Here is a 57,671-nt window from a genome sequence, read left to right as displayed (position 1 = left end):
CTGATTGCGGACAAGGTATGGTTCCATCAATTACCACCTATACACGTAAAGACGGCACAAAAAGAAAGCATCGATATTATGTATGCAGCGATTTTCACAACAAGGGGTCTTCCGCTTGTAGAGCTAATTCAATTAAAGCTTATAATGCGGAAAGTACAACTATAGAAAAAATTCAGGAATTAATTAATAACAAAGAGGAATTCGCGTTAAAGATTAATTCACTTAATAAAGACTCCGTTAATTCTACTAAAGAAATCCAATCAGAATTAAAAAATGTTGATATTAGAATTATCGAATTGAAAGAACTTCAAGATAAATATTTCGAGGCATATGAACAAAATCTATTTCCTGTGGATATTTTACAAGAGCGACTAAAGGATGTATCCGAGGAAAAATCAACATTAGAACAAAGAAAAAATGAACTAAGTACTAAACTCAGCTCAATCGATACTAAGGTTATACAGCCAGATCTTCTTCATGTCCTTTTAAGAAAGTTTACTGAAACTTATGAACGATCATCTAGAAATAAACAAAAACAATTACTACAATTATTGATAGAAAGTATTAGCATTTTTCAACCTAAAGATAAAACACGTGTTGTGGATACAATAGAACTCGATTTTGATTTCACTGAAGTTAATATCTCAAAAACTTTTGCCTTAATCCACTTATTATATTTAGAAACTGATGAAGAGGGAGTAATCCTGCCTCAAACAACAGTTTCTAACGATAAATTACCACCTTATCTTGAACAATTTTTGCCTCTATTTATGGTACGGTTCACCCCTATTAATCCTAAACCCACGATAAACTTGCTCCAACAACACTAATCTCATTAACTGGTGTGGATAAGTCATATGACTAAACGAAATGGCAAAGTCACTTCTTTGCTTCACCTCATCGCTTAAACCTAGCGATCCTCCAATCACGAATGCGACTTTACTCTTGCCGTATGTAGCTAACTCGTCCATCTTTTTAGCGAAAGCTTCTGATGTTAATGGCTTCCCTTCAATCTCCAACGTAATTACATAGGTGTCTGTGGATAACTTGGTTAGGATTTTATCTCCTTCTTTTTGTTTCACCGCTTCTTCATCTGCTTTGCTTAGGTTATCTGGAGCTTGCTCATCTGGGATCTCTTCAATTTTGACTTTGGCATACTTACTTAAGCGTTTTAAGTATTCATCTATTCCTTGTTTTAAATATTTTTCTTTGAGTTTACCAACGGCAACAATGGTTATGTTCATGGCGTTACACCTCCATTACCTGTAGTATATAATAATTTCACTAAACTATAAAACCCCGACTTGTTTTAGTCGAGGTTTTAAAATTAATTATGCGGTTGCCCATTTACCAACTGTTTCAAGTGCCGATTTACTTGGAAATAGTTCTTTAAAAATCTTATAATATAAGCACTCTTGTTTAGTTCTTAGTTCAATTTCCGCTTCTTGTTGATAGGTTAAAAGTTCATGGTCCGATATCGTTTCATTCGCATACTGCTCTAAGATATCAAGAGCTCCACTACCAGCAGAAAACTCTTCTTTCTTTCGCCACAATACACTTTCTGGGATTACTCCATCAAATGACTTCCTTAAAATCCATTTCTCCATTTGCCCATCTTTATGTAGCTTCAGATCAACGGGGATTTTTAAAGCCTCATCAATTAATTCCAAATCCAAAAATGGTACTCGTAACTCTAGCGAATGCGCCATACTCATTCGGTCAGCACGCTGTAAGTTAATATTGTGAAGTGAGTTAATGATCCGAATAATTTCGTCATTGAGCATGTCTGTTGAATGAAAGTCTGTCAAGTAATCATACCCTGCAAATAATTCATCTGCACCTTCACCTGAGAGAATCACTTTCACATGTTTTGATGCTAATTTAGATACAAAATAGTTCGGCAAGGCGCTTCTAACTAATGACGGTTCATATGATTCTAGATGATAAATCACCGTACGAATGACTTCAACTAACTCTTCTTTCGTATAAATATATTCATAATGGTCCGTTCCGATCGCTTCAGCAACTTCTCTTGCTCGAAGGATATCTTCACTACCTTCTGAACCGACACAAAATGATTTAAGTGGTGGATCTCCTTCATGATGCTTTTTAGCAATTGCAGCAATTAAGCTACTATCTAAACCACCACTCAATAAAACGCCAACTTCAACATCAGATAGTAACCGTTTTTTCACAGCATTTTCTAAGTATTGATTAATCGCTGAGCAACACTGATCAACATCAGTTTGACCTATTTCCTCTTGATGGGGTCGCTCTATTTGACGGTAGCAAACAAAACCGGTTTCTGGTGTGTAATAATGTCCTGCAGGAAATTCATTTACTTCTTCTGTAATCAGATAAAGTGTTTTCATCTCTGAAGCAAACATGTATTTGCCATGTTGATCTTTTCCATAATACAATGGTTTAATTCCTAACGTATCTCTCGCTGCAACAAATGAATGGTTATCTTCATCAGCAAAGAAAAAAGCAAACATGCCATCAAGCTTTTTGATTCCGTCTACCCCATCTTCTTCAAGAACTTTTAACACAATTTCACTATCTGACTCTGTTAAGAACGTATGTTTATCCTCATATTGTGGTTTAAGCTGTGGATAATTATAGATTTCTCCGTTTACGACGACCCATTTATGTTGATCTTCATTGCCGATTGGCTGAATTCCATCGTCTAATCCGATAATTGATAGTCGTTGATGGCCTAAATGGAATTGATCTAACTGAACCGTTTTCCCTTCATCAGGCCCTCTATGTTCCATACTATGTAATATACGGTCCATCTCATCATCCATTAAATGTCCAGTTCGTGCAAAGATTCCACAAATAAATATCACCTCATAATTTTAGTATCCATTCACAATTGTATATCATTTTACCAAACCGTCTTCTTATGACAAGTTGACCCTACTTGGATATAACTAGCTATGACGTAGTCCTAGCTATTCTACTTTGTTTACGAGCCATTTTTGAAAATTTACCTGCCATTTCTCACCATTCCACGTTTTTAATACGAACATTAATTTTCCTCAGTCAATTATTCACATGTGCCCCTTGATGAAAGTAGATCTTGATCTCATGGGTTTTACTACAGTTATCAACAATTTGTTTACAATCATTGTGCATAAGTGAATAATCAACAGGTTTTCAACAGTGTTTATTCACAAATGGCCTTTTATCCACAGATTTATCAACATATCAACATATGTTCGTGCTATATTTAGTTAAAAACCAAAGTATTACTACTAGATATATAAGTCGACGTTTAACTATACACATAATGTTAATAAGTTGACCAATTTTGTGTATAACCCTTATTTACGAACATTCCTGTGTGTATAAAAAAACGACTTGCTCACATGTATGAGCAAGTCGTTGTTATCTTTTGATTAAAAATCCTGTGAAGTTAATGTTGTAGTGACTTCTTGTAATTCTCCATTTCGGTAGAATGTAATCGTTAGCTCATCACCTGGACTTGTATCCGTGTAGAGGTACTGACGGAGTTCAAGTACATTCATGACCGGTTCTCCATCTAGCTCAACAATCACATCATACTGCTCTAATCCAGCTTGACCAGCCGGTGATGTAGATTCGACTGATGAGACTAATACTCCACCCTCAACCTCTTCTGGCAAGTTTAGTGTATTGTCCCAATGGAATTGAGCGACATCTCCAAGTGAATAAGGGGAGATACCTAAGTAAGACCGCGTGACCACTCCATGTTGTTCTAACTCCTCCATAATTGGACGGGCCATATCAATTGGGATAGAAAAACCTAAACCTTCCAATTGATGTGATGCAATTTTCATTGAGTTAATACCAATCAATTCACCTTGCATGTTAACTAAGGCTCCACCTGAGTTACCAGGGTTGATGGCCGCATCAGTCTGGATGACTTCAGCCTGCCAGTCAACAACACCATTATTAGTGAGATCAATTGGAATGAGGCGATCTTTACCACTTATAATACCTTGTGTAACTGATCCTGCAAACTGTAAGCCTAATGGATTACCAATTGCAAGCACAGGTTCACCTACATTAATCGTCTCTGATTGACCTAATGGAATCACTTGATCGGCATATTCATCATCAACTCGTAGGACAGCTAAGTCAGAATAGACATCACTACCAACTATATCCGCTTCTACTTGAGTATCATCGGCAAAGACAATTTCTACCGAATCAGCTCCTTCAATGACGTGGTGGTTAGTTACAATATAAGCATTATCGTCTGTGATCTTATAAACAACTCCAGACCCTGTAGGCGCATCCTCAGAATTTTGATTAGTCGGACCACCGAAAATACTTTGGTTTTGAATATTTACAACTCCCACCACTGAGTCTGAAACTTCTTCGACAATTTCAGTCGTTCGCGATTGTACATCTACTTGTAAATTTTGTTCAAATGTTCCATCACCATCTAAATCTTGTTGAATTTCCACATCTTCATTGGGACTGCCACTATTCTCATTTTGTGAGCCCAAATCATAAGGTAATATGTTTGTCTGTGATAAAACTGGTAATGCCATCAAGATGATAATTGATCCAATAATAGATCCTAAAATTGCCGGTAAAAGCCAACTACGACCTTTATTTTGTTCCTTTTTATTATGGATATGATCATCGTAATAACCCATTTTTAACACCTCACATTTTGTTTTTATTTAAAGATGAAAAATAGGTGTCGGCTTTACAGGACTCGTATCTTCGAGTTGTAAGGCCTCTCCTACTGGAAATCCATGCTGCTTCAGCTTCTGTTCAACACTCATTCTAGCAAGGTCTACCATATTGTTGTCTTGACTTAAGTGACCAAGGAATACCTTCTTAGTCTGATCTCCAATAATATCCATCATCGCAATGGCGGCATCATCATTGGAAACGTGGCCCAAATCACTTAGGATACGGCGTTTTATATTCCATGGATACTTTCCCATTTGTAACATACCCACATCATGATTCGTTTCAAACAATAAGGCGTCCGCATTCTCAATCGTCTTTTTCATTCGTTCAGACACATAACCAGTATCCGTAAGCATGGCTACTTTTTTACCCTCATAATGAAAAACATAAAACATCGGATCAGCAGCATCATGGGAGACACCAAAGCTTTCAACATCTAAATCCTTAAAAGTTCTAATGGACTCCATAGGAAATTCGAATTGTTGGTCTAATGACACTTTACCAATTGAATTTTCCATCGCCTTCCACGTTTTAGGGTTAGCATAAATCGGTAATCCATACCTTCTAGCAACAATTCCTAAACCTTTGATATGATCACTATGTTCATGTGTCACTAAAATTCCGTCAATATCACCTAGGTCAACATCAACTTCATTCAATAATTCATTTAACTTTTTTCCACTTAAACCAGCATCCACTAACAACTTCACTTGGTCTGTACCTATATAAAAAGCATTACCAGAGCTTCCTGATGCTAGCACACTAAAATGTAATGTCATTCTGCTTCACTCCGAATTAATTACTCAATTTGACTGTGTTGATATTCTTTAATCGATTCAACAAAATCTATTTCGTCATTTGGAATCATCTGACCCTCCATGGCATTAACAAAATAAGTACGTTCATCATTAATCGTTAGTCTCCATGTAGGCGTAAAAATTTGCACACCTTCCTCTAGTGGAACCAATGTGTGATAGCCTAAGCTCATATCGGTTAGCTCATCTTGCGGTTCAAATACATTATTGGAATATAAAACATCTACCGCATCAATAGGATCTAAAACAGTTTGTTCTTCACTCTGAACGACCGGCTCATCCAAAATACTTTGAATATAATTGATCGCTTCACCTTCTTCATTCAATTCCACAGCTAATACTCCTGCGAAGTTATAGAATATCGGACGCTCATTTTCCACTTGGAAAAATAACATCATATCCTCATGAGTATCCCAATATTCGTATTTGTCTCCATGCAAGACTTCTTCTTTAAGAGAATCTAAATCTTCCTCAATATTGACTGGCTCTATAAACTCACTGACAACCATGACGCCATTTATAACTGCTATGCGCTGATTATCTAAAGCCCCTTCTAAGAAATCAAGATCCTCTTCATTTAATTCATACCTTTGAGCCGATATATAAGTTTCTTTAATTCCTCGTTCAGGCAATTCGCCAATCTTGATTTCTTCTGCTGCCAACTTGTCCTCAAAACTAGCCTGAGCTAATGTTTCTAAATTGGTCTCTCCAATTTTCTCAAGGAATTGTTGAACTAGAAATAGATTAAGAATTAAAAAGCTAACAATAAATAAGGTTTTGATTTGTCCCCACTGCATACTATCCATCCTCCTGTATAGTCAAGCGATCCTCAAAATAGCTTAGTGGGCGCCATGTCCCTGCATACTTGACGTACCAGGTTGGTTCTAAGAATACGACGTTAGATACATCATTACCAGTTCTAACTTCATAACCTATTTTAACATCCTCAACTAGTGAGAGTGAAAGCTCTTGTTGACTATTTTGGAAATAATGATAGATAGACAAACCTGATGATAATCGTTTTGTCTCTCCCTCACTTTGAAAGGGTGTACTCACTTTAAATAAAGGTCGACTAAAGGCTTGTAAATCATTTTCATACCATGTTTGCTCCATCACCCAATGACCATTTGCATCAAAAATAGGTAACCCTTCATAATGCATTCGGTAGCTTAAGGTATTTGTTTCTTGTTCAATGTGATCTAATTGAAAATCATCTGTCCATCCACTGTGATCATTAGTAAATTCAACACTTCTTCTAATTAAATCTTCAATTTCCATTTCGGTTGAGTCCACAGACAATGGATTAACAAACATTAAATAATGATTATCATGAAAGATGTCTAATGTTCTTAAAGCACGTGTTCCATCGGTATAGTATCGATCCCTGTTTAGTCCACTAGAAGCATTTTGTTGTCTCACCAGTGAAGGATTACTAAACAAAACGTTAATAAGGGGTTGTTGATCAATATGATCAGTCAAAATCGTATGCTCCGGCACCTCAATCTCCTCAGCTGGGAGATAGATATAATCCTCTTCATCTAGCTCTAATCGCTCGGCAGAAATGGTTTCTGGACTATAAATATAATCGTGAATAGCCGAGTAGGCCTCACTTGAAATCAATTCACCATGTAACACTTGATCACTATTTTTTGATGCAAAAGTTGCTCTCACGTGTTCCTCTGACCCTTGAGCTAGTTGGAAATATACCCGATCAAACGTATGGTTCCAGCTATAATCAAATTCATCAACATTAAAAATTCGGTCAATCATCTTCATAGGTATTTCAACAGGGAAGATAACTTCCATATTACGAGACCAAATACTTGTTAGATCACTAGTAGGATACGGTTCAATATGTGAAAAGCTCCACTCTGTTAACTCTTCATAGAAATCCATTTCTAATTGCTTATCAGGTAACATGGAGTAGGTTCTAAAATTATTAAATATAATTTGCTTTGGCCTTAAAATGGAGTGAATCTCATGCTTTTCACCTTCTAACTCATTTTCTTCTAAATAAGTCGGTGGATCTAATTCTTCATATTCCGGTTGATATGTCCAAATAGCAAGTGTTAATAACAGGCTTGTACTGACCAATATAAATAATAATATTGACTTAAGTTTCTCTAACTTCATGATTGATGCCCCCGTTTCTTTCGCATCAATGGCAAGCTAAAGGAAATAGTCGTCCCTTTACCTTCACGACTTTCTGCCCAAATTTTCCCATCGTGAGCTTCAATCAATTCTTTAGCAATGGCCAACCCAAGACCTGTTCCACCTAACTGACGAGTTCTTGCCTTATCTACACGGTAAAACCGTTCAAAAATCTTCTCCAAGTTTTCTTCAGGTATACCTACACCCTCATCCGAAACTTTGGTTAATATTTGGTGGCGATTCTTTACGACCGTGACATTAATCTCGCCGCCTTCAGGTGAATACTTAATCGCATTAGATATAATATTGTCTAAAACTTGAGTTAATTTATCTTGGTCCATCCAAACGTAACAAACATCTTGGGGGAGACTACGGGTTAGCATAAGTTCATCTTTAAGGTTCAATGAGAAACGATCGATAACCTGGTCAATATAATCGATATACTCAACCCGACTTTTTTCCAAACGATAATCTTTGTTATCCATCTTAGATAGTTGCAACAAATCATTAACTAATCGAATCATTCGTTCGGATTCATTTTGTACAACATTTAAAAACTTGGGAGCAATCGTTTCGTCCTGCCACGTATTCCCATCGGTTAAAGCTTCTAAATAACTACGCATAGTAGTTAATGGCGTTCTTAATTCATGGGAAACGTTAGCAACAAACTCACGACGTTCTCGCTCAATCTTTTCTTCCTCAGTCACATCACTAAGTACCGTCAAGAAGCCATTCATTTCATCATTATCATCTTGGATAACTGAAAAATTAGCTTTTAATAGTAATTGCTCATCTCCCTCGGAAAAATCAATAATTATTCTGTCAATCTCGTTAATTTCCTCTAAACTATTCACGTGTGAATGCAAACCTAACACGTCTAATAATGGTTGTCCTTGAACTTCAATATAATGTTTTCCGATTAATTTGGACGCTGGCTCATTCATAAGAATGATGTCACCATATTCATCAGTCGCAATTACACCATCATTCATATTAGATAAAACAGAGCTTAATTTACGCCGTTCACCTTCTGTTGTGGCCTGGGCTAACTGTAATTGATCATTTAACTCATTAAAGCTAACAGCGAGCTGTCCAATCTCATCTTCTCCATATATATTAACCTTCTTAGAAAAATCGCCAGTAGCCATATACTTCGCTTGCTTGCGCATTTCCGTAATAGGTTTAGTTATGGTTCTAGCTACTAATATGCCTAGCAATGCCGACACTGTAATGGCTAAAGCTGTTCCATTTGCGAAAATACGGTTAATGTCTTGAAGTTGACTGTATACTCCTTCCATAGAAGCTTCTAAATACAAAGCCCCCATAATATCGTCTGTTTCAATATGATATACGGGGGTAGAGATCACTAAGGTTCGATGCCCATTTTGAGGATTATAAACCACATTTTCCTCTCGATTACCAGCAGATAAAGCCCGTTGAATCCTTAATTCTGTTGTTCGATTACCGATATTATCTTGATCAAACTGACTCGTCGTTCCAAGTACACGACTGTTACTATCAATCACTTGAATCTCTGTAATATCATCTGAATCAAAATCATAAATAATCGAACGGACGTCTTGTTCTAGATCTGGATCGTCCTCATCTCTTTCTGCTGACAAAGATTGCTCTAAGTTATAGTTTAGTAACTGAACACGGTCATTAATCGATTCAGTGAAATTTTCAAGTAATTGCGTTTCTAATTGGCGTGCAAAATATGCCCCAATGACTTGAATGGCAATTAATAATAGTAAAATATAAATAATGATGAACTTAAGCTGGATCGATTTAAAGAATCCTAACAATTTATTCATTCAATCTACTCCTGCTCAGGGTTTCTGAGGTAATAACCGACCCCTCTCCTTGTGACTATCCAGGCTGGGTTACTCGGATTTTCTTCGATTTTCTCACGTAATCTTCTTACCGTAACATCTACCGTACGCACATCTCCGTAATAATCATAGCCCCACACAGTTTCTAATAAATGCTCACGTGTCATTACTTGTCCAATATGTCTCGCTAAGTATAATAAAAGTTCAAACTCACGGTGAGTTAAATCGATTGGTTCACCATCACGAGTAACCGAGTAATTTTCGCGATTAATTTCTAACGCTCCAACCCGAATATTTGGAATGGTACTTGCTTTAGCATTTAACTCCTCCGCTTCTGTGCGCCTTAAATTAGCCTTTACACGTGCTACCAATTCCCTGTTACTAAATGGTTTTGTCACATAGTCATCTGCCCCAAGTTCAAGCCCTAATACTTTATCAATTTCTGAGTCTTTTGCGGTTAGCATAATTATTGGCATTTGAAAATCTTTTCGAATCTCCCGGCATACTTCCATGCCGTCTTTTTCTGGTAACATAATATCTAGCAAAATCAAGTCAGGCTCATGTTGTTTGGTCAACTTAATCGCTTCTTCTCCGTCATAAGCACAAACAACATGGTAACCCTCTTTCTCCAAGTTAAACTGTAGAATATCTGCAATTGGTTTTTCATCATCGACAACTAGAACGGTATGTCTCATCTAGGGACACCTTCCTTCATTTGATGGTCTATGAACTCATTTTATCGTAACTTTCGTAAAAAGTCTTATTATAAGACATAGCATAAATTGTATTGTTTTGACGATTCGCTAAAGTCAATAGATCAAATTAATATAAGAAAACCTCTAGCTACTTGGCTAGAGGTTTTAACTTTTATCTTAAATAATCAACTGGATTAACTAGCGATCCATTTTTGGTTATTTCAAAATGTAAGTGTGTGCCTGTAGAGTTACCGGTGGATCCCATAACCCCTATCTTTTGTCCTTTTCGAACGGTTTGACCAACACTTACATCAATAGAGGATAAATGAGCATAGAGAGTTTCGTAGCCGTTGTTGTGATCAATAACGACTCTATTACCGTAGCTATTATTTCCCCAACCAGCTGACACGACAACACCATTATCGGCAGCTAAGATGGAACGGTCGCTTACACCTGCAATATCAATTCCTCTATGGTAGGAACCCCATCTTGGTCCCATATGACTTGAGATGCGACCACCAACTGCTGGCCAAGCGAAGTCACCTGTTCCACGGGAAGAAATAACTTTTGTACCTTCCTCTATAATGTGGTCTTTTGGTTCTTCAAGTACTTCTTCCTCTATAACCTTCTCTTCTACTACTTCATCATTCTTAGTAGTTACTTCGTAAGTGACCCGTTTTTTACCGTCAGATCCTTGTTGCTTAACTCTAGATTCACCTTTGTATAAATCATCAGTTTGTTCTGTTACAGTATCATAACTAATGGATTCTTCTTCAGTAATTTCTTCTGTATAGGTTACATCTACATAAGATGTAAGAGCTGTTACATTTACCTCTTGACCAACTTGAATAACGCTATCCTCTTCTAACTCAGGATTTAAGTCAAGCAGTTCATCCATACTTAAATCATACTGAGAAGCGACTTGGCCTAAGACCTCGTTTTCACCTATTGTATGCATTCGATCTGTTAAGGTCCCTCGTTCAAATAATTTGACAAGTTGGTCAACATCTAAAAGTTGTGATGGATCAACAGATGTTTTTTCAACTGTAACGTTTTCAGTGAACCCAACGTCTAATACTAATGAACCGTCATTTAACTCGATGGTTTGTTGTTGTATTTCATTTTGGTCACTTTTTTCTGATTGGAACATTTCACGATCATAAATACTCATCGGTAATAGTCCGATTTCTTGAGTAGAACCATCTTCTAAAATCGGTTCTTCTGATAACAAGTTCATCTCCTGATCAACACTATCTGGTAAGTATTTTTGAACAACCTGATTGACTGCTTGATTCGCTACATCAAGATCATTAACATAACCAATTAATTCATCATTCACCTTAATCTCAACAGCTGATGCTTCGTAAGTTAATGTATTCTCTAAAGTATCTTTTACTTTTTCGGTGTCATAATCAGGTGAAAAAACAAATTCTTCAACAAAATCAATTTCTTCTGACGGGACTAAATCAACATCTTGATAGTTACTCTGAGCATCGTTGGCTTTTTGATCAATGAAGTTCTCAACTTCCTCTTGATCCTTTACCGTTCCAACATGTTTACCATCAACGTATACGTGGTAAACATTCGATAAGTTTTCATCCATTGTATCAGCATAAACTGTGCCTATAACCAAGCCAGTACCTATAATGGTTGGTATCAAGACTTTCTTACTAATTGTTAATCTATCTCTAATATTTTCAAATAACTTAGACAAGTTAACCAAGGTTTCCTCCCCCAATTTGCCTTTGTTTCTACACATTTTCTCTTTTAAATAAATGAGTAATCTATATTATTATATGAATCTGCTTTTTTTGCGCTTGTACGTTATTAATCTACCATAACTTTAGTCACAAAATAAACCTAGTTTTCAATATTGTAATCTATTTGTATAATAATTAGTAATTTATTGTAATTGTCCTAAGTAAAAAGATACAAAAAGTGTATTTTTTCACTCTTTGTATCTCTTTATTTCAGAATTTTCAAAACTATGTAATAAAATTGTTATATTAGACATACGACATTTTTCTCATAAAAAATACACAGCTTTATTTAACTGTGTGATTAATAATGGTGGCTCGGGACGGAATCGAACCGCCGACACACGGATTTTCAGTCCGTTGCTCTACCGACTGAGCTACCGAGCCATATGTCTTATTGAATTATTGTTAAGTCGCACGCTTATTTTATGTCTGTGATTTGTGCTCACAGATTTGGGTTATTCGCTGATGATTGCTTGCTCGCAAAGCTACTTTGATGTTTATTCTCCGATGTTTACGCTTAGCTACCGAGCCATATGTCTTATTGAATTATTGTTAAGTCGCACGCTTATTTTATGTTGTGATTTGTGCTCACAGATTTGGGTCATTCTCATAATTAGTTTATTCAATTTAGGCTATCTTATGAATAATGGCGGTCCGGACGGGACTCGAACCCGCGACCTCCTGCGTGACAGGCAGGCATTCTAACCAACTGAACTACCGGACCACTATTTTGTCGACAGCGTTAATATTACCACATGATGAAAAGCTTTGACAAGTTATTTTTAAATTTTTTCTTATAAAATATTTCCTTAGGTCGTATAACCAACAAAATATAGTATTAAAAAATCTACCCAGTCTGGCAAAAAGCCATGACTGGGCTTCATGATTAGTATATCTCTTTTCGAACAATCGTTTGCTCTCGATCGGGTCCTACGGAGAATATCGCAACATCTACTCCAGTTAAGGACTCTATTCGTTGAATATAATGTTGAGCTTCCTTAGGTAGGTCATCAAAAGCCTTAACCTCTGTTAAATCCTCACTCCAGCCTGGCATTTCTTCATAAACAGGTTCACACTTTTCCAACTTCTTTAGATTAGCCGGATAACCTTTTATGACTTCATCACTCAAACGGTAACCTACACAAATCTTAACGGTATCAAGTCCCGTTAGTACATCAAGTGAGTTAAGAGATAGATCAGTAATGCCACTAGTTCGTCTTGCATGGTTGACAACTACGGCATCAAACCAACCAACTCGTCTCGGTCTTCCTGTAGTCGTTCCATACTCCTTACCTATATCACGGATTCTTTTGCCCACTTCGTTAGAAAGCTCAGTAGGAAATGGACCATCTCCCACTCGTGTCGTATATGCCTTTGAAACACCAATAATACGATTAATTTTATTTGGACCTATACCACTTCCGGTTGCCACACCTGCAGCTGAAGTACTTGATGAAGTGACATATGGGTATGTGCCATGGTCAACATCTAACATCACGCCTTGTGCTCCTTCAAAAAGGACGTGTTGGCCTTCAGAAGTGGATTCATCTAACACAAGTGATGTATCGGTAACAAATGGAGCTATTTTCTCGCCATAACTCTTATATTCTTCATAGATCTTCTCAGCATCAAGCTTGTCTGCACCATATATCTTCTCTAATATAATATTTTTTTCATGTACTTGTTCAATTACTTTTTCATATAGACGTTCAGGGTCAATTAAATCTGCCATTCTAATCCCAGTCCGGTTCACTTTATCGCTATATGCAGGGCCAATCCCTTTTTTAGTGGTGCCAATTTGTTTGTCCTTACCCTTATTCTGCTCTTGTAGTTCATCAAGTTTTAGGTGATAAGGCATAATTACATGTGCACGATCACTTACTTTCAAATGATCTAACGAAACACCGAATTGACTGACATAATCCATTTCTTTTAATAGTGATTCTGGATTAATCACCATTCCATTTCCTAAAACACATAGCTTATTTGGATAGAACACACCTGATGGAATTAAATGCAAATGATATGTATCACCATTGAATTTTATGGTGTGTCCCGCGTTATCACCACCTTGATAACGAGCAACGATATCTGCTTGTTGCGCTAAGAAGTCGGTAATCTTACCTTTTCCTTCGTCTCCCCATTGTGTACCCACGACGATTGCTGTTGTCATTTAAGAGGTCCTCCTAAACATTCATAATTAACTTAACCAAAAACAATAATATCAATAATACTCAAATAGTTCAATCCAAAACACGAATTTATATAGAGGATAAAGGGTTTAATGTACGTGTTTAGTCCAAGAAATTATAATACTAGAAACAGAGCTTCATTATTTTCTTAGTCTTAGCTTTTAATTTCTATTAATACATGAAAAAGCTGTCCTAATAGTCAGTGCAACTAACTATTAGGACAGCTTAAATTTTCAGATCGGTTAAAGTTAAGTGTTGGTGACGGACGTTAACCGAGCGTAATTTTTTAGGCAGGTGGAATATCGGCGTCATCATAGCGCCTGTCTAAGTCTACAAATTTATTATACTCTTTTACAAATGCTAGCTCGACTGTTCCAACTGGACCGTTACGCTGCTTAGCAATAATAATTTCGATAATATTTTCTTTTTCACTATCTTCTTCATAATAGTCATCACGGTATAAGAAGCCGACAATATCAGCGTCCTGCTCAATACTTCCTGATTCACGTAAGTCAGACATCATCGGACGTTTATCTTGTCGTTGCTCAACTCCACGTGATAGCTGTGATAGGGCAATTACAGGGACCTCTAGTTCACGAGCTAAGGCTTTTAAGGAACGAGAAATTTCTGATACCTCTTGTTGTCTATTCTCCTTGCTGCTTCCTGAACCTTGAATTAGCTGTAAATAGTCAATCATGATCATGCCTAAACCTTGTTCTTGTTTGAGTCGACGACATTTAGAGCGAATTTCATTAACTTTTACACCTGGCGTATCATCTATAAAAATACCTGCATTAGATAAGCTTCCCATGGCCATGGTTAACTTACCCCAGTCTTCTTCTTCTAAATTACCTGTACGTAATCTCTGTGCATCAATGTTACCTTCTGCACAAAGCATACGGCTAACTAGCTGTTCGGCTCCCATCTCTAAACTAAATAAAGCGACATTTTCTGTTGAATTAATAGCAACATTTTGTGCGATATTTAAGGCAAAAGCTGTCTTACCAACAGATGGACGTGCAGCTATTATAATCAAATCATTTTTTTGAAAGCCTGAAGTAATATGATCTAAATCTTTAAATCCTGTTGGAACTCCCGTAACCTCTTCATCGTGGTGATGGAGTTGTTCGATATTATCATAGACATTAATCAAGACATCTCTAATATTACGAAACTTTCCAGATGACTTATCTTGAGAAATATCTAGAATCGACCTTTCAGCATGGTCTAATAAATCAGTTACTTCATCGCCTTCTTCATAAGTCTTTGTGACAATACTAGTTGCAGCTGAGATCACTTGTCTTAAAGTTGATTTCTCCTCTACAATTCTAGCGTAGTACTCTATATTAGCGGCCGTAGGAACTGAGTTTGCGATATCGGTTAAATAAGAGACACCACCAATATCGTTTAACATTTCTTGATCGGTTAAAGCTGTAGTCACCGTTACAAGATCAATAGGTTCCCCTTTATCATTTAAACGCATCATCACTTCAAAGATTCGTTTATGACTAACACGATAAAAATCCTCTGGGACTAATATTTCCGAAGCCGTTACAATTGCGTCCGGTTCTAAAAAGACAGCACCCAATACAGCTTGCTCTGCCTCAATATTATGAGGGGGTGTACGGTCTTGTGTTAATTGTTCTGACACATCGGTTCCTCCTTCAAATTCGGAACGATCAAATCATTATTGTTCTTTTACATGGACTCTTAGGGTTGCTGTTACATCAGGGTGTAATTTCACTGGTACATTTGTGTAGCCTAAATTGCGAATTGGATCGTCGAGCTCTATTTTACGCTTATCTACTTTTATGTTGTGAGTCTTCTTCAGTTCTTCACCGATTTGTTTACTAGTTACAGAACCAAATAATCGACCCGATTCACCTGATTTTGCAGTTAATTCAACAGTCAGGTTCTCGATTGTTTCTTTTAATTTCTTTGCCTCATCTAATTCTTGTTGTTCTTGTTCTTCTTGCTTTTTCTTTTGACCTTCTAGCTGTTTTAGGTTTCCTTTTGATGCTTCGACGGCTAAGTTATGCTTAAACAAATAGTTTCTTGCATAACCTTCCGATACATTTTTAACTTCTCCCTTTTTACCTTTACCTTTAACATCCTTTGTAAAAATTACTTTCATGAAGAATCTCCCCCTTGCAAATATTCATCTATAATTTCGCGTAATTGTTCTTCAACTTGATCAATTGTTGTATCTTCTAATTGTGTAGCAGCATTAGTTAAATGGCCTCCACCATTCATTTTCTCCATGATCACTTGAACATTTACCTCACCTAATGATCTAGCACTGATTCCAATTCTTCCATCAGTACGTTCAGAAATCACGAAGGATGCCTTTACACCGTCCATCGTCAGCAATGTGTCTGCAGCTTGCGCAAGGACAATAGCTCCATAGGTATCGCCTTCTTTACCTTTTGCTATCGCGACACCCTCTTCGTAAAGTGTTGCACTTTTAATTAGTTCACTTCTTTTTACATAAAGGTCCAAATCCTCTTTCAGCATTTTCTGGACAAAGACTGTATCTGCTCCCTTTGAACGTAGGTAGGAAGCTGCATCAAAAGTTCTTGATCCTGTTCGTAAGGTAAAGGACTTGGTATCCACAATGATCCCTGCTAATAATGCTGACGACTCTAACGTACTTAGTTTCACACGCCCGTCTTGGTACTGGAGAAGCTCAGTAACTAACTCAGCTGTAGAAGATGCATATGGCTCCATATAGACAAGTGTTGGATCCTCAACGAACTCCTCAGCACGTCTGTGATGATCGATCACGACGACATGCTCTGTTTTTGTTAGTAACCTTTCTTCCATAACCATGGATGGTTTGTGGGTATCCACGACAACGACTAACGTATTCTTCGTCACAATATCCATGGCTTGATCTGGTGTAATGAACCAGTTTGATAATGATTCATCATCCTCAATCTCATCCATTAACTTCTGCACCCCAGTATTAACTCCATCCGGGTCAAACACAACAAAACCATCCTTCTCATTTTGTTGGGCCATTTTTAATACACCTACAGATGCACCAATAGAATCCATATCTGGAGATTGATGTCCCATAATAATCACTTTTTCACTCGCATTGACTAGCTCTCTTAAAGCGTGTGAGATCACGCGCGCACGGACACGAGTTCGCTTCTCCATCGGATTGGTTTTACCACCATAGAATTTGACCTTCCCGTGTTCATTTTTAATTGCAACTTGGTCACCACCCCGGCCTAAAGCTAAGTCCAGGCTTGATTGGGCCAATTCACCTAATTCAGGTAAATCTGATGCTCCCTTTCCAATACCAATACTTAACGTAAGTGGGACATTCTGATCTGAAATTAATTCTCTAACCTCATCTAGGATTTCAAATTTAGTACTTTCTAACTGATCTAATATTTCCTTATTCATAACAGCTAGAAATCTTTCTTGGGACGTACGTTTAAGGTAAAACCCATAATCATTAGACCATTCATTTAATAACGAGGTTACTTTTGAATTCATCTGACTTTTCAGTGTGTCATCCATTGCCTGAGTTAATTCTTCGTAGTTATCAAGAAATATAACAGCTAGAACCGTCTCCTCATTTTGATAACGGTTTTCTAGCTCCATTTGCTCTGTTCGGTCAAATAAATAAATTAAACGTTCTTCTCTTTTAATAATAGATTGATACTGCCGTCCATCAATTTGGAACCAAAACTCCTCGGAGTCATCCTTAACAGCAGAAATTAAATCCTCTGAAAGTACGGTTAACGTCTCGCCAATAAGCGTCTCATCACTGCCGACAAAATCATTCATATAAGGATTAGCCCATTCTATTTGGTACTCATCATTAAAAAGAATAATTCCAAACGGCATTTCTAACAGAGCTTCTTCTCCTACTTTTTTAACGCGATAAGATAACGTGGAGATATATTGCTCTGTCTTCTTTTTTAACCGCTCTTCCGTTCTAAAAGAAAGAAAGATAATTAATGCTAACACTATCGTTAATATAATCCCGATTATCCACTGATAATAGATTACAATTCCCGTTAAAATGCCCGCTAATCCGTATAATAACCAAACATTTTTATTTACGATCAGGTTCTTCACATCGTTCATTTCAACGTCATCTCCCAACAGGTAGACAAATTTAAACCGACCATTAACCCTTATCAGTTAATCGATCCCGTAACTGAAACCCTAAGTCAATTATACCTAAAATTCTAAGTGGATAAAGAAGTAAGAACGGGAACAATATGAAAAAGATGACAGTTATGATTGGTATTGCCTTTGACCAATTTTTATAGTACGTAAAGAAAAATATAAATGACAGTCCTTGTAAAACGATTAATAATCCTGGTAGTGTATATAAATTTACAGCAGCTAAATACATCGTATCAGCTGGGTCGGTATAGATCCAAGTCAATATAATACCTAATAAGAAAATCCAAATCACTGATGATGGCAATCTGAATTGACGAAAAGCTGGGAATGAATAGTTTGTGCCCTCTAAGCGATTAATTACTTGATAACTAATCCACTGAGAAAGGAAAGCTAGGATTATTCCAATTAAAACAATTCCCGTTGGTATTAAATAAATTAATTCGCGCATCATCGCCTCTATAGCTTCAACTTCTTCCTGGCTAATTCCAGCTCCAAATTGATCAAACATTGAGACCGTTGTCTGTAATGAGTCTTCCATAAGTAAGACGAATTCATCAACCCAGTTTAACTCAAAAATAAATTGAGTAACTACATAGATGATGGCTAAACTTAGTGAAAATCCTACGGTACCTTGTGCCCAAGTTTCGTATGGTTCTTTTTTGGCATCAATAGCCATTCCAATCGCCATACCTCCTAATCCAACCAATAATACAATCGGTAGAGAGAAGATCGTCATTAACATCATACTAAGCAAAATAGCAACTGCAAACATAACTAATGCTGGTTTGATTCCATATTTTGCTGTATAGATGACAAACGGCACCGGTAATACAAACACGGAAATAATACTTAAAAAGGGTATATAGAAAGTGGCAATTAATAAGACAATGAATATAGCACTTAATATGGCACCTTCCGTAAGCTTCTTTGATTCATTCATCGTTTCCTGTGCACCTCTTAAAATTGAATTCCAACCATAATAACATTTTATCAATACTAGATCATTTGTGTAAAAACAAACCCTATTATATAGTTGCATTTATCATACATCATATATAAGTAATTGAACAGGTATTGATTCAAACTTATAACTGATAGTTCTTTTAAAAATGATTGCTTTTGGATGGGTAATGTTCAATTACTCAGCTTTATGATCAGGCTCAAGGACATTATGAGCAATTAGGTGGCGTAAAATGTCCGAGAGACGTGCTCTCAATGACGTTTTGAACCCATATGAAGCGCAAAATGTCCGAGAGGCGTGCTTTCAATGACGTTTTGAACCCATATGAAGCGCAAAATGTCCGAGAGGCGTGCTCTCAATGACGTTTTGAACCCATATGAAGCGCAAAATGTCCGAGAGGCGTGCTCTCAATGACGTTTTACCATCAGGTGAAGATATTACTGTCAATTAGAAGCAGTCTATTTAACGTTCCATCACTTCACGAAGCCTTTTCCGTCAATTAGAAACGATCTAATTAACGCTCCACCACCTCACGAAGCTTTTTCCGTCAATTAGAAACGATCTAATTAACACTTCGCCACCTCACGAAGCCTTTTCCGTCAATTAGAAGCAGTCTATTTAACGCTCCACCACCTCACGAAACTTTTTCCGTCAATTAGAAGCAGTCTATTTAACGCTCCACCACCTCACGAAACTTTTTCCGTCAATTAGAAGCAGTCTATTTAACGCTCCACCACTTCACGAAGCCTTTTCCGTCAATTAAAAACTACTGACCATACATAAATTAATGAACACCATATCCTATTCTTTTTGTGTAATGAATAGCATTAGTTTAAAACCAAAATATTGTAATTCATATCCAATCAATCATCAGAGTAACTCGGACTATTTCCATTAAAAAAGACATCCACAATAAATGGATGTCTTTTTTAGTATACTTACTCAGAGACATACGGCAATAATGCCATTTGTCTTGCGCGTTTAATAGCTCTTGTTAATTTACGTTGATATTTTGCAGAAGTTCCAGTTACACGACGAGGTAAAATTTTACCACGCTCAGAAATGAAACGCTTTAAAAGATCAACATCTTTATAGTCGATGTGTGTAATGTTATTCGTTTTGAAATAACAAACCTTACGACGCTTGCGTCCACGACGTGCCATTAGAAACCCTCCTTTTAAACTTTTTTAAAATGGTAAATCGTCATCCGATAAGTCGACTGGTTCACCATTATCTTCGAATGGATTCTCACTTTCTTTTGCGTTCTGTTGTTGGAATCCACTTGGATTTGATGGTTGTGCTTGGTTTTGGTTTGGGTTTGATGTGTGTCCAGCTTGAGAACCTTGTCCACCCTGACTTGAACCTTTTGATTCAAGGAATTGCACGCTATCTGCTACAACTTCTGTCATAAAAACTCGTTTGCCATCTTGGCCTTCAAAACTGCGTGTTTGAATCCGACCATCAACGCCTACCATACTACCCTTTCTCATATAATTAGCTAGGTTTTCTGCTGGGCGTCTCCAGATCACACAATTAATGAAATCTGCTTCTCGATTTCCTTGTTGATTTGAGAATGGTCTATTTACAGCTACAGTAAAGTTTGCAACAGCCACTCCGTTTGGCGTATAACGCAATTCAGGGTCTTTGGTTAATCTTCCAACTAATACAACACGATTCAACACATCAAACACTCCTTATTGATCGTCTTCGCGAATAGCCATGTGACGAATAATATCGTCAGTGAACTTCGCTTGACGATTAAATTCTTCAACTGCGTTAGCATCGCCTGAGAAATTAACAACTACGTAATAACCATCACGGTAATCATTGATTTCATAAGCTAAACGACGCGAACCCATTTCGTCTACGTTTTCAACTTCCGCACCATTGTCAGTTAAGACTTTGTTGAAGCGCTCAACTACATCTTTACGAGCTTCCTCCTCAACATCTGGGCGGATGATGTACATGATTTCGTATTTATTCATCCGTCTTCACCTCCTCTTGGACTTAGCGGCTCCACCTATTAATGGAGCAAGGAGTAATTTCTTTTCATTACTCACAACATAAGATTATATCAAACCGTAGCTAAACTTACAACAAAAAATAGATCCATTTTAAATTATTATCAATTCTTTTAGTTTAAAAATCTAAAAGAACTACACGTTAAATCTAAAATGAATGACATCTCCGTCTTGGACAAGATACTCCTTACCTTCTAGTCGCACTTTCCCCTGATCCCTTGCCGTAGCCATAGATCCAGCATTCACCAGATCGTCATAAGAAACTGTCTCAGCACGGATGAAACCACGTTCAAAGTCTGTATGAATAATTCCAGCTGCTTGTGGAGCAGTCATACCTTTTTTGAATGTCCAAGCACGTACTTCTTTTTCACCTGCAGTAAAATAAGTGGCTAAACCTAACATATCATATGACGCCCTAATCAATTGATCTAATCCAGATTCCTCAATGCCCAATTCTTCTAGGAACTCTTCTTTTTCTTCTCCCTCTAATTCAGCAATTTCAGATTCTACCTTAGCGCAGACGACAATCACACCAGCGTCTTCATTTGCGGCATATTCCTTAACCTTTTGTACGTTTTCATTACCTTCAATATCTAAAAGCTCATCTTCACCAACATTGGCTACATATAATATTGGTTTAATCGTTAATAAGTGTAATTGCTTAACATACTTCATCTGTTCCTTTGTAAAGTCAATAGCTCTTGCAGGCTGTTCGTTTTCAAATGCATTTTTTAATTTCTCTAATACTTCGAACTCGTAACTCGCTTCTTTATCTTTCTGTTTTGCTAATTTCTCTACTTTAGGGTAACGCTTCATGATGGTCTCTAGGTCTGCAAGAATTAATTCAAGATTAATTGTTTCTATATCACTAATTGGATCCACTGTCCCTGATACATGTGTAATATTTTCATCTGAGAAACAACGCACAACATGACAAATAGCATCAACTTGTCTAATATGTGATAAAAATTGATTTCCCAGACCTTCTCCCTTACTTGCACCCTCTACAATACCAGCGATATCAGTAAATTCAAATGATGTTGGTATAGTTTTTTGTGGTTTCACTAATTCCGTCAGTTTATGCAAGCGTTGATCCGGTACCTCTACAATACCTACGTTAGGGTCAATCGTCGCAAATGGGTAATTTGCTGATAATGCCCCCGCTTGAGTAATCGCATTAAATAAGGTTGATTTCCCTACGTTCGGCAAACCAACGATCCCTGCTGTTAATGACATGTAACACTCCACTCCTTCAATTCCGTTCCCAATCATCTAAATCAAGATTAGTCATACCAATTATAGTGATTCATAAGCAAAAAAACAAGCTGTAGCAAAAACAAAAAAACAAAGGCATTTTCACCTTTGTTATTCAAAATTATATAATTAATTACATTAAACCTTTTTTTAATAAAAAATGTTTCACGTGAAACATCATTTTTTCTTAAATTAAAGTATATTTTTTAGACCCTTTTCAAATTTCTTCCTTGGTAACAACACACTATGTTGACATCCTTGACATTTAATACGAATATCCATACCTAACCTAATTATTTTCCACTGGTTAGAGCCACAAGGGTGTGGTTTTTTCATCTCAACAAGATCGTTTAGTTCATAATCTCTCTTACTCATCCAGCTCAACCCCTTTTTGTAATGTAACTAATAATTATAGTTTAGGATTCTTTTCTACTATTATTTTATCAAATTTTAAACTGTTCTGCTCGTTTAACTATTGGATACAATAATATGGTAGCTAATACATATAAGTTAATGACTCCATATAAAGGGTAAAGGAAACTAACCAGTGTACTAAAGCCAACAAACGCAAACGGCAATGCCACTCCGATAATCACGACACCTAGTTTACCTTTACTTAATGGAATAACCGCTTCTAACCTCGAAATTAATCCAAATAAACTGGTTAATGCCGTCGTATAAATAGCAAAAATTAATAAGCCAGCCATCATAAGAAATATTTGCACAGGATAATCGTAAAGGATCGCAAATAGTGGTATTTCATAAAAATAGAGCTGATCGGCCACATGAGTTAAGCTCACGTTATATAAATATGAAACAACCCCCAATACGACACCACTTCCTATACTAGCAACATAAACTTCTTTTTTACTTTTAATCTCTTTCCCTATTGCTCCTAATACTGCAATTAAAGGCAAAACATTCAATGATGTAAAAGGAATTGAGGATGCCCAATTTGACTGTTCTGTTAAATGATAAACAACAGGCACATGTTCTTTTATAATGAACAAAATTAATGTTGTTAGTAAGGTAACAATCATCATCGGTAATAAAAATCTATTAATGGATAAAACTCCATCCATTCCTCGAGGTATAATAATTAACAAACCAAAGATCATCAGTATAACCCCGGAGATAAAAGGAAGTTCAAACATAGATACGGCTGCTCCACTTCCGGAGATCATCACAAAAATAGTTGTAAACAAATACAACAAAATACATCCATCATATAATCTAGTTACTTTTTCCCCTAATAAAACTTTTAACACTGGAATATAATGTTTAGATTTTAATTCATAACTCAATGTCAATGTAACATGACAGCTAACTATAAATAATATTGCAAACAAAACAATTGCTAGTCCACTTTCATGTCCAAAGAACTCCCATATTTCCCGACCTGATGCATAACCTGCCCCAACCATCGTTGCAATAATTAATCCAACCCATCGAAATCCTCGTATCATAGATTTCCTCCATTGCTACATAAGTATAAATCGTTTCAAATTTTCATATACTATTAAAAAGTATGTACAAGGGGTTAAATCTATGTCTAATAACTTTGCTGATTCTTCTATAAACCACTTAGTTAATAGTGATGAACCATTAATGAGTTGGAAGTTAGCTAATCATATTACTGTGGCCATTCCTTCAAATGCTGAAGTTGTTATTCTCTGCATCGGATCAGACCGATCTACAGGAGATAGTCTCGGTCCCTTAACAGGTACATTGTTAAACAAGCGTCACCTAAGGCGAGTTTCTGTATATGGAACTCTAGACCACCCAGTCCATGCCAAAAACCTTAACGAACAAATTGATTATATAAATAGCCAATACCAAAACCCATTTATAATAGCCGTTGATGCTGCATTAGGTTCACTAAAAAGAGTCAAGCAAATCGAAATCGGTAATGGACCATTAAAACCAGGAACAGCCCTTGAGCGAAAAACAGAGCCTGTAGGCGATTACTTTATTAAAGGCTATGTCAATACTGGTGGCTACTTGAATTTTAATGTGCTACAGTCAACAAGGCTGAAAACGGTCATGGATATGGCAGAAGGTGTTGCTAAATCTCTATGGGTCGTTGATTTTCGTTTGGCTAAAAAGACAATCATTAATGCATAAAAATAGAAGTTGGGCCATAACTAGAAAGCTATAGGCCCAACTTCTATCTAAAACAAGCTCCCGATTTGAATATAAGCGTACAACACAATTCCAACAGTCAATAAGCTAGGTAATAGATTGGCTACTCGAATATGAGTGATTTTTAATAGATTTAGCCCAATTGCCACTATTAGTAAGCCACCTGTTGCTGTCATGTCTTCTATAAACAATTCCAATAAATCTTCCGGGATCCACTGATCAATTTGGGTAGCAAACAAGGCGATCCCACCTTCATAAAGAACAACGGGAAGTGCTGAAAATACAACTCCAATACCAAGTGTAGTCGTTAAAACTAATGCTACAAACCCATCAATAAGAGCTTTTGTGAATAAGATTTCATGATCTCCTCGAAGGCCACTATCTAACGCACCAACAACTGCTAATGCTCCGATCACGAATATCAATGAAGCGGTAACAAAGCCTTCTGCAATCCTGGATTCGCTACCCTCTTTTTTAAATTTTAATTCAATAAATGAACCTAATCGATTCAATTTTTCGTCCAAATCAATACCTTCACCCAAAATAGCTCCGGTCAATAAGCTTAGCAAAATCACGACAATTCGGTCCGAGGCAAACCCCATTGATAAACCAATAATGATAACAGTCAATCCAATACCACTCATGATTGTTTCTTTAAATCTCTCCGGTATTTTTGTGAAAAACAATCCAATTAATGTACCAACGATAATTCCAACACCATTTACTATAGGTCCTAATAGCTCCATCTAAGATCACCCAATCTGCATCAATTGATGTATGTAATATTAATGTTTCACGTGAAACCCTACTTTAAATTATTATAAAAAAGGAGTCTATTCTTATTAAAGAATAGACTCTTTTAGTTATTCAGCTTTAACTAATAAATCGATAATTCGATCAAGATCATCTCGGTCAAAGTATTCAATTTCAATCTTCCCTTTTCGTTTCCCTTGCTGAATATTAACACCTGTTCCTAAACGCTCTTGGAGTTCCGATTCTTTTGATGCTATAAATACATCCTTCTTCGTTTGCGATTTCTTCTTTTTATTAGTTTTATCATTTAGCTTAGTGATTAGCTGTTCAACTTGGCGAACGTTCAAATGTTCCTTTTTAATCTTTTCAACGACAAGTAATAATTGTTCTTCGTCTTTGATCGAAAGGAGTGCACGCGCATGCCCCATTGTGAGTTCTTTACTATTTACCATAGCACGCACCTTCTCTGGAAGCGACAATAACCTGATCATATTGGTAATGTGGGGGCGACTTTTACCCAACCTCTTGGCTAATTCATCTTGTTTGATATTCAATTCATTAATTAGACGATCATAAGCCTCTGCTTCTTCAATCGGAGTTAAATCTTCACGTTGTAGATTCTCTAACAGCGCTAACTCCATCATTTGTTCATCAGATAGCTCACGAATCACAGCTGGAATGGTGCTTAACCCTGCTTCCTTAGACGCTCGAAAACGTCTTTCGCCGACAACAATTTCATATCCTTTTATTCCCCGACGAACGATAATCGGTTGAAGAACACCATATTGTAAAATTGAATCCTTCAACTCTTCAATTGCATCAGCTTCAAATACTTTCCTTGGCTGATATGGATTCGGACGACAATCTTTTAACTCAATTTCTTGGACTGTCTCTTCATGAAAATCAACATCTTGAAAAATTGAATTCAATCCTTTACCCAACCCTTTGGCCATTCGCTACCACTTCCTTCGCTAATTCACTATAAACCTCTGCTCCTTTGGATTTAGAATCGTATTGAATAATAGGCTCCCCATAACTTGGTGCCTCACCTAACCGAATATTCCTTGGGATGACAGAATGAAAGACTTTATCTTGAAAGTACTTCTTCACTTCTTCAATCACTTGCAAACCTAAATTTGTCCTTGCATCAAGCATCGTAAGTAGTACACCTTCTATTTGCAAGCTTTGATTTAACCTTCTTTGAACTAATCTGACAGAATTTAATAACTGACTTAACCCTTCTAGAGCGTAGTACTCACACTGTACTGGGATAATCACACTATCAGCTGCTGTTAATGCATTAAGGGTTAATAACCCTAAAGAAGGCGGGCAATCAATAATAATGTAATCATACTCATTTCTTACGTTTTCTAATGCTTTTCTCAACCTAAGTTCTCTTGAAATCGTAGGTACCAATTCGATTTCAGATCCAGCAAGTTGAATAGTTGCCGGTATAGCATCCAGATTAGGCACCTTGGTAGGTACACAAACTGAACTCGCATCTTCCTCTTCAATTAAAATGTCATAAATGCAGGCATTCATATCTCCCTTATTGATGCCTACCCCACTAGTCGCGTTCCCTTGAGGGTCTATATCTATTAAAAGGACTTTATGATCTAATTTTGCTAGACAAGCACTCAAATTGACTGCTGTTGTTGTTTTACCTACGCCACCTTTTTGGTTAGCGATGGCAATGACTTTCCCCATAATGTCACCTGCCCTACTCTATTATCTAACTATTATAATTCTATCACGAAATAATAAATTGTTATATGTTAACTGGTAGAAAAAAAGTCCCATCTTTTCAAGACAAAGATGGGGACCACTCCAATCAAACATTATTTTTTAGGAATCTTGATCGTTATCTGATAAAAATCATCCGTATCTTCTTCTTCTGACTCAACATCCATACCTGTATCTTGGACCATGTTTAAAGATTGCCTAATGGTATTCAAAGCGATTCTTACATCTTTGTTAACACCCTGGACCTTTGGTTTTGGTTTTTTCTTTTCATCTTGTTCTTCTGATGGATGAAGTATATCTTGGATCCGTTCCTCAGTCTGTTTAACATTTAAATGTTCTTCAATAATACTTGATAGTAATTGTTCCTGAGTTTGTTCATCTTTTAACGAAATTAGTGCCCTCGCATGTCTTTCAGTAATCTGTTTGTTTAAAAGTGCCTGCTGAACAACACTAGGCAACTTTAATAGTCTTAATTTATTAGCAATGGTAGATTGACTTTTACCTAGTCTTTGAGCTAATGCTTCTTGCGTTAAACCGTGCGTATGAAGCAGTTGATCATAAGCAATAGCTTCTTCTACAACCGTTAGTTCCTCACGCTGTAAGTTTTCAATTAATGCAACAGATGCTGTTTCAGTATCTGTCATATTTTTGATAATAGCAGGAATTGTTTCCCACTCTAATGATTGAACAGCACGCCATCTTCTTTCACCGGCAATTAATTCAAACTTGTCTTCCTCTTCAAGCTTACGAACAACGATAGGTTGAATCATGCCATGTGTGTGAATGGTTTGGGCTAGTTCCGTAATTTTTTCCTCATCAAAAATAGTTCTTGGCTGATACTGATTTCGTTGAATCCTACTAACCTCTATTTCAACGACTTCATTCTCCTGAATGTTTGAATTCTCCTCTAGTTTAGACTCACTCTTGCCAAACAATCTACTAAGCGAACTCATTCAGTTGGCACCCACCTTCTTCAACTCTCTTAATCTATGTAAAAAATGAAATGTTTCACGTGAAACATTTCATTTATATTACGCAAGGGTATAATCTCTTTACGTCACTCTTCTCTATTTTTATATTACCATAAACAGTAGTTGAATATAAAGAGAAACTTTATCATTTGATCTTAAAGCTTCGTATTAGATGGAGAGTGTCCATTACCTGAATTGTGATCGGGCACAAGACTTATGGGCAATCAGTTGGCTTGAAATGTTCGAGAGAAGCAATCTCTAGACCGTTTTGACTTCGTTTGAAGCGCGAAATATCCGTGAGACGTGGTCTCATGAGCGTTTTAGCCCCATTTGAAGCCCAGAATGTCCGAGAGAAGCAATCTAATTAACGTTAACCCGCCTCGTGAAGCTATTACCGTCAATTAGAAGAGGTCTAATTAACGATAAGCCTACTAGAGAAGCTTAGAACGTCAATTAAGAAAAGCACTGACCAACCAAAAGTTACTGAACATCCTGTCATTTCTGTGTAGTAACTCACTCCGACAAATAACGTCATTTTTCACTCAATTGGTTCTTTATTTGGTGTACCCGGTTTTCTAGGATATTTCTTTGGAGATTTCCTCTTTTTTTGTACAATCGCAATATTTCTTTCACTATTTTCTACTGGTAAAAAGAGCTGGTGGACTTTGTCCCATTCTCCCCCCATTGTTTTAATAGATAAGTTCCCTTTTTCCATTTCTTCACTAAAATTCGCTCCTTTCATCATAACAAAGGAGCCACCCACCTTAACTAACGGTAGGCATAGTTCACTTAATACGGACGTTCTCGCGACTGCACGTGCTGTTACTAAATCAAAAGATTCTCGAAATTTTTTATTTTGGGCAAATGTTTCCGCTCGATCGTGGTAAAAGGCAACATCGCTTAACCCAAGTTGGTCTGCTAAATGATTCAAAAAGGTCATCCTTTTTTTTAAAGAATCAACAATAGTAACCTTTAAATGTGGAAAAACGATCTTAAGTGGGATGGATGGAAATCCTGCTCCAGCTCCAACATCACAAATCGACAGGGGTTTTGTGAAATCGTAATAAAAAGCTGCAGTAATGGAATCAAAAAAATGCTTTAAATAAACTTCTTCACGATCAGTAATGGCGGTTAGATTCATTTTTTGATTCCATTCTACTAAGGTTTCGTAATAAACATTGAATTGGTTCACTTGTTCATCTGTTAGTTCTATACCGTATTCTTTTAATGAATGGTAAAATACATCTTCTTTCATAAATACCCTCTATTCGTTAACAGCTTTACTCTTTACACCTTGTTCTAGGTAAACTAATAAAATTGAAATATCAGCTGGGTTGACTCCCGAGACACGCGATGCTTGCCCCACTGAAAGTGGTTGGACTTCTTTTAATCGTTCCCTTGCCTCTGTAGCAAGCCCTTGAATATCATCATAATCAATATGCTCAGGAATCTTTTTATTTTCCATCTTTCTCATCTTTTCTACTTGCTGATTTGACTTTTTAATATAGCCTTCATATTTTATATGAATTTCAACTTGTTCCTCAACTTCATCTGGTAACACTGCTTCAGGTGGAACAATTTGTTTGATGTGATGATACTTCACTTCTGGTCGACGTAGTAAATCAGCAGCACGAATACCGTCTTTTAGTGGCGATCCACCAAGTTCTTGGATCATTTCCTGAACTTCATCTGTTGGTTTAATGATCGTGTCTTCAAGTCGTTTAATCTCGTCATGGATTTGTTGTTTTTTTCGATTAAAGTTAGCATAGCGCTCTTCTGAAATCATTTCCATCTTGTAACCAATGTCAGTTAATCTTAAATCAGCGTTGTCATGACGTAGTAATAAACGGTACTCTGCTCTAGATGTTAGTAAGCGATAAGGTTCATCGGTACCTTTAGTTACTAGATCATCGATTAATACACCAATATAAGCCTGAGAACGATCTAGAATTAATGGTTCTTTATCAAGTGCCTTTGCTGCTGCATTGATACCTGCCATAATGCCTTGAGCGGCTGCTTCTTCATAACCGGATGTTCCATTTAATTGTCCGGCAGTGAATAGACCTTCAATTTGTTTAGTCTCTAGAGTTGGCCATAATTGTGTTGGGACAACTGCATCGTATTCTATGGCATAGCCGGCACGCATGATTTCAGCCTTTTCTAATCCTGGAACAGTTTCTAGGAGTTGTTTTTGAACATACTCTGGTAATGATGTTGAAAGTCCTTGCACATACACTTCATCAGTATTTCTACCCTCAGGCTCTAAGAATACTTGATGACGTGGTTTATCATTGAAACGTACAATTTTATCTTCAATTGAAGGACAATATCTAGGGCCCGTTCCTCGCTCTGCTCCTGAATACATTGCAGATTTAGATAAGTTATCATCAATAATTTTATGTGTTACTTCTCCCGTATAAGTTAACCAGCAAGGAATTTGATCGGTAATAAATTCTGTTGTTTCATAAGAGAAAGCACGTGGTTCTTCATCTCCTGGTTGAATTTCCGTTTTAGAATAATCAATCGTGTGTGAATTGACACGCATTGGCGTACCCGTTTTAAAACGAACTAGTTCCATTCCTAAATCTTCTAGTTGCTTTGATAAGGCAATAGTTGGACGTTGATTGTTAGGACCACTTTCGTATTCAATATCGCCAATTAAAACTTTACCACGCATAAAAGTACCTGTTGTGACAACAACCTGATCTGCTTCATAACGTGCTTTAGTTTCGGTAACTACACCTTTACAAACGCCGTCCTCGATGATTAATTCTTCTACCATTCCTTGACGAAGAGTTAAGTTTTCCTGATTTTCTATGACCCTTTTCATTTCTTGCTGATATAACACTTTATCCGCTTGGGCGCGTAAAGCTCTTACTGCAGGTCCTTTACTTGTATTTAACAAACGCATTTGAATATGGGTTTTATCAATAGTTTTCCCCATTTGACCACCAAGTGCGTCGATCTCCCGTACGACCACACCTTTAGCTGGTCCACCAACTGACGGGTTACAAGGCATAAAAGCGATTAGATCAAGGTTAAGTGTCAACATTAGCGTTTTGGCTCCACGCTTTGCTGAAGCTAAGCCTGCTTCTACCCCTGCATGACCTGCACCAATGACAATGACATCATAACGTCCCGCATCATACATGATGATGGCCTCCTTCTAATTAAAAAATTTTATCTATTTACCAAGGCAAAATTGCGAGAATAACTGATCAATTAGTGACTCATGGACATCCTCACCGATTATTTCGCCTAATAACTCCCAAGTTCTTGTAATATCAATCTGAACCAAATCTAATGGCATTCCCATTTCAATTGAATTTAATGCATCAGCTAATGATTGTTCTGCTTGCTCTAACAGTTGAATGTGACGGACGTTAGAAACATAAGTTAAATCACCACTATCTAATTCTCCGTCAAAAAATGTGTCAGCAATTGCTTGTTCTAATTCATCTATTCCTTGTTCTTCAATGAGTGATGTTGTAATAATAGGGGCACCACTTGCCTTTTTAGTAACCTGATTCATATCAATCTTCTGTTCAAGGTCAGTTTTGTTAACAATCACAATAACATCAAGATCACTAGCTGCTTCAAATAAAGCTTCATCTTCTTTAGAGAACGGCTCATTACCATTCAAGACGAGTAAAATTAGATCTGCCTCAGTAAGTGCTTGACGTGATCGTTCGACACCGATTTTTTCAACAATATCCTCTGTCTCTCGAATCCCTGCCGTATCGATTAACCTTAAAGGAACACCTCTTACATTGACATACTCTTCAATCACATCTCGAGTCGTACCAGGTATATCTGTTACTATAGCTTTATTTTCATGAGCTAAAATATTCATTAAAGAGGATTTACCTACATTCGGTTTACCGATAATAGCTGTGGCAATGCCTTCTCTCAGTATCTTGCCTTGTTTAGCTGTTTGCAAGAGCTTAGCAATTTCACCCTTTACATAATGGGCTCGTTCCGTTAATAATTCATGTGTCATTTCTTCTACATCGTCGTATTCCGGATAATCGATATTAACTTCTACATGAGCTACGGTTTCTATTAATTGTTGACGTAGATCACGAATAAGTTGGGACAATCGACCATCCATCTGTTTTAGAGCAACAGACATGGCACGATCGGTTTTTGAACGAATTAGATCCATTACAGCTTCTGCTTGCGAAAGGTCAATTCTTCCATTAATAAAGGCACGTTTGGTAAACTCACCCGGTTCGGCTAAACGAGCCCCTTCACGCAAGACTAACTGTAAAACCCGATTAACTGAGACCATACCTCCATGACAATTAATCTCTATGACATTTTCACGGGTGAAGGTTTTAGGAGCCCTCATCACCGAAATCATAACCTCTTCGACTTTCTCGTCTGATTTTGGATCAATGATATTTCCATAGTGAATGGTATGTGATTCTACTTGCTCTAAATCTTTTGTAAAAATTCGATTCGTTATTGGAATTGCCTCATCCCCACTTAGTCTAACAATTGCTATCGCACCTTCTCCAATTGGTGTAGAAATAGCTGTAATTGTATCTTGTTCCATACCCTTCACCCCTTTCACACTTAATTTCCTAACTAAAAACAATATCATAATTAACCAAGAAAGAAAAGAAATAAAGAATGCTCTAATTAAAATGCTCTAATTAACATAAAAAAATAGCTAACCTACTAGGATTAGCTATTCTTTCTATTTATTATAACCTATTTTTCCGGCTTAATAACAACTCTTCGATTAGGATCTTTCCCATCCGAATACGTTGATACGTCATTGTGGTCATGAAGAGCAGTGTGAATAATCTTTCTTTCAAAAGAAGGCATAGGCTCTATATGAACTTCCTCATTTAAACGAATTGCTTTTTTGGCTAAGTTATTAGCAAGGTTAACTAAAGTTTCTTGACGTCGTTCACGATAACCCTCAGCATCCACAATTACACTATAATAAGAATCCGTATCCTTATTAACAACTAGGTTTGTTAAATATTGAAGGGCATTAATAGTTTGTCCACGTTTACCAATTAACAGTCCGATTTTCTCACCTATTAAGTCATAGACTATTTCTTGATCATTTTGCGTTACTTGGACATCAATATCTCCAGCACCGATTTGCTCAGCAAGTTGTTTAAGATAAAACATACCTTCTTTGACGATGTCTTTTTTCTCTTGCACTTTAACATAAGCTCGCTTAGATCCAAAAACACCTAGTATTCCTTTTTTACCCTCATCAATCACTTCAACTTTTACTTGGTCTTCTGTTAAATCTAATTGACGAAGGGCATTAATTTTTGCTTCTTCAACTGTTTGACCACTAGCCGTTATTTCTCTCACTTTTTCGTGCCTCCATTATTTTTTTCGAATTCTCTCATCATTGGACGACGAATTAATAGTGTTTGAGCAATCATAAAGAAGTTACCAACTACCCAATATAGCGCTAACGCTGCTGGGAAGAATAATGCAAATACACCGATCATTACTGGTAACAAGTATAACATAATTTTCATCTGTGGGTTATCTGAAGCTGGTGTTCCTGCCATCATAATCTTCTGCTGAATAAATGTTGTTGCGAAGGTAATAATCGCAAGAATTATATCTGGATTACCTAATTCAAACCATAAGAAATCGTATCTACTGATTTCCTCAGTACGAACAATCGCATGATAAAATGCAATCAAAATTGGCATCTGGGCAACAATCGGCAAACATCCTGCTAATGGGTTGACACCATGACGTTGGAATAATGCCATCGTTTCTTGTTGTAACTTTTGCTGCGTTTGCGCATCTTTTGATGAATACTTTTCACGGATTTCTTTTAACTCAGGTTGAATTAATTGCATGGCTTGGGATGATTTTAGTTGCTTAATATTTAAAGGTAAAACTAGTGTACGTAATAATACCGTAACGATGACAATAGCTAAACCAAATCCATGATTAAAGATATCCTCAGCTATATATGTGATTAAAAAAGATAACGGATAGACAAAGAAACTATTCCAAATACCTTCACTTTCGGCATCGATTGGTTCATTAACTTCAAAGCACCCAGTTAATAGAGTCGCTAAGCCAATTAATAAAACAACCAATAACAGCTTTTTGCGCACTTCCTGTTCCTCCTATCTAACTAGAACAATCGATTTATACCAAGTATTTTAGCACTAAATATAGAACTTTTACCACTAGTATATCAGGATTTATGATCAAATTGATTCGTTTTCTTCAATAAATGCGTCAAGCTACTTTTAATTTCGCTAAAACTCATATTCTTCGTTTGATTACGTGCAATAATCACATAATCATAATCATTTTTAATATATGGTTCTAACTCTATAAACGCTTGTCGCAAATAGCGTTTAATTCGGTTTCGGGTCACTGCATTGCCAATTTTCTTACCTACTGAAAGGCCCACTCGAAAATGATCTTGTCCATCTTTTTTTAATGAATAGATCACGAGCTGACGATTGGCAAATGAATGCCCTTTCTTAAAAATATGTTGGAATTCTTCATTTTTCTTCACTCGATAGTCTTTTTTCAATAAAGATCTTCCAATCCAAACTTTATTAAAATATTTTGATTACTAGAAAAAAGACCACTGATTAACTTTCAGTGGTCTAGGCAGAAAGTACTTTTCTTCCTTTACGACGACGACGCGCTAACACTTTTCTACCGTTTTTAGTTTTCATACGTGAACGGAAACCGTGTACTTTACTACGTTTTCTTTTATTTGGTTGATATGTGCGTTTCATACTATACACCTCCTGAAATCAACAAACTCACTCGTACTTCTAAGCAGTCCAAGTTAGTATATTAAAAATTCGCATTGAATGTCAACAGACAAACTGCTTTACATTATAATATAAATCGCCTAATAACACAACAAGGAAAAGTCTTCTAAATTGATCTCCAAAAATAAGAAACGATCATTACAATAAATAACATCTCATCTCTCATCATAAACTCATGGTTATCCACAATCATTTACCAATCATAGACATTCTAAACCTTCGAAGCATAAAATCCACTTATCCACACGAACAGTTAACAAATAAATTTCACTTTTTATTATCCACACACTTTTTCGACATTTAACCACAAAACTAACGGTTGTGGACAAAAATTATATACATATATGTTTTTTGTGTGGATAAGTCACGAATTCCATTGAAATCAAAGGTTTATTTTGGTATGATTATGTTGTTTTACCGTGGATAAATAAATTAACGCTCGAAACTTTTCCACAATATGTGGATACAATGTGAATAACCATCAACAGCTTGTTTTTAAACTTATTAACATGATTGTGGAAATTGTCGATAAATGTATTATAACGTTTATATAACCCGTTTGTCTTGTCCACAAGTTAACTATTAGATCAACCAGAAAAAACACTAGAAAGGATGTGTAAGTGTTTGGAAAATATATCCGAGATCTGGCAACAAACCTTGGCAGAATTAGAAACAAAGATAAGCAAACCCAGTTTTGATACTTGGCTTAAATCTACAGAAGCAAAATCCATAGATGAACACCAAATCTATATTATTGCCCCCAATGAATTTGCAAGAGATTGGTTGGAAAATAGCTATGCTGGATTAATTACTGAAACTTTATTCAACTTAACCGGGTCCAAATTAACTCCTAAATTTATTATTCCCGAAAGTGAAAATGTTGATGAACCAATGAATCAACCAATCAAAAAGTTTAATCAACCAAAAAACCAAGACGGGAATTCTAAAACGATGCTTAACTCTAAATATACTTTCGAAACATTTGTCATTGGATCAGGGAACCGTTTTGCCCATGCTGCTTCCCTAGCTGTAGCAGAAGCACCAGCCAAAGCCTATAACCCTTTGTTTATCTACGGGGGCGTAGGTTTAGGGAAAACTCACTTAATGCATGCAATTGGCCATTATGTAATTGAACATAATCCTGATGCAAAAGTCGTTTACTTATCTTCAGAGAAATTTACCAATGAGTTTATTAATTCAATTCGTGATAATAAAACCATTGATTTTCGTAATAAATATCGAAATGTCGACGTTTTATTAATTGATGATATTCAATTTTTAGCGGGAAAAGAACAAACTCAGGAAGAATTTTTCCATACATTTAACTCCCTGCACGAGGATAATAAACAAATTGTGATCTCAAGTGACCGACCACCAAAGGAGATTCCAACCTTAGAAGACCGACTTAGATCACGCTTTGAATGGGGATTAATTACCGATATTACTCCACCTGACTTAGAAACAAGAATTGCTATCTTACGTAAGAAAGCGAAAGCAGATGGACTGGATATTCCTAATGAAGTGATGCTTTATATTGCTAATCAGATCGATACTAATATTCGTGAATTAGAAGGAGCATTAATTCGTGTTGTCGCTTATTCTTCCTTAGTTAATCAAGATATTGACGCTTCATTAGCAGCCGATGCATTAAAGGATATTGTGCCAAATTCAAAACCTAAAGAAATTACCATCAAAGGGATCCAAGAAGTTATTGCCCATCGATTTAACATTCAAATAGAAGATTTTGCTGCAAAAAAACGAACAAAGTCTATTGCCTTTCCTAGACAAATCGCCATGTATTTAGCTCGTGAATTAACGGATTTCTCTTTACCTAGAATTGGCGATGAATTTGGAGGCCGTGATCATACAACAGTCATTCACGCCCACGAAAAAATATCCAAAATGCTAGCAGAAGATATTCAACTCCAACGTGAAATCGATGAAATTACTGAACAGATCAAATCTAACTAACCAATCAGCTTGTTAACATTGTGAATAAGTGTTGCAAGGTTGCAAACAAGTTATAAACATGTGGACAACTTACAGAATAAAGCTTCAACTTAGTTATCCACAAATTCACAGGCTCTATTACTATGATTACTATTTTTTTATATAAAATAAATAAATATATAGAAACATACGGGAGGATCTTATGAAAATAATCATTGAACGTGATCAATTGATGCAAAGTATACAAAATGTCATGAGAGCTATTTCACCTAAAACAACTATACCGATTCTTTCAGGAATGAAATTAGAAGCCAATGAACAAGGATTAAAGCTGACTGGTAGTGATTCAGATATTACAATTGAATCTATTATTCCTAGAGAAGAAGACGGAGTTATTAACATTCATGAAATAACACCAGGTAAGGTCGTCGTTCAAGCTAAGTTTTTACCTGATATTATTCGTAAGTTACCAGAAGATCAAGTAGAGATAGAAGCTGACGGAGACTTAAATATTATGATCCGTTCAGGAAATGCAGAGTTTAAGTTGAATGGACAAGACCCTGATGAATATCCACAATTACCAGTTTTACAAACAGACAATAGTTTCGAGATGCCTACGGATTTATTGAAAACATTAATTCGTCAAACTAACTTTGCAGTATCAACATCAGAAACTCGTCCCATCTTAACTGGGGTACATTTCAAATTAGAAGATGAACAACTAGAATTAGTTGCAACGGATAGTCACCGATTGGCGTCAAGACGAGTTAAAATGAATGAAGAGACTGGAGCTTTATCCTTTAATAATATTGTTATCCCTGGTAAAAGCCTAGGAGAATTAAACAAAATATTAGATGACACTCAAGACTCAATTCAGATTAGTGTTGCTGAGAACCAAATTCTGTTTAGAACAAATAATCTCTTTTTCCTTTCTCGTTTACTGGATGGAAATTATCCTGAAACATCTAGACTAATTCCTAACCAGAGTAAAACAGAGATTCAAGTTGGTGCTAAAGAATTAATTCAAACAATTGATCGTGCCAGTCTATTAGCTAAAGACAACCGTAATAATATTGTTAAACTGGTTACTAAAGGGGACCAAGCTATTGAAATTACGAGTAATTCTCCTGAAATTGGTACAGCTGAAGAAGTTTTAAATACCAATACAATTGAAGGAGAAGACCTTAAAATTTCCTTTAACGCTAAATATATGATTGATGCATTGAGAGCGATTGATGCTGAAGAAATCAAGATTCAATTCACCGGTGCGATGAGGCCGTTTATTATTGAACCCATTGATGAACAAGAACAAATTTTACAGCTGATCACGCCAGTTAGAACTTATTAATCGTTTTTTATTAATGTCTAAGATAGTGAGTATGATGTTCAGTAAAAACTCTTATGTTATTTTTGAGTGCAATAACCCCGCTCCAGCAGAATACTCCGCTTTCCGTGGACACGGCTGAAGCCTCCTCGACCTCACAAAAAACGTTCGGTCTGTGGGGTCTTCAGGCTCGTGTTGTTTCCACAGGAGTCTACGTATTCTGCCTACGCTAATGGTGATGATCCAATTAATGAAATATATGTAAGAATGATTAACCACTTTACTAGCGTAGTGTATTTCCAGCGATATCATAGTAATCCATAAGATCAAATAACGTGATAATGAACATCATCCTCCAAGTGTAAAGATTAATGGTGGATAGAATTCGATAAATGGATCATTCAGCAATTAATGTTGACGATTCAGCTATAATTGCTCCTATTCAGTAGTTAATGATGCGTATTCATCAACTATGAAAGATAATTCATAAATAAAAAGTCGTATTCGTTAGTAAATCCACAATTCACCAACCATCTTATAAGATTAATCAAGAAGCTGAATAAACAAGCGATAAAATACCTTGTTTATTCAGTTTCTTTTCTTATGAGTAAATGTTTAGTAAAATATATATTTAGGAGAAAACTACGGGTAACTACTTTTAAGAAGGTGAAATTATGGCAGAACAAATTGGGATTAAAACTGAACACATAACATTAGGACAATTTTTAAAATTAGCTAACATTGTGGAATCAGGGGGTATGGTTAAACTGTTTTTACAAGATTACGCTATATATATTAATGGAGAACAGGATCAAAGAAGAGGACGAAAGTTAAAAATAAATGATACAATAGAAATTGAAGATATTGGAACTTTTGAAATTACAAAAGAAGATTAGGTAAATTGCTTCAAAGGAGTCCCATGCTTATGCATATCGAGGAAATAACATTAACAAATTACCGTAACTATGAAGAACTGTCTTTGTCGTTTAATAACCAAATCAACGTCATTATTGGAGAAAATGCACAGGGAAAGACTAATTTGATGGAGGCTATCTACGTTTTAGCTTTTACCAAATCGCATCGGACATCAAAAGACAAAGAATTAATTAAATGGGACTCAGAGTATGGTAAAATTAAAGGTAGTGTATTTAAACGTAATCGAACGTTTCCACTTGAAGTCATTTTTTCGAATAAGGGTAAAAAAGCTAAGTTCAATCATATTGAACAAAAACGTTTAAGTGATTACATTGGGTCTTTAAATGTTGTGATGTTTGCCCCAGAAGATCTAAACTTAGTTAAAGGTAGTCCACAAGAGAGACGAAAATTTATTGATATGGAGATTGGCCAGATTCAACCAATCTATATTTATCATTTAGGTCACTACCAAAAAATTTTAAAACAAAGAAATGCTTTACTAAAAGAGTTGCAACGTTACCCTCAAAAAGATAAAACGATGCTTAACGTGTTAACTGATCAATTAATTGATCATGCAAGTATCGTAGTTGAGAGGCGTTATCAATTTTTAGCTAAGCTTAGGGATTGGGCTGTTCCGATCCATGAAGGCATTAGTCGTGGATTAGAAGAACTAACAATCAGCTATGATACGTCTGTCAACGTATCAGAAGGCTTAGAATTGGAGAAAATAAAAGATAGATATATTGAACACTTTAAGCAGATTGAAGACCGTGAAATAGACCGGGGAACAACTTTAGCTGGGCCACATCGTGATGACTTAATGTTTTTTGTCAACGACCGTAATGTCCAAACCTTTGGGTCACAAGGACAACAAAGAACGACAGCTTTATCCTTAAAGTTAGCTGAAATTGAGTTAATATATCAAGAAGTAGGAGAGTATCCAATTCTTTTATTAGATGATGTCCTAAGCGAATTAGATCATCATAGACAATCACATCTTTTAAATACGATTCAAGGTAAAGTTCAAACATTTGTTACGACTACAAATGTTGATGGTATTGACCATGAAACACTCAAACAAGCAGAGATGTTTAAAATTTATAACGGGACAATATTAATAGAAAGGTGAGGTTAGCTGTTGTTTATACATATTGGTGACGAGCATGTAATTCGGTCAGAGGAAGTTGTATCTATTATCGATTATAATTTACTTAGTTCTTCTTCAATTGTAGAAGAGATGATTTTTAATCAACGTAAAAATGGTAATGTAACTGAAGCATATTATGAAGATCCTAAAGCGATTGTAATAACTGTCGACCATATCTATTTCAGTTCATTATCTGTATCCACATTAAATAAACGTGCCCAATTATCACATATGTTAGATAAAATAGATGAAATTGATGAGATTACGCATTCAACAGATGATTAAATCTAGTAAAGATAATTATTGGAAAATGAAGGTGAGATAATGTCAATGGAAGGTAATTTAGGTCAACAGACAGACTATGGTGCTAGTCAAATTCAGGTCTTAGAAGGACTTGAAGCGGTTCGAAAAAGGCCTGGTATGTATATTGGATCAACAAGTGAAAAAGGTTTGCATCATTTAGTTTGGGAAGTTGTTGATAATAGTATAGATGAAGCTTTAGCAGGCTATTGTGATGAGATTCAAATCATCATCGAAGAAGATAACAGTATAAAAGTCGTTGATAATGGTCGTGGTATTCCAGTTGATATGCATAAAAAAGCTGGTAAACCAGCTTTAGAAGTCATTATGACTGTTTTACATGCTGGTGGTAAATTTGATGGTGGATCATATAAAGTTTCGGGTGGACTTCACGGAGTTGGTGCTTCAGTTGTGAATGCGTTATCTAGTGAGTGTGAAGTTTACGTACACCGTGATGGAAAAGTTTATTATCAAAGTTACAAACGTGGGGTTCCAGAAGATGAAGTGAAAGTAGTAGGAGAAACTGATCTTACAGGGACCACGACACATTTTAAGCCAGATCCAGAGATTTTCTCTGAAACTCAAGAGTATTCCTATGATTCCTTACTTAATCGTACACGTGAGTTAGCTTATTTAAATAAAAAATTAAAAATTTCGATTGAAGATCGACGCCAAGAAGAAGTAGTAAAAGAAGAATTCTATTATGAGGGTGGAATTAAGGAATATGTAGAGCATTTAAACCGTGCAAGAGAGGCTTTGCATGAACCGATTTATGGAGAAAGTGAATTAGAAGATATTACAGTGGAATTTGCTGTTCAATATAATGACGGATTTGCCAGTAATTTATACTCTTTCGCTAATAACATTAATACGGCAGAAGGTGGGACACATGAGTCTGGTTTTAAAACAGCTTTAACCCGTGTCATTAATGATTATGCACGTAAGAATAATCTATATAAGGAAAACGATCCTAATTTAATTGGTGATGATGTTAGAGAAGGATTAACAGCTATAATCTCTGTTAAACACCCAGATCCACAATTTGAAGGACAAACTAAAACCAAGTTAGGTAATAGTGAAGTACGTACCATTACCGATCAAATCTTCTCAGATAAATTTTCACAGTTTTTATTTGAACATCCTAAGGTAGCAAAGAAAATTGTTGAGAAAGGGCTAATGGCTTCACGTGCTCGTATTGCTGCTAAAAAAGCAAGAGAAGTGACACGGCGTAAAAGTGCATTAGAAGTCTCAAGCTTACCTGGTAAATTAGCTGATTGTTCATCTAAAGATGCTAAGCAAAGTGAATTGTATATCGTTGAGGGTGACTCAGCGGGTGGTTCTGCAAAGCAGGGGCGTGACCGACATTTTCAAGCAATTCTACCGTTACGTGGTAAGATTATTAATGTTGAGAAGGCTCGTTTAGATAAGATTTTATCTAATAATGAGATTCGTGCGATTATCACTGCATTAGGTACTGGTATTGGTGAAGAATTTGATATATCACAAGCTCGTTATCATAAAATTGTGATCATGACAGATGCTGACGTTGATGGTGCACACATTCGAACCTTACTATTAACATTTTTCTATCGATATATGCGTCCATTAATTGAACACGGTTATGTTTATATTGCACAGCCACCTTTATACAAAATGTCTCAAGGGAAGAAAGTTTATTATGCTTATAATGAACAGGAGATGGAGCGTATTTTAGAAGAGCTCCCTAAAACTCCTAAGGTTGGCTTACAGCGTTATAAAGGTCTAGGTGAGATGAATCCAGCTCAGCTGTGGGAAACGACAATGTCCCCGGAAACGAGAACGTTACTACAAGTTAATCTTCAAGATGCCATGGAAGCAGATGAAATCTTTGAGATTCTTATGGGTGACCAAGTAGAACCACGCCGAGATTTCATCCAACAAAACGCACGTTATGTACAAAATCTTGATATATAAATAGTCAGTTACAGCGCCAAATTAAACACATACACTTGGCGCTTATGTTTCTTCTAATAGGGAGGTAATTACTGTTGGATCAACAACGTCCAAAAGTTCAAGAAATAAATATTAGCCAAGAAATGCGTACATCATTTCTAGATTACGCAATGAGTGTTATTGTCTCACGTGCACTTCCAGATGTACGTGATGGACTAAAGCCTGTACACCGACGTATTCTTTATGCGATGCACGATTTGGGGATGCATGCAGATAAAGCTTATAAAAAATCAGCTCGTATCGTTGGTGAAGTCATCGGTAAATATCACCCCCATGGTGATTCAGCTGTATATGATGCGATGGTAAGAATGGCACAGGACTTTAACTTCCGCTATATGCTAGTTGACGGCCATGGTAACTTTGGTTCTGTTGACGGAGATGCCGCTGCTGCTATGCGTTATACAGAAGCAAGAATGTCCAAGATTTCCATGGAAATCCTGCGTGATATTAATAAAAACACGATTGATTATGAGGAAAACTATGATGGGGCAGAGAAGGAACCTGTTGTCCTACCAGCGAAATTCCCAAATCTGTTAGTAAACGGAGCTTCGGGAATTGCCGTTGGTATGGCTACTAATATTCCTCCCCACCAATTAGGTGAAGTCATTGATGCCGTATTAGCTATTAGTAAAAATCCAGATATCACAATTTCAGAGTTAATGGAAGATTATGTACATGGTCCAGATTTCCCTACAGGTGGTCAAATCTTAGGAAAAAGTGGCATTCGTCAGGCGTATGAAACAGGAAAAGGCTCTATTACCATACGCTCTAAAGCTGATATTGAAGAGGAAGCTAATGGAAAGTCACGAATTATTGTGTCTGAACTTCCTTTCCAGGTGAATAAAGCTAGACTAATTGAAAAAATTGCTGAACTTGTCCGTGATAAGAAGATTGATGGGATTACCGATTTACGTGATGAATCAGACCGAGAAGGATTACGAGTTGTCATCGAAATTCGTCGCGATGCGAACCCTAATGTGGTTCTGAATAATTTATATAAACAAACAGCATTACAGACTTCGTTTGGAATCAACATGCTATCTTTAGTTGATGGTCAACCGAAAGTATTAAATCTGAAACAGACTCTAGAATACTATTTAGAACACCAAAAAGAAGTTATTGTCAGACGAACACAATATGACTTAGATAAAGCTGAAGCAAGAGCTCATATTTTAGCAGGTTTACGCATTGCTTTAGATCACCTTGACGAAGTGATTGAGTTAATCAGAAAATCACAAACAACGGACTCAGCTCGAGATGGGTTAATGAATCGCTTCGGTTTATCAGAAAAACAAGCTCAAGCGATCCTAGATATGCGCTTGCAACGCCTAACTGGTTTAGAGCGTGAAAAGATAGAAAATGAATATAAAGAAGTAACTGACTTAATTGGTGAGTTGAAAGCTATTCTTGCCGATGAAGAAAAAGTATTAGAGATTATTCGTGAAGAACTATTAGAATTAAAAGAACGTTTCAATGATGAGCGCCGAACTGAAATCGTTGTCGGTGGAGTGGATATGATTGAGGATGAGGATTTGATTCCTGAAGAAACAGTTATCGTCACATTAACGCACCGAGGTTATATCAAACGTTTACCTGCTACTACTTATCGATCTCAAAATCGTGGAGGTCGTGGAATTCAAGGTATGAATACTCACGATGAAGACTTTGTTGAACACTTACTTTCAACCTCAACCCATGATACTTTGTTGTTCTTTACTAATAAAGGAAAAGTGTTTAGAGCAAAAGGTTACGAGATTCCAGAGTTTAGTCGGACAGCAAAAGGAATCCCGTTAATAAATGTAATTGAAATCGAAAATGATGAGTGGGTCAATGCTGTTATTACTGTTAATGAGTTTGTTGACGACTGGTATTTATTCTTTACAACCAGAAATGGACTTGCTAAACGAACAACGTTAGAACAGTTTGCTAATATTCGTAGAGGTGGTTTAAAAGCCATTAATCTACGAGAAGATGACGAGCTGATTTCCGTTAGGTTAACAGATGGTGATAAGCATATTATGATTGGTACAAAACAAGGTTCATTGATCCGTTTTAATGAAAGTGATGTTCGTGTTATGGGACGAACCGCAACAGGTGTTAAAGGTATTTCGCTTCATGAACAGGATGAAGTCGTATCTATGGAAATTCTTAATGAAGGGGTAGATGTGTTAACCGTTACCTCTAAAGGATATGGAAAACGAACGCCTGAGGATGAATATCGTATGCAAAACCGTGGAGGTAAGGGTATTTTGACTTGTAAGTTAAATCCACGGAATGGACATGTAGTAGCTGTGAAGCCTGTCACTGGAGAAGAGGATTTAATGATCATAACGGTAGATGGTGTGTTAATCCGTATGCCATCAGAATCCATTTCAATTACTGGACGTAATACACAAGGAGTTCGTTTAATCCGTTTAGATGATGAAGAGGCAGTAGCAACCGTTGCCCCTGTTGAAAAAGAGGAAGTTGAAGATGATGATTTCACTAATGAAGAATTAAGTAATGGTGAAAATCATGAAGAAACAGAAGCTAATGAAGAGGAATAATTAATCACTATAAAGAGGTGTATCGGTTATGAAAGTACATCCTAATCAAATCGTGCCGGGTTGTTTAATTATCAAAGATGTAATGGGACAAACTGAATTACCAATCATCCCAAAAAATACGGTAGTTGAGCCAATACACCTCCAAGTGCTTAAGAAGTTTCAAGTCAAGGAAGTTATAGTTGCCAATAAACTAGTAAGCGGAGAACAATTTGAAGCAGATGAGTCGGAGGGTACGGGAGATGCTGAATCCAAAAAATCTTTTTATGAAATATATGTCGATGCTGTTAAGCAGACAAAGGCGATGTTTAATAATTGGACTAAGCATTCCGTTATTGACCTTCAAAAAGTTCGTAACACTATCGCCCCTTTAATAGAACAAGGTGAGAATAAAAGGGACTTATTACTCAAGCTATACCATTATAATGATAAACATCAATACTTTTATCATCACATGGTTTCAAATTCTGTTATATCAGCCTATCTTGCGAAAAAGTTGGGTTATTCCGAAGAACAACGCTTTAAAGTAGCTCTTGCTGCTTATTTAAGTGATATTGGTATGTTAAAAGAAAAAGATGATATTTACTTGAAAGATGGGGTGCTAACAAAGGAAGAGTATGAAACCGTCCAAAAACACCCTGTTCAATCCTACCGTATGATTGATGATTTAGCTGTAAGTAAGGATGTTAAACTAGCCGTTTTACAACATCATGAACGTTTAGATGGGTCTGGCTATCCACTCGGTGTTAAACGAGGAAAGATTCACCAGTATGCCAGGATCATCGCTGTTAGTGATATATTTCATGCAATGACCTCAGAACGAATTTATCGGCGTAAGGAATCTCCTTATAAAGTGATCGAAGAAATGACAAAGGGACAAATCGGAAAGTTAGATATGAAGGTTGTTGATGAACTAGTCAAAGCAATTGTTAACTTTGGTAATGGTAACCATGTTAGGTTGACGAATAATGAAATTGGCACCATTGTTTTTACCGATGAAAAATATCCAACTAGACCTTTTATTCGCTTGGATCAGAGTAAAGATATTATTAATCTTAATGATCATCCAGATTTGTATATAGAAGAGGTCTTATAATTAAGAGCAACACTTTTATAAAGTGTTGCTCTTAATTTCATATGATTGATGAATGTGCAGAAAATAACCTTTTGTTTTGTTAGTAGTGCCGTGGCGTGATGATTGATGAATCGGCTCTTTTATTATTGAATGTGGGTTTTTATTGGAGAATAGCTTGATTTATTCATGAATACGTAATTTTATTCATGAATCACCTTTCATAATTGATGAATACAAATTATTAATTACTGAATATGTGCAATTATAGATGAATCGCCAACATTAATTGTTGAATGGTTCATTTTATTATGGAATCAACTTCTTTTCAATGGCAATAAAAATATAACTTCTAAAGCCTTTTAGCCTTTGATTACTTAACTCACCAGCTATATTGAATCAATTACCTGGATAAGCCTATTTTCACATTTTTATTTTTTAAAAAATTTCCGATGTTGAGCCATTTAAAATGTTGTATAATATAGAAGGCAAATTATTTCACATATAGAAGACTATTAATTCAATAGATTTAAAATAATAAATGGGGGAAAAGAGATGAAACGAACAAGAATTAAAAACATCATGATGATAACGACAATTGCATTTTTCTTGTTGGCGTCTTTATTAGTCGGCCCAACAACGATCCAAGCAGAAATAGATGTAGAGGCAGAGTCAGCCATTTTAATAAATGCTGATACAGGGGATATCTTGTATTCAAGAGAAGCAGATATTGCTTTACCACCAGCTAGTATGACAAAGGTGATGACAGAGTATCTCGTATTAGAAGCAATTGAACAAGGTGAGATTAGTTGGGATACAAAGACTGAAATAAGTGAGTATGCTTATTCAATTTCAGCAGATCCAAACTTTTCAGGTGTTGGTCTACGATTAGATAATGAATATACAGTTAAGGAATTATATGATGCTATGGCTATTTATTCAGATAATGCAACATCGATTGCTTTAGCTGAATTAGTTGCTGGCAGTGAAGGTGAATTTGTTCAAATGATGAACGAGAAAGCCGAAGAAATGGAGCTCCCTGAAGCTCAATTTGTTAATTCAACAGGGTTATCAAATTCGCATTTAGGCGATAACTACCCTGAAGGAACGGACCCAGATGCTGATAACTTACTCTCAGCTAGATCGATGGCCATTTTAGCTTATCATTTAGTTAATGATTTCCCTGATGCACTAGAAGTATCGGGTACGCCAACCAAAGAATTTGAAGGACATGAGATGTTAAACTTTAACTGGATGCTTCCAGGTATGCCAGGACATATTGAAGATTATGCATATGAAGGATTGGATGGCTTAAAGACAGGTTACACTGAGTTAGCTGGTTATACATTTACTGGTACGGCTGAAAGAAATGATACTCGTTTAATCTCTGTGGTGATGAGAACAGATAGTCGTGAAACCCGTTTTGAAGAAACTGAGAAATTATTGGACTATGGTTTTGAAAATTTCACTAGTCAGGTGTTATTTGAGGAAGGCTTTCAAATTGAAGGTGAATCCACTTTACCTGTTGCAAAAGGTAAAGAAAGTGAAGTAGAAATAGCTTCAGGATCAGCTATTGAAAAAGTGATCAGACAGGGTGAGGAGGATCTGTACTCTGTTCATTATGACATAGATGAATCCTTACTTAATGAAGATGGTGCATTAGAGGCACCCGTAGAAGAAGGTTTAGAAGTTGGTCAATTAGTGTTAACATATGATGGAGAGATTGATTACGGTAATATTACTGAAAATCAAGAGACGATTACAGTTCCTGTTTATACAACTGATGAAGTCGAAAAATCAAACTGGTTTATGTTAATCCTTCAGGCTATTGGCGACTTTTTTGTTGGCCTATTTAGTAGTATTAAAGGTATATTTTCATAGTTTACGTTTTATTTTATAACGAGCAATTGAGGGGGAGTTTATTATGACAAATGTCGGTACAAATCGAGTGAAGCGTGGAATGGCAGAAATGCAAAAAGGCGGCGTTATTATGGATGTCGTTAATGCAGAACAAGCAAAAATAGCTGAAGCTGCCGGAGCAGTAGCTGTTATGGCTTTAGAACGTGTACCATCTGATATTCGTGCAGCAGGTGGTGTAGCTAGAATGGCCGATCCAACGATTACAGAGGAAGTTTTAAACGCAGTAAGTATTCCAGTTATGGCTAAGGCTAGAATTGGTCATATTGTAGAAGCGCGCGTACTTGAAGCAATGGGCGCTGACTATATTGATGAGAGTGAAGTATTAACACCAGCAGATGATCTTTATCATATCGATAAAAATGACTTTACGGTTCCTTTTGTTTGTGGCTGCCGTAACTTAGGTGAAGCATTACGTCGTATTGGTGAAGGTGCATCTATGCTACGTACAAAAGGTGAACCAGGAACAGGGAATATCGTTGAGGCAGTTCGTCATATGCGTGAAGTTCAAAGTCAAATTCGCCAAATTCAAAATATGGCTAAAGATGAGTTAATGGTGTATGCGAAAGAAACCGGCTCACCTTATGAACTGTTGTTACAAGTACAAGAAGAAGGACGTCTTCCAGTAGTTAATTTTGCTGCAGGTGGTATTGCCACTCCATCTGATGCTGCATTAATGATGGAATTAGGTGCAGATGGTGTATTTGTTGGATCTGGAATCTTTAAATCAGATAATCCTGAGAAGTTCGCTCGTTCCATTGTGGAAGCGACGACACATTACCAAGACTACGAGTTAATTGCTAAGCTTTCTAAAGACCTAGGTACAGCTATGACCGGAATTGAAATGTCTACTTTAGAAGATCATGATCGCATGCAAGACCGTAGTGAGTAAAGGAGTGTCATCATGACGACGACAATAGGTGTTTTAGGTTTACAAGGTGCTATTAGAGAACATGTTAAATCGATTGAAGCTTGTGGCAAACAGGCTATAGTGGTTAAGAAGAAAGAACAACTTGAAGAAGTTGATGGACTTATTTTACCAGGTGGCGAAAGTACAACGATGCGTCGGTTAATTGATCGCTACGATTTCCTTGATGCCCTCATTTCATTTGGACAATCAGGTAAGCCTATTTTCGGCACATGTGCTGGTTTAATCTTATTAGCTAAGGAAATCGAAGGTCAGAACGATGCACACCTAAAACTGATGGATATGGTAGTTGCAAGAAACGCTTTTGGTAGACAGAAAGAGAGTTTTGAAGCGACTATTGAAATTAAAGAGGTTGCGAATGACTTTGACGCTGTTTTTATTCGTGCCCCATATATTTTAGAAGTTAAAGAGGACACAGAAGTACTAGCAACTTATCAAGGTAAAATTGTCGCTGCTAGACAAGAACATTATTTAGCGACAGCCTTTCATCCGGAATTAACAGATGACCATCGTTTAGTTGATTACTTTGTTAAGATGGTGGATGAATCAAAGAGTCAGAGACTTGCTTCTGCTAAATAAAACAGGTATATTATTAATATAATTATGACATGATGTTATTAAGTAAATGCGTAGAAGGGAATTAGTAACAGTTGTTGTTTTTTCCAGAGAGCTGGTGGTAGCTGCGAACCAGTAAAAACAATCTGTGAATCCATCCTGGAGCAGGTTAACCGAAACACGAGTAAGTTAATCCGGATGAAGCGCCGTTACAGCTTGCCGAGTTGGAAGGGGATTTAGAATATTCTCTTCAACAAGGGTGGTAACGCGGGAGAATCATCTCGTCCCTTATGAAGTAAGGGACGGGATTTTTTTATTATAGACCTGTTTAATCTCATTGAACTGAACAGTGTCTACTCTATAGTAATGATAGGAGGAATGAACATGCTTGACTTGAAGTACTTACGTCAAAACTTTACTGAAGTTAAAGAAAAAATGCAAAGTCGTGGTGAAGATCTAAGAGAACTTGATCGCTTTGTTGAATGGGATGAAAAAAGAAGAGAGTATATTCAAGAATCAGAAGAGCTAAAGGCTCGTCGTAATGAAGTCTCTAAAGAAATTTCTGTCCTAAAAAAGGAAAAGAAAGATGCGGATCATCTAATTAAAGAAATGCGTGAAGTAGGTGATCGTGTCAAAGAAATCGATGAGAATTTAAAAGAAGTAGAAGAAAAACTCAATGATTTATTACTTTCTATTCCTAATATTCCTCATGACTCTGTCCCTATTGGTGAAACAGAAGATGACAACGAGGAGGTTCGTCAGTGGGGGGAGGTACCTTCTTTTAATTTTGATACCAAAGCGCATTGGGATCTCGCTACAGAATTAGATTTATTAGATTTTGAGCGTGCATCAAAAGTAACAGGTAGCCGTTTTACTTTTTATAAAGGCTTAGGAGCTCGTTTAGAACGTGCCTTAATCAACTTCATGATGGACTTACATGCTGATGGGCACGGTTATGAAGAGATGTTACCACCTCAAATCGTTAATCGTGATAGCTTAACAGGAACTGGTCAGTTACCTAAATTTGAAGAAGACGTCTTCAAACTAGAGGATTGGGATTATTTCTTAATTCCAACTGCCGAGGTTCCTGTAACAAACTATCACCGTGATGAAATTTTAACGGCTGAAGATCTACCAAAGAAATACGCAGCATTCAGCACGAACTTCCGTAGTGAAGCGGGCTCTGCGGGTCGTGACACACGTGGATTAATTAGACAGCATCAATTTAATAAAGTAGAACTGGTCCAACTTGTAAAACCTGAAGATTCTTATGAAACATTGGAACAGTTAACTGGACATGCAGAAAAAGTACTTCAATTATTAAAACTACCTTATCGAGTAATGAATATGTGTACAGCTGACCTTGGTTTTACAGCTGCTAAGAAGTATGACATCGAAGTATGGATCCCGAGCTATGATGATTACCGTGAGATCTCTTCATGTTCAAACTTCGAAGATTTTCAAGCGAGACGTGCTGGATTACGTTATCGTCCTGAGACAAATGCCAAACCGGAATATGTTCATACTTTAAATGGTTCAGGGTTAGCAGTAGGACGTACAGTGGCAGCTATTTTGGAAAATTACCAACAAGAAGATGGCTCAATCATAATTCCTGAAGTATTACGACCATATATGGGGAATGTTGAAAAGATTTCACGCTAATTCCTAGCATTTAATCTCACTGAGCCGAACGAAAGCCTGTATCAGAGTTGACTACGCCGTCACAGATACAGGTTTTTTTAGGTTCTAAATATTTGTTGAGTAACAACTTAGGTTTGATTTTTTCTTCATCTAAAAAATATAGCGATTGACTTAAAGCTCTCTTGTTGGAGGCACGACTTGAGCCACCTCGACCTAAAAAAAAGGACGCTCATTTGTTTTAATTATTATCAAGAAAAAATGTTAAAAACCCCTTTATAAAATATTTAAAGGTGTGTTATACTAGCTAGCGTTGGTCGATTGATGTAGAACTATTTAGCGCCTGTTAGAAGAAAAAGATTAAAATTTAAAATTAAATATTGCATCATGTCGAAACATGTGATATATTTAATTTCGTCAGCTTACGGAGGAGTACCCAAGTCCGGCTGAAGGGAGCGGTCTTGAAAACCGCCAGGGGCTTCACGGCCCGCGGGGGTTCGAATCCCTCCTCCTCCGCCATAATTATATTTGTAAAATTAAAATGACGGTTACATCCTTTGTAGCCTTTTTTTTATATCAATTTGTATAGAAAATTCAAAAATTGGAAAAATAAATTTCATGTCAAAGGGTTGGGTCCTGTAATGAAATTATTTAGTAAGTGGCAAGTCCTTGTCATGTCAGATGCTAACCAACAAGTTAAGCAAATTACCTTACCAAAGTTCCTCCTATATTGTTCAGTGATTATCTTTTTGATTATGTCTATCAGTTTAGTCTTATTTATTACGATTACTAAAGATTTGACGCAAGAGCAAGCTGAACTCGAAACCTCATTAGTAGAAGCCAACCAGTCACTTGAAGAACAAGAAAATCAAATAGCTACATATGAACAGGATCGAATAGAAGTGGAGAATCATTTAAATGAACTAAAGACATTAGAAGAACAGTTAATTGAAATGGTTTCCGCTTTAGAACCTAAAGAGATTGGTACAGTTAGTGATGATGGCCCTCAAGGTGGGATTGAAATTTATCATGAGTCAAGTAAGCATCCAAAAGAGTTGGACAACCTTGAAGAAGAGGTAAGTATTGACTTATCCAATCTAAAAGAAGAAGTGCCGGACTTAATTAATCGTTATAAGTTCGTTCTAGACGAGCTAGAAGACGTAAAACGTGATTTAGAGACAGTTCCGGTCTATTGGCCTGCTGATACAGAACGAGTTACCTCTGAATTTGGCATAAGGACTGATCCTTTTACGAATCAAACTGCTTACCATAATGGGATTGATTTAGCCTCAGAATGGGGAACAGATATTTACGCTACAGGTGATGGTGTAGTTACGTTTGCAGATCGTGATGGGGGTTATGGCCTTTCTGTGATCATTAATCATCCTAATGCTTATGAGACTCGCTTTGCACACTTAGGTCAATTAATGGTAGAAGAAGGCGATATAGTTAAACAGGGTGATGTGATTGGACTGATGGGTTCAACTGGTAGAAGTACAGGTGTGCATTTACATTATGAAATTTTTCATGAAGATCAAGAAGTCGATCCATATCCATATATGACATTTTTACAGCGAGTTTTAAATGAATAAAGGGTGGTTATTAAATGTTTTCGAAGCAAGAGAAACAAATTAGTAATGTAGATACGGTTATTGGTGGAGCAACAACATTTGAAGGTAATTTAAATTCAGATGCTAGTGTACGTATTGATGGTGTAGTAACAGGAAGTGTCACTTGTAAGGGTGATGTTGTGGTTGGCTCTGATGGGAAAATTGAAGCCGAAGTGCATGGCCGAGATTTAACAGTTGCTGGTACCATCAACGGGGATGTGCATGCCTCAGGTTCGTTAAAGATTGAATCAACTGGAGTTATTAATGGCGATATCAGTATGAGGATCTTCGTCATTGATGAAGGTGGGACTTTTACAGGTAATAGTCAAATGATTACAGATGAGCAAAAGAAGAGTAAAGGCAAGGTTCAAGAACAAAGCGAGAAGCCTGCATCTTAAAATGAAACCGTCTAACTCCATTTAAGGGGTTTAGACGGTTGTTTTTTATGATTTGATGTACTGCCTTGACGTTTGAATGAACTGGCTGATTCGTTCTAATATTGGTTCGATTGAAGTCTGATCATTTAATAAATCGTAATCATTTATATTAATTCGCATAACAGGACAAGTATTAAAATTATTAATCCACTCTTCATAACGATTATACATTTCTTCCCAATATTCAATCGGTGTTTCTTGTTCCATCTTACGCCCTCTTTGTCTTAAGCGTGTTAAGATATCATCAAATGACCCTTCAAGATAGATTAATAAATCTGGATGAGGGAAGTAGGGGGTCATGACCATAGAGTCAAATAACTTTGTATAAGTTTCATAATCAGTTGGTGTCATCGTTCCTTTGTCATAATGCATTTTAGCAAAAATTCCTGTATCTTCATAGATGGAACGGTCTTGAATAAATCCACCCCCGTATTCAAAAATCCTCTTCTGCTCTTTAAAGCGTTCAGCTAGAAAATAAATTTGTAGATGAAAACTCCAACGTTCAAAGTCAGAATAAAACTTGTCTAAATAGGGGTTATTTTCAACTTTTTCAAACGAGGTTCTAAATTGAAGTGCATTAGCTAAAGCTTTAGTCATAGTAGATTTACCTACACCGACTGTACCAGCTATCGTAATCACCGCATCATTCGGAATCCCGAAGCGTTCTGCATAATTCATGATAAAACTTCTCCTTTATAAATGTGTTGTTTAACAATTGTTACAATGTCATCTAAATCCGATTGATGTTTAACGAAATCTAATTCATCCCCATTTAAACGAATAACGGGGATATCAGGATTCTCCGCTTCAAAACGATCCATAAATACTTCATAATCTCGTGAAAGTTGTTCAAGATAGGCTGGTTGAATATTCTGTTCGACTTCACGACCACGCATCTCAATTCTTTCTAATAGTGTATCTAGACTCGCATAGATATAAATCATGACATTCGGTTTAGGCATATCTTGTGTAAGTATGTTGAAGATTTGTTCATACTTTGTATATTGATGATCTTTTAAAGTTCGTTTGGCAAAGATCATATTTTTCAGGATATGGTAATCAGAAACAACTGGCTTTCCTTGACTTAAATAGTGCTTCTCAATATCTTCAAGCTGTTTATATCGATTACATAAGAAGAACATTTCGGTTTGAAAGCTCCACTCTTCAATATTGTCATAAAACTTGCCTAAAAATGGGTTCTCCTCCACAATCTCTTTTAGTAGGTGGAAGTAAAAGTGTGTGGCAATCTTCTTAGATAATGAGGTTTTGCCTACACCGATAGGGCCTTCTACAGCAATGAATGGCACTTGTTCCGATCTCACATTCATTCCTCCATTCGTTTCTTGTATGTTACTGCTATCCATCATATCAAATTTTTCGTCAAAATTGGACACATTTATTAGATTTAAGAAAGATTAACTAAAGCCTTTCATTTACCTATACACATTTTTAGACCACTCATATTTTGTAGTAACGACACAATAAAGGAGTGAAAAATATGTGGGAAGATTGCCATGACTTAGATTGTAAGGATAGTAAATGTGTTTGTAAAACAGTAAGAAGAATTGCTGATGCACAAGATGCAGTTGATGAACCAGTCGATTGCGACATTAGCTGTAAACAGTCTATTCAAGACTTAGTGTCACCAGCAACAACAACAAACGGTAACGATACAATTCCTTTTATCTTATATTGTAAAGGGGATTGTAAACCATTCTGGGCAACTGGTGTTGTGCAGGCATTCGCTAATAATACTAGAAGCTTCCAATGCTTCGAATCACCTATTTTCCGAGTAAGTAAGGTGCACAAAGATTGCTGTGCTGACCTTGAATTACTTCTGCCTGCAAATAGCAACGGACTGTGCCCTCGCAAGAAGAAAAAAGACGTATGTGACTTCATTGGTGATGCGTCAGACTTTCAAAGAACAGGAGTTTGTGTAAAAGTTGATCTATGCGACTTTGTAGCAATCTCATGTCTTGAACCAGTAAGAGCTTTGCCGGTAGGTGACTTCAGTCCAAGTAGATTAGCAGCAGCAGATCGTCATGACTTCTAAATCTCCTTTCAAAGCTGGTATCGTTTTCGATACCAGCTTATTTTATTTGATAAATGTGTTGTATAAGGTGAAAATAAGAATTAAATACTTATTTGACAAAATACCATTATGGGTATATGATTCTTGTTATAAGATTTAATTAATCTACTTTCTTTTATGTTTTCAAGGGAGGTTTTAAATATGGAATACGATTCAAAAGTTAAGAATAGAATTAAACGATTAGAAGGTCAATTACGTGGTGTTCTTCGTATGATGGAAGAAGGGGAAGACTGTAAGGAAGTTATCACTCAGCTTTCTGCTAGCAGAACTGCCATTGATCGTACTATTGGGGTGATCGTTAGCGAGAATTTAATCGAATGTGTTCGTGAAGCTGAGCAACAAGGAGAGAACACAGACGATCGAGTTAAAGAAGCAGTTAATTTATTAGTAAAAAGCAGATAAATTTCTTTTTAAAAACGTTTAGGATGGAAAATTTTATTTTATTTATTAGTATACCCATGGTGGCATTTCAAAAAATATGTAGGAGGGAATAGAGGTATGGAAATTACCAAAACACTTGATGCAAAAGGATTAGCATGTCCAATGCCAATCGTTAGAACAAAAAAAGCAATTGAGGACATTAATAGTGGAGAGGTGCTAGAAGTCCATGCGACAGATGTAGGTGCAAAAAGTGATTTAACAGCTTGGACGAAATCATCAGGTCATGATTTAATTGAGTCAAAAGAGGACAATGGAGTTTACAAGTTTTATATTAGAAAAGGATAAATTTTTTTATTATCACTAATACCTACATAGGTATTTAGAGGGGAGGTTTATGATATGTCTGAACAAAAGAAGACTAATATTATTTTATTTAGTGGGGACTATGATAAAGCAATGGCTGCTTATATCATCGCAAATGGGGCAGCAGCTTATGATCACAAGGTGACAATCTTCCATACATTTTGGGGATTAAATGTATTAAGAAAGAACGAAAAACTACGTCCAAGTAAAACATTTATGGAGAAGATGTTCGGTAAAATGATGCCAAAAGGAGCAGAAAACTTGCCTCTTTCAAAAATGCAGTTTGCTGGTATGGGGCCAAAAATGATTAAGAATGTGATGAGAAAGCACAATGCAATGCCATTAGATGATCTAGTCACAATGGCCAAAGAGCAAGAAATTACTTTATTAGCCTGTACGATGACCATGGATTTATTAGGATTAAAACAAGAAGAATTATTAGATGATATAGAGTACGGTGGAGTAGCTGCCTATATTGGCGAAGGAGAAGATGGAGCAATTAACTTATTTATTTAATTTGCTCTGTTAAAGTTTAGTGTTGATGATTAAAAAGTTGCTCTTAGTTGTTGTATGGTGAAAAGCGAAGGTGGCGACTCCTGTGGGAACAGCACGAGCTGAAGATCCACTTGGGAAGTGCTTTTTCTTCCCAAGTTAGCTGAAGCCGTGCCCACGGAAAGCGTCCACCGAAAGCAAATCACCATTACAACAACGGACCTTAACAGAGCGATTTAATTTGCCATTCATAAGGTGGCATAAATAACAAAATTTCAAAAAGTGAGGACAATAATGATGAAAGAATTAACGACTAAAGAAGTACAACAGCGACTTGAAAACAACGAAACACTAAATCTAATTGATGTACGTGAGACAGATGAAGTAGCTACAGGGAAGATTCCTGGTGCGATGAACATCCCATTAGGACTATTAGAGTTTCGCGAAAATGAGTTAGACAAAAATAAAGAATATATTATGATTTGTCGATCAGGTGGGAGAAGTGGACAAGCGACACAGTATTTAGAAGAACAAGGTTTTAAGGTTAAAAATATGGCTGGGGGTATGTTGGACTGGGAAGGTCCGGTTGAATAATAATGCTTTTATTGCTTCGAATAATGAGAGGTAAGGGTAATTATTGTTAGTATGAAAGGACTTATTAAAGGCCTAAGTTGTATGATCTGGGTGCAACAGAATTCAAAAAAAGAATCAGCTATGTATCTATTTACCATAGCCTATCACAACAATAAACTCACCAAATTAGGTGAGTTTTTTAAATTTTCTACTTTTATTTACCGATGATGTTTTATACAATAGTAGTACTAGAAATTTCAAAATATTGTTTCAATAAATATTTAAAAGTAGAGGTGATGGTTGTGAGTGAAAGCGTTTTACAAGCAGAAAAAGGAAATCATAACTTAGAAAATTACGAGAATACTTATCAAAACTTTGACTGGGAAGAGGTCAAGAAAGCTTTTTCTTGGCATGAAACAGGTAAAGTAAATATTGCCTATGAAGCGATTGACCGTCACGCGGAAAATCCAAATAAAAAAGATCAAGTAGCCTTACATTTTGTTGCGCCTGACCGTGAAGA

The 57,671-nt window shown here is 36.5% G+C and carries 55 protein-coding genes, 3 tRNA genes and 1 other annotated feature (2 of these 59 cut by a window edge); of the genes, 23 read left to right on the top strand and 35 right to left on the bottom strand.

Annotated features, from left to right (window positions below):
- On the top strand, positions 1-830 hold the 3' end of the coding sequence (locus tag HWQ49_RS09850) for a recombinase family protein (protein WP_188207444.1). It extends 892 nt beyond the left edge of the window; only the last 830 of its 1,722 coding nucleotides appear in the window; its start codon lies off the left edge, out of view; its stop codon occupies positions 828-830.
- Here HWQ49_RS09850 and rlmH read toward each other — a convergent pair.
- The 22 genes from rlmH to HWQ49_RS09740 form a co-directional block, all read right to left on the bottom strand.
- Positions 765-1,244, bottom strand: a complete 480-nt coding sequence (gene rlmH / locus HWQ49_RS09845; RefSeq protein WP_188207443.1) for a 23S rRNA (pseudouridine(1915)-N(3))-methyltransferase RlmH — start codon at positions 1,242-1,244, stop codon at positions 765-767. The two genes, HWQ49_RS09850 and rlmH, sit on opposite strands and share 66 nt — an antisense overlap.
- An 87-nt stretch (positions 1,245-1,331) precedes the next feature.
- Entirely contained in the window at positions 1,332-2,849 is a 1,518-nt protein-coding gene (asnB, locus tag HWQ49_RS09840; protein ID WP_317450925.1) for an asparagine synthase B, read from the bottom strand.
- Positions 2,850-3,401: 552 nt separating this feature from the next.
- Positions 3,402-4,649: a S1C family serine protease gene (locus HWQ49_RS09835; protein WP_188207442.1), complete on the bottom strand. Its 1,248-nt coding sequence runs from the start codon at positions 4,647-4,649 to the stop codon at positions 3,402-3,404.
- Positions 4,650-4,676: 27 nt separating this feature from the next.
- Positions 4,677-5,471: an MBL fold metallo-hydrolase gene (locus HWQ49_RS09830; RefSeq protein WP_188207441.1), complete on the bottom strand. Its 795-nt coding sequence runs from the start codon at positions 5,469-5,471 to the stop codon at positions 4,677-4,679.
- Between the two features lie 20 nt (positions 5,472-5,491).
- On the bottom strand, positions 5,492-6,304 hold the full coding sequence (locus tag HWQ49_RS09825; protein ID WP_188207440.1) for a two-component system regulatory protein YycI: 813 nt from the start codon (positions 6,302-6,304) through the stop codon (positions 5,492-5,494).
- 1 nt (position 6,305) lies between these two features.
- A complete protein-coding gene (locus HWQ49_RS09820) occupies positions 6,306-7,640 on the bottom strand; it encodes a YycH family regulatory protein (protein ID WP_188207439.1) in 1,335 nt (444 codons plus the stop codon).
- A complete protein-coding gene (walK, locus tag HWQ49_RS09815; RefSeq protein WP_188207438.1) occupies positions 7,637-9,472 on the bottom strand; it encodes a cell wall metabolism sensor histidine kinase WalK in 1,836 nt (611 codons plus the stop codon). The genes HWQ49_RS09820 and walK overlap by 4 nt, the downstream gene beginning before the upstream one ends.
- Before the next feature lie 5 nt (positions 9,473-9,477).
- Positions 9,478-10,185 (bottom strand): response regulator YycF, encoded by a 708-nt coding sequence (yycF, locus tag HWQ49_RS09810; protein WP_188207437.1) that lies wholly within the window; start codon positions 10,183-10,185, stop codon positions 9,478-9,480.
- 172 nt (positions 10,186-10,357) lie between these two features.
- Complete coding sequence (locus tag HWQ49_RS09805; RefSeq protein WP_188207436.1) at positions 10,358-11,899, bottom strand: peptidoglycan DD-metalloendopeptidase family protein; 1,542 nt, start codon at positions 11,897-11,899, stop codon at positions 10,358-10,360.
- Between the two features lie 354 nt (positions 11,900-12,253).
- Positions 12,254-12,329 (bottom strand) — tRNA-Phe (locus HWQ49_RS09800).
- 263 nt (positions 12,330-12,592) lie between these two features.
- Positions 12,593-12,669 (bottom strand) — tRNA-Asp (locus HWQ49_RS09795).
- Between the two features lie 162 nt (positions 12,670-12,831).
- The gene (locus HWQ49_RS09790; RefSeq protein ID WP_188207435.1) at positions 12,832-14,118 is read right to left on the bottom strand and encodes an adenylosuccinate synthase; all 1,287 of its coding nucleotides are present in this window, start codon (positions 14,116-14,118) and stop codon (positions 12,832-12,834) included.
- Between the two features lie 305 nt (positions 14,119-14,423).
- Positions 14,424-15,788 carry a replicative DNA helicase gene (gene dnaB, locus HWQ49_RS09785; protein WP_188207434.1) on the bottom strand — a complete coding sequence of 455 codons (1,365 nt, stop codon included), beginning with the start codon at positions 15,786-15,788 and terminating at the stop codon, positions 14,424-14,426.
- A gap of 36 nt (positions 15,789-15,824) precedes the next feature.
- Positions 15,825-16,271 carry a 50S ribosomal protein L9 gene (gene rplI, locus HWQ49_RS09780; protein ID WP_188207433.1) on the bottom strand — a complete coding sequence of 149 codons (447 nt, stop codon included), beginning with the start codon at positions 16,269-16,271 and terminating at the stop codon, positions 15,825-15,827.
- A complete protein-coding gene (locus HWQ49_RS09775) occupies positions 16,268-18,241 on the bottom strand; it encodes a DHH family phosphoesterase (protein ID WP_188207432.1) in 1,974 nt (657 codons plus the stop codon). The genes rplI and HWQ49_RS09775 overlap by 4 nt, the downstream gene beginning before the upstream one ends.
- A 43-nt stretch (positions 18,242-18,284) precedes the next feature.
- Positions 18,285-19,226: a YybS family protein gene (locus tag HWQ49_RS09770; protein ID WP_188207431.1), complete on the bottom strand. Its 942-nt coding sequence runs from the start codon at positions 19,224-19,226 to the stop codon at positions 18,285-18,287.
- A gap of 959 nt (positions 19,227-20,185) precedes the next feature.
- Positions 20,186-20,410 carry a 30S ribosomal protein S18 gene (gene rpsR / locus HWQ49_RS09765; RefSeq protein WP_188207430.1) on the bottom strand — a complete coding sequence of 75 codons (225 nt, stop codon included), beginning with the start codon at positions 20,408-20,410 and terminating at the stop codon, positions 20,186-20,188.
- 24 nt (positions 20,411-20,434) lie between these two features.
- Positions 20,435-20,929, bottom strand: coding sequence for a single-stranded DNA-binding protein (ssb, locus tag HWQ49_RS09760; protein WP_188207429.1), 495 nt, complete (start codon positions 20,927-20,929; stop codon positions 20,435-20,437).
- A gap of 12 nt (positions 20,930-20,941) precedes the next feature.
- Positions 20,942-21,232 (bottom strand): 30S ribosomal protein S6, encoded by a 291-nt coding sequence (rpsF, locus tag HWQ49_RS09755; RefSeq protein ID WP_188207428.1) that lies wholly within the window; start codon positions 21,230-21,232, stop codon positions 20,942-20,944.
- Positions 21,233-21,403: 171 nt separating this feature from the next.
- Complete coding sequence (gene ychF / locus HWQ49_RS09750) at positions 21,404-22,504, bottom strand: redox-regulated ATPase YchF (RefSeq protein WP_188207427.1); 1,101 nt, start codon at positions 22,502-22,504, stop codon at positions 21,404-21,406.
- A gap of 210 nt (positions 22,505-22,714) precedes the next feature.
- Positions 22,715-22,897, bottom strand: a complete 183-nt coding sequence (locus HWQ49_RS09745; RefSeq protein ID WP_188207426.1) for a DUF951 domain-containing protein — start codon at positions 22,895-22,897, stop codon at positions 22,715-22,717.
- A gap of 68 nt (positions 22,898-22,965) precedes the next feature.
- Entirely contained in the window at positions 22,966-23,988 is a 1,023-nt protein-coding gene (locus HWQ49_RS09740) for a YkvI family membrane protein (RefSeq protein ID WP_188207425.1), read from the bottom strand.
- A gap of 82 nt (positions 23,989-24,070) precedes the next feature.
- On the opposite strand from HWQ49_RS09740, the gene yyaC reads away from it, so the two are divergent.
- Positions 24,071-24,646, top strand: coding sequence for a spore protease YyaC (gene yyaC, locus HWQ49_RS09735; protein ID WP_188207424.1), 576 nt, complete (start codon positions 24,071-24,073; stop codon positions 24,644-24,646).
- Between the two features lie 47 nt (positions 24,647-24,693).
- Here the strand turns inward: yyaC and HWQ49_RS09730 are convergent, their stop codons facing one another.
- The 11 genes from HWQ49_RS09730 to rpmH all read right to left on the bottom strand — a co-directional run bounded on the left by HWQ49_RS09730 (position 24,694) and on the right by rpmH (position 34,883).
- Positions 24,694-25,410, bottom strand: a complete 717-nt coding sequence (locus tag HWQ49_RS09730; protein WP_188207423.1) for a DUF554 domain-containing protein — start codon at positions 25,408-25,410, stop codon at positions 24,694-24,696.
- A 117-nt stretch (positions 25,411-25,527) separates the two neighbouring features.
- Positions 25,528-26,370, bottom strand: a complete 843-nt coding sequence (locus HWQ49_RS09725; RefSeq protein ID WP_188207422.1) for a ParB/RepB/Spo0J family partition protein — start codon at positions 26,368-26,370, stop codon at positions 25,528-25,530.
- Entirely contained in the window at positions 26,351-27,124 is a 774-nt protein-coding gene (locus HWQ49_RS09720; RefSeq protein ID WP_188207421.1) for a ParA family protein, read from the bottom strand. The genes HWQ49_RS09725 and HWQ49_RS09720 overlap by 20 nt, the downstream gene beginning before the upstream one ends.
- 131 nt (positions 27,125-27,255) lie before the next feature.
- The gene (gene noc / locus HWQ49_RS09715; protein WP_188207420.1) at positions 27,256-28,113 is read right to left on the bottom strand and encodes a nucleoid occlusion protein; all 858 of its coding nucleotides are present in this window, start codon (positions 28,111-28,113) and stop codon (positions 27,256-27,258) included.
- A gap of 556 nt (positions 28,114-28,669) precedes the next feature.
- Complete coding sequence (gene rsmG / locus HWQ49_RS09710) at positions 28,670-29,386, bottom strand: 16S rRNA (guanine(527)-N(7))-methyltransferase RsmG (protein WP_188207419.1); 717 nt, start codon at positions 29,384-29,386, stop codon at positions 28,670-28,672.
- Between the two features lie 9 nt (positions 29,387-29,395).
- A complete protein-coding gene (gene mnmG / locus HWQ49_RS09705) occupies positions 29,396-31,282 on the bottom strand; it encodes a tRNA uridine-5-carboxymethylaminomethyl(34) synthesis enzyme MnmG (RefSeq protein WP_223155103.1) in 1,887 nt (628 codons plus the stop codon).
- A gap of 33 nt (positions 31,283-31,315) precedes the next feature.
- Positions 31,316-32,689, bottom strand: a complete 1,374-nt coding sequence (mnmE, locus tag HWQ49_RS09700) for a tRNA uridine-5-carboxymethylaminomethyl(34) synthesis GTPase MnmE (protein WP_188207418.1) — start codon at positions 32,687-32,689, stop codon at positions 31,316-31,318.
- A gap of 158 nt (positions 32,690-32,847) precedes the next feature.
- Entirely contained in the window at positions 32,848-33,471 is a 624-nt protein-coding gene (gene jag, locus HWQ49_RS09695; protein ID WP_188207417.1) for an RNA-binding cell elongation regulator Jag/EloR, read from the bottom strand.
- Positions 33,468-34,241, bottom strand: a complete 774-nt coding sequence (gene spoIIIJ / locus HWQ49_RS09690; protein WP_188207416.1) for a YidC family membrane integrase SpoIIIJ — start codon at positions 34,239-34,241, stop codon at positions 33,468-33,470. Before spoIIIJ ends, jag begins: the two co-directional genes overlap by 4 nt.
- Positions 34,242-34,324: 83 nt before the next feature.
- A complete protein-coding gene (gene rnpA, locus HWQ49_RS09685) occupies positions 34,325-34,672 on the bottom strand; it encodes a ribonuclease P protein component (protein ID WP_188207415.1) in 348 nt (115 codons plus the stop codon).
- Positions 34,673-34,748: 76 nt separating this feature from the next.
- Complete coding sequence (gene rpmH / locus HWQ49_RS09680) at positions 34,749-34,883, bottom strand: 50S ribosomal protein L34 (RefSeq protein WP_188207414.1); 135 nt, start codon at positions 34,881-34,883, stop codon at positions 34,749-34,751.
- Between the two features lie 663 nt (positions 34,884-35,546).
- Between rpmH and dnaA the strand changes: the two genes are divergently transcribed.
- The 15 genes from dnaA to HWQ49_RS09605 all read left to right on the top strand — a co-directional run bounded on the left by dnaA (position 35,547) and on the right by HWQ49_RS09605 (position 53,211).
- Positions 35,547-36,893, top strand: coding sequence for a chromosomal replication initiator protein DnaA (gene dnaA / locus HWQ49_RS09675; protein WP_188207413.1), 1,347 nt, complete (start codon positions 35,547-35,549; stop codon positions 36,891-36,893).
- Positions 36,894-37,074: 181 nt separating this feature from the next.
- Complete coding sequence (gene dnaN / locus HWQ49_RS09670) at positions 37,075-38,220, top strand: DNA polymerase III subunit beta (protein WP_188207412.1); 1,146 nt, start codon at positions 37,075-37,077, stop codon at positions 38,218-38,220.
- Between the two features lie 650 nt (positions 38,221-38,870).
- Positions 38,871-39,092 carry a S4 domain-containing protein YaaA gene (gene yaaA, locus HWQ49_RS09665; RefSeq protein WP_188207411.1) on the top strand — a complete coding sequence of 74 codons (222 nt, stop codon included), beginning with the start codon at positions 38,871-38,873 and terminating at the stop codon, positions 39,090-39,092.
- Between the two features lie 29 nt (positions 39,093-39,121).
- On the top strand, positions 39,122-40,240 hold the full coding sequence (gene recF, locus HWQ49_RS09660) for a DNA replication/repair protein RecF (protein WP_188207410.1): 1,119 nt from the start codon (positions 39,122-39,124) through the stop codon (positions 40,238-40,240).
- 9 nt (positions 40,241-40,249) lie between these two features.
- Positions 40,250-40,543 carry an extracellular matrix regulator RemB gene (remB, locus tag HWQ49_RS09655; RefSeq protein ID WP_188207409.1) on the top strand — a complete coding sequence of 98 codons (294 nt, stop codon included), beginning with the start codon at positions 40,250-40,252 and terminating at the stop codon, positions 40,541-40,543.
- Positions 40,544-40,588: 45 nt separating this feature from the next.
- Positions 40,589-42,511: a DNA topoisomerase (ATP-hydrolyzing) subunit B gene (gene gyrB, locus HWQ49_RS09650; protein ID WP_188207408.1), complete on the top strand. Its 1,923-nt coding sequence runs from the start codon at positions 40,589-40,591 to the stop codon at positions 42,509-42,511.
- Between the two features lie 122 nt (positions 42,512-42,633).
- Entirely contained in the window at positions 42,634-45,096 is a 2,463-nt protein-coding gene (gene gyrA, locus HWQ49_RS09645; RefSeq protein ID WP_394810772.1) for a DNA gyrase subunit A, read from the top strand.
- Positions 45,097-45,124: 28 nt separating this feature from the next.
- Positions 45,125-46,189 carry an HD-GYP domain-containing protein gene (locus tag HWQ49_RS09640; RefSeq protein ID WP_188207407.1) on the top strand — a complete coding sequence of 355 codons (1,065 nt, stop codon included), beginning with the start codon at positions 45,125-45,127 and terminating at the stop codon, positions 46,187-46,189.
- 531 nt (positions 46,190-46,720) lie between these two features.
- A complete protein-coding gene (locus HWQ49_RS09635; protein ID WP_223155102.1) occupies positions 46,721-48,046 on the top strand; it encodes a serine hydrolase in 1,326 nt (441 codons plus the stop codon).
- A gap of 43 nt (positions 48,047-48,089) precedes the next feature.
- Positions 48,090-48,974 (top strand): pyridoxal 5'-phosphate synthase lyase subunit PdxS, encoded by an 885-nt coding sequence (gene pdxS, locus HWQ49_RS09630; RefSeq protein ID WP_188207406.1) that lies wholly within the window; start codon positions 48,090-48,092, stop codon positions 48,972-48,974.
- Between the two features lie 12 nt (positions 48,975-48,986).
- Positions 48,987-49,589: a pyridoxal 5'-phosphate synthase glutaminase subunit PdxT gene (pdxT, locus tag HWQ49_RS09625; RefSeq protein ID WP_188207405.1), complete on the top strand. Its 603-nt coding sequence runs from the start codon at positions 48,987-48,989 to the stop codon at positions 49,587-49,589.
- A gap of 42 nt (positions 49,590-49,631) precedes the next feature.
- Positions 49,632-49,857, top strand: a binding site (T-box leader).
- 92 nt (positions 49,858-49,949) lie between these two features.
- Entirely contained in the window at positions 49,950-51,227 is a 1,278-nt protein-coding gene (gene serS, locus HWQ49_RS09620) for a serine--tRNA ligase (RefSeq protein ID WP_188207404.1), read from the top strand.
- Positions 51,228-51,629: 402 nt separating this feature from the next.
- A tRNA-Ser gene (locus HWQ49_RS09615) sits at positions 51,630-51,722 on the top strand.
- A 122-nt stretch (positions 51,723-51,844) separates the two neighbouring features.
- Complete coding sequence (locus tag HWQ49_RS09610; protein ID WP_188207403.1) at positions 51,845-52,795, top strand: M23 family metallopeptidase; 951 nt, start codon at positions 51,845-51,847, stop codon at positions 52,793-52,795.
- Between the two features lie 14 nt (positions 52,796-52,809).
- On the top strand, positions 52,810-53,211 hold the full coding sequence (locus tag HWQ49_RS09605; protein WP_188207402.1) for a bactofilin family protein: 402 nt from the start codon (positions 52,810-52,812) through the stop codon (positions 53,209-53,211).
- 45 nt (positions 53,212-53,256) lie between these two features.
- Here HWQ49_RS09605 and HWQ49_RS09600 read toward each other — a convergent pair whose 3' ends face one another.
- Complete coding sequence (locus HWQ49_RS09600) at positions 53,257-53,928, bottom strand: deoxynucleoside kinase (protein ID WP_188207401.1); 672 nt, start codon at positions 53,926-53,928, stop codon at positions 53,257-53,259.
- Positions 53,925-54,578, bottom strand: a complete 654-nt coding sequence (locus HWQ49_RS09595; RefSeq protein WP_188207400.1) for a deoxynucleoside kinase — start codon at positions 54,576-54,578, stop codon at positions 53,925-53,927. Before HWQ49_RS09595 ends, HWQ49_RS09600 begins: the two co-directional genes overlap by 4 nt.
- Positions 54,579-54,748: 170 nt before the next feature.
- On the opposite strand from HWQ49_RS09595, the gene HWQ49_RS09590 reads away from it, so the two are divergent.
- The 6 genes from HWQ49_RS09590 to acsA form a co-directional block, all read left to right on the top strand.
- Positions 54,749-55,303 carry a CotY/CotZ family spore coat protein gene (locus HWQ49_RS09590; protein ID WP_188207399.1) on the top strand — a complete coding sequence of 185 codons (555 nt, stop codon included), beginning with the start codon at positions 54,749-54,751 and terminating at the stop codon, positions 55,301-55,303.
- A 180-nt stretch (positions 55,304-55,483) separates the two neighbouring features.
- A complete protein-coding gene (locus HWQ49_RS09585; protein WP_188207398.1) occupies positions 55,484-55,744 on the top strand; it encodes a metal-sensitive transcriptional regulator in 261 nt (86 codons plus the stop codon).
- A gap of 96 nt (positions 55,745-55,840) precedes the next feature.
- Positions 55,841-56,068, top strand: coding sequence for a sulfurtransferase TusA family protein (locus HWQ49_RS09580; RefSeq protein WP_188207397.1), 228 nt, complete (start codon positions 55,841-55,843; stop codon positions 56,066-56,068).
- A 54-nt stretch (positions 56,069-56,122) separates the two neighbouring features.
- Complete coding sequence (locus HWQ49_RS09575) at positions 56,123-56,602, top strand: DsrE/DsrF/DrsH-like family protein (RefSeq protein ID WP_188207396.1); 480 nt, start codon at positions 56,123-56,125, stop codon at positions 56,600-56,602.
- Positions 56,603-56,875: 273 nt separating this feature from the next.
- Complete coding sequence (locus HWQ49_RS09570) at positions 56,876-57,172, top strand: rhodanese-like domain-containing protein (RefSeq protein ID WP_188207453.1); 297 nt, start codon at positions 56,876-56,878, stop codon at positions 57,170-57,172.
- Positions 57,173-57,447: 275 nt separating this feature from the next.
- A protein-coding gene (gene acsA / locus HWQ49_RS09565; protein ID WP_188207395.1) for an acetate--CoA ligase crosses the window boundary here: on the top strand, positions 57,448-57,671 show its 5' portion. Its footprint extends 1,498 nt past the window's final position; 224 of the gene's 1,722 nt are visible here — the first part of the coding sequence; it begins with the start codon at positions 57,448-57,450; its stop codon lies beyond the right edge, outside the window.

It is taken from the genome of Alkalibacillus aidingensis, from assembly GCF_014595945.1.
Classification (GTDB): domain Bacteria; phylum Bacillota; class Bacilli; order Bacillales; family Alkalibacillaceae; genus Alkalibacillus; species Alkalibacillus aidingensis.
The sequence above is the reverse complement of the archived record's forward strand: the minus strand, read 5'-3'. Positions and strand labels throughout refer to the sequence as shown.

Bases quoted from the DNA above. Each gene is read 5' to 3' on its own strand.
- rlmH (WP_188207443.1), bottom strand. From the start codon at position 1,244: ATGAACATAACCATTGTTGCCGTTGGTAAACTCAAAGAAAAATATTTA.
- HWQ49_RS09835 (WP_188207442.1), bottom strand. From the start codon at position 4,649: ATGGGTTATTACGATGATCATATCCATAATAAAAAGGAACAAAATAAA.
- HWQ49_RS09830 (WP_188207441.1), bottom strand. From the start codon at position 5,471: ATGACATTACATTTTAGTGTGCTAGCATCAGGAAGCTCTGGTAATGCT.
- HWQ49_RS09825 (WP_188207440.1), bottom strand. From the start codon at position 6,304: ATGCAGTGGGGACAAATCAAAACCTTATTTATTGTTAGCTTTTTAATT.
- HWQ49_RS09820 (WP_188207439.1), bottom strand. From the start codon at position 7,640: ATGAAGTTAGAGAAACTTAAGTCAATATTATTATTTATATTGGTCAGT.
- walK (WP_188207438.1), bottom strand. From the start codon at position 9,472: ATGAATAAATTGTTAGGATTCTTTAAATCGATCCAGCTTAAGTTCATC.
- yycF (WP_188207437.1), bottom strand. From the start codon at position 10,185: ATGAGACATACCGTTCTAGTTGTCGATGATGAAAAACCAATTGCAGAT.
- HWQ49_RS09790 (WP_188207435.1), bottom strand. From the start codon at position 14,118: ATGACAACAGCAATCGTCGTGGGTACACAATGGGGAGACGAAGGAAAA.
- rplI (WP_188207433.1), bottom strand. From the start codon at position 16,271: ATGAAAGTAATTTTTACAAAGGATGTTAAAGGTAAAGGTAAAAAGGGA.
- HWQ49_RS09775 (WP_188207432.1), bottom strand. From the start codon at position 18,241: ATGAACGATGTGAAGAACCTGATCGTAAATAAAAATGTTTGGTTATTA.
- HWQ49_RS09770 (WP_188207431.1), bottom strand. From the start codon at position 19,226: ATGAATGAATCAAAGAAGCTTACGGAAGGTGCCATATTAAGTGCTATA.
- rpsR (WP_188207430.1), bottom strand. From the start codon at position 20,410: ATGGCACGTCGTGGACGCAAGCGTCGTAAGGTTTGTTATTTCAAAACG.
- rpsF (WP_188207428.1), bottom strand. From the start codon at position 21,232: ATGAATAAATACGAAATCATGTACATCATCCGCCCAGATGTTGAGGAG.
- ychF (WP_188207427.1), bottom strand. From the start codon at position 22,504: ATGTCATTAACAGCAGGGATCGTTGGTTTGCCGAACGTAGGGAAATCA.
- HWQ49_RS09745 (WP_188207426.1), bottom strand. From the start codon at position 22,897: ATGAGTAAGAGAGATTATGAACTAAACGATCTTGTTGAGATGAAAAAA.
- HWQ49_RS09740 (WP_188207425.1), bottom strand. From the start codon at position 23,988: ATGATACGAGGATTTCGATGGGTTGGATTAATTATTGCAACGATGGTT.
- yyaC (WP_188207424.1), top strand. From the start codon at position 24,071: ATGTCTAATAACTTTGCTGATTCTTCTATAAACCACTTAGTTAATAGT.
- HWQ49_RS09730 (WP_188207423.1), bottom strand. From the start codon at position 25,410: ATGGAGCTATTAGGACCTATAGTAAATGGTGTTGGAATTATCGTTGGT.
- HWQ49_RS09725 (WP_188207422.1), bottom strand. From the start codon at position 26,370: ATGGCCAAAGGGTTGGGTAAAGGATTGAATTCAATTTTTCAAGATGTT.
- HWQ49_RS09720 (WP_188207421.1), bottom strand. From the start codon at position 27,124: ATGGGGAAAGTCATTGCCATCGCTAACCAAAAAGGTGGCGTAGGTAAA.
- noc (WP_188207420.1), bottom strand. From the start codon at position 28,113: ATGAGTTCGCTTAGTAGATTGTTTGGCAAGAGTGAGTCTAAACTAGAG.
- rsmG (WP_188207419.1), bottom strand. From the start codon at position 29,386: ATGAAAGAAGATGTATTTTACCATTCATTAAAAGAATACGGTATAGAA.
- mnmG (WP_223155103.1), bottom strand. From the start codon at position 31,282: ATGTATGATGCGGGACGTTATGATGTCATTGTCATTGGTGCAGGTCAT.
- mnmE (WP_188207418.1), bottom strand. From the start codon at position 32,689: ATGGAACAAGATACAATTACAGCTATTTCTACACCAATTGGAGAAGGT.
- rpmH (WP_188207414.1), bottom strand. From the start codon at position 34,883: ATGAAACGCACATATCAACCAAATAAAAGAAAACGTAGTAAAGTACAC.
- dnaN (WP_188207412.1), top strand. From the start codon at position 37,075: ATGAAAATAATCATTGAACGTGATCAATTGATGCAAAGTATACAAAAT.
- yaaA (WP_188207411.1), top strand. From the start codon at position 38,871: ATGGCAGAACAAATTGGGATTAAAACTGAACACATAACATTAGGACAA.
- recF (WP_188207410.1), top strand. From the start codon at position 39,122: ATGCATATCGAGGAAATAACATTAACAAATTACCGTAACTATGAAGAA.
- gyrB (WP_188207408.1), top strand. From the start codon at position 40,589: ATGGAAGGTAATTTAGGTCAACAGACAGACTATGGTGCTAGTCAAATT.
- gyrA (WP_394810772.1), top strand. From the start codon at position 42,634: ATGCGTACATCATTTCTAGATTACGCAATGAGTGTTATTGTCTCACGT.
- HWQ49_RS09640 (WP_188207407.1), top strand. From the start codon at position 45,125: ATGAAAGTACATCCTAATCAAATCGTGCCGGGTTGTTTAATTATCAAA.
- HWQ49_RS09635 (WP_223155102.1), top strand. From the start codon at position 46,721: ATGAAACGAACAAGAATTAAAAACATCATGATGATAACGACAATTGCA.
- pdxS (WP_188207406.1), top strand. From the start codon at position 48,090: ATGACAAATGTCGGTACAAATCGAGTGAAGCGTGGAATGGCAGAAATG.
- pdxT (WP_188207405.1), top strand. From the start codon at position 48,987: ATGACGACGACAATAGGTGTTTTAGGTTTACAAGGTGCTATTAGAGAA.
- serS (WP_188207404.1), top strand. From the start codon at position 49,950: ATGCTTGACTTGAAGTACTTACGTCAAAACTTTACTGAAGTTAAAGAA.
- HWQ49_RS09610 (WP_188207403.1), top strand. From the start codon at position 51,845: ATGAAATTATTTAGTAAGTGGCAAGTCCTTGTCATGTCAGATGCTAAC.
- HWQ49_RS09605 (WP_188207402.1), top strand. From the start codon at position 52,810: ATGTTTTCGAAGCAAGAGAAACAAATTAGTAATGTAGATACGGTTATT.
- HWQ49_RS09600 (WP_188207401.1), bottom strand. From the start codon at position 53,928: ATGAATTATGCAGAACGCTTCGGGATTCCGAATGATGCGGTGATTACG.
- HWQ49_RS09595 (WP_188207400.1), bottom strand. From the start codon at position 54,578: ATGAATGTGAGATCGGAACAAGTGCCATTCATTGCTGTAGAAGGCCCT.
- HWQ49_RS09590 (WP_188207399.1), top strand. From the start codon at position 54,749: ATGTGGGAAGATTGCCATGACTTAGATTGTAAGGATAGTAAATGTGTT.
- HWQ49_RS09585 (WP_188207398.1), top strand. From the start codon at position 55,484: ATGGAATACGATTCAAAAGTTAAGAATAGAATTAAACGATTAGAAGGT.
- HWQ49_RS09580 (WP_188207397.1), top strand. From the start codon at position 55,841: ATGGAAATTACCAAAACACTTGATGCAAAAGGATTAGCATGTCCAATG.
- HWQ49_RS09575 (WP_188207396.1), top strand. From the start codon at position 56,123: ATGTCTGAACAAAAGAAGACTAATATTATTTTATTTAGTGGGGACTAT.
- HWQ49_RS09570 (WP_188207453.1), top strand. From the start codon at position 56,876: ATGAAAGAATTAACGACTAAAGAAGTACAACAGCGACTTGAAAACAAC.